We start from the raw sequence: 56735 nt of genomic DNA, 5'->3' as shown, positions 1-56735 counted from the left end.
GCCGAGAACGAGGCGGGGCTGTCGTCGACCCTGTTCTATCTGTTCGCGTACGGGTTCAGCACGGTCGGCGCGTTCGCGGTGGTGAGCCTGGTGCGCAACACGGCCGACGGTGACGAGGACACCGCGATGGCCCGGTGGGCCGGACTGGGCAGGCGGTATCCCCTTGTCGGCCTGGTGTTTTCGTTGTTCCTGCTGGCGTTCGCCGGAATCCCGTTGACCAGCGGCTTCGTCAGCAAGTTCGCGGTCTTCAAGGCGGCCGGTGAGGGTGGTGCGATTCCGCTGGTGATCGTCGGCGTCATCGCAAGCGCGGTCGCCGCGTACTTCTATGTGCGGGTCATCGTGCTGATGTTCTTCACCGATCCGCCCGACGACGCGCCGACGGTCGTGGCACCGAGCTGGCTCAGCACGGCGGTCGTCACGGTGACCGCGGCGGTCACTTTCGCGCTGGGCGCGCTGCCGCAACCACTGCTGGACCTGGCCAACAACGCCGACCAGTTCCTGCGTTAGTCGAACAGGCCGACCTGACGGTAGGCCGCTTCGAGGTAGCGCCGCATCTGCCGCGGGCTGGGCGGATCGGGTTGCAGCACACGGTAGGTGACGGCGCCGGCGAGCATGTCGACGAGCACCTCCAGATCGGCGTCGCCGGCCACCGATCCATCGGCCTGCGCGCGTTCCAGCATCGCGATCACCAGCGCACGGCGGGGCTTGATGTAGTGATCCCAGTACGTCTTCATCAGAAGGGGGTGCGTTACCGCGGATCCGTAGATCTGCGCGACGAGTGCGCGGACCGTCGGGTCGGCAGCCGTCGCGGCGGCGGCCTCGAGATTGCGCCGGACCAGAGTCTGCGGCGTGACCGCCGAGATCTCCTCGCGCGTCGGCCATCTCATCTCACTGCCGACGTGAGCTTCGATCGCGTCGGCGACCAACTGCTCCTTGGTCGACCACCGCCGGTAGATGGTGGGCTTACCGACGCCGGCCTTCTTCGCCACCTGCTCGATGCTCAGTCCCGCGATGCCGGATTCGATGAACAGCTGCAGGGCAGCGGTCAGGATCGCACGGTGCACGGACGGGTCGCGCGGACGCCCCCGTGCCGGGGCGGTCACCGGACCGTGCCGGTCATCAGTGCCCGATGCAGCCACCGGTCGAGATGCTCGGGATCGGTACCCCGCCATGCCAGATGACCGTCGGGGCGCACCAGGCGGGCATCGGCACCCTCAAGGTGGCCCACCCGTGTGACGCCGTCGCCGAGGTGCCTGATCGCCACCTTCAGCAGCGTGTCGTCACCGCCCGACAGCGCCCACCCGCCGCGCAATTCGGCACCGGCGATGCCCGCGACGCGATCACCGGGCCGGGGCCGCCGGAGCGGCGAAGAACGTTCGGCCAGCGGGCCTTTGCGGTAGCTCACCCACAGTTGGGACGCCTGGTAGGTCACCCGGCGCTGCACCCATGGGCGGTTGACCAGGGGCACGATGAGCCGATCCCGGACGAATCGGCCCACCGGTCCCTTGGCGATGTTGACCTTGGTCACTGCGCTGGTGTTGCGCAGCACTTCGGTCGCCAGCGGACGGCGCTCACTCTCGTAGGTCTCCAACAGCGCGGCGTGTGCGCGCCCGTTGACGACGAGCGCGAGTTTCCAGGCGAGGTTCTCGGCGTCGCCGAGACCCGTCAGCATGCCCTGGCCACCGAACGGTGCGTGGGTGTGGGCGGCGTCGCCGGCCAGCATCACCCGGCCCCGGCGATAGGTGTCGGCCAGTCGGCGGTGCACCTGGAACATCGACAGCCACACGGCCTCGTCGACCTGCACGTGCCGACCGGTGCGCTGGGGAAGAATGCGCTGCAAACGCGCGAGTATCTGGTCTTCGGAGGGCTTTTCGGCGGCACCCTGCGGGTCGTAGGCGATGACCCGCCACAGTCCGCCGGGCATCGGCATCACGCCGATCAATCCGTCCGGATGGATCCAGCCGGTGGTGCCGCTGCGGTCGAGGTCCCAGTCGAGGCGGACGTCGGCGAGCAGGAACCGCTCGCTCAGCTTGACCCCGGGGAATCCGATGCCTGCTGCGCGGCGGACCGTGCTCCCGGCGCCGTCACAGCCGATCAGCCACCCCGCCCGTACCTCCTCGCCGTCGGCGACCGCCGCGACGACGCCCGCGGCGTCCTGGTCGAGATCGACGGCCGGGGTGCCCCACTCGATCGTCCCGCCGAGTTCGGCCAGCCGATCACGAAGGGCCGCTTCGACGTTCGCTTGCGAGACGACCATCGGCGGGGCGGCTGTCCGCATTCCCGGATCGCCGAACTCGATGCGCATCACCGGCCTGTCGCCCAGATAGTTGGTGATGTTCATGGCGCGCACCGAGCGTGCGGGCAGGTCCCCGAGCGCACCCAGCCGCTCCAGCACCTCCGATCCCCTCGCGTGCAGGAAGTTGGCGCGCGAGGTGACGGCCGGTCCGCGGGCCTTGTCGACCACGCGGACGCGCACACCTTGGGCGAGAAGGCCGCATGCGGTCGCGAGGCCGGTCGGGCCGGCGCCCACGATCAGGACATCGGGGTCTCCCATGGAATGCCTCCCCAATACGATACGGAACCGTAACGGAATATACGCGCCGCCGGCCGCGGCCGCTAGATTCGGGGCATGACCGCCTCTGCGCTCGTCCTCGTCGCCGACCACGGCCCGGTCCGGGTCCTGACGCTCAACCGGCCGGAGGCCAGAAACGCGTTGAGCCGCGACCTGATCCGTGCGACCTATTCGGCGCTGACCGAAGCCGACGCCGAAGAAGCCGTCCGCGCCGTGGTGTTGACCGGGGCCGATCCGGCGTTCTGCGCCGGGGTGGACCTGAAGGAGGCACAGCGCGACGGGCTGGGCTATTTCGAGGAGTTCCGCTCGCAGAGTTGCATCGCGGCGGTCGCGACGATGCGGACGCCGACCGTCGGGGCGATCAACGGTGCGACGTTCACCGGAGGGCTGGAGATGGCGCTGGGCTGCGACTTCCTGGTGGCCTCCGAGCGGGCGGTGTTCGCCGATACCCACGCCCGGGTCGGCATCCTGCCGGGCGGCGGGATGACGGCACGGCTGCCCCAGCTGGTCGGGCTGGCGATGGCGCGCCGGCTGTCGATGACCGGTGAGGTGGTCGACGCCGCGCGGGCCGAACGCATCGGCCTGGTGACCGAGGTGGTGGCCCATGAGCGGCTGTTGGATCGCGCGATCGAGTTGGCCGATCAGATCGCCGAGGTGCCGGGCCCGGTCATGCGGGGGCTGAAGGAGATCTACGCGGCCGGCGCGGCCGCAGTGATCGACCCCGGCTTGGCCGCCGAGGAGAAGATCGCGTACGCCCAGCATCGGGACTTCGACGGGCTCGGAGATCAGTTCCGCGCGGTCTCGGAGCGGAACAAACGTCAGATCGAGCCGCGGGAATAGCCCGGCGAGCGACCGCAAAATGCACACCTGACGCGGCGTGTCGGCGTACAGACACGGTCGCTCGCGGTGATGGAGAAGGGGCTATCCCACCACGCCGTGCACGACGATGGCGGCGGTCTGGTCGACCCAGTCGTCGGCGAGCGGCCGGCCCGGCTGCAACAGCATCCGCAGCAGCGTGGCCCCGCCGATGACCTCGACGAGCCGGTCCGGGTCGACGCCGGAGCGCACCTCGCCGCGGGCCACCGCGTCGGCCAACCGGGTGCGCACCGCGGCGAACACGTCGGCGAACCGGTTCATGACGCGCGCGTTGAGGTCGGTGTCAGCGGTCATGTCGGCGAGTAGACCCGGCAGGGCCGCGCGCACCACCGGGCTGGTGAACACGTCTCGGGTGGCCTCGAGCATCGCGCGGATGTCGGCGGCGATGTCGCCCGGCGGGGTCTCGATGGCGGTCGGCGCCGCCGGGAACGCGGCCTCGTGCACCAGTTCGGCCTTGCTCGACCACCGGCGGTACAACGCGGTCTTGGTGGTGCCCGCCCGCTCGGCGACGGCGGCCATCGTCAGATTCGAATAGCCGATTTCCACAAGCAGATCCGCGGTGGCCCGCAGTATGGCAGCGTCAATACGCGGATCCCGGGGCCGCCCGGGCTGTGTGAGTGGCATGTGCTCCTCTCGTCCGCGGGCTCTTGTCATCCGATGACTGGTCTGCTTTCATAACGCTACCCACCGTATCGTAATTCTCGGTCGAAGGAAGAAGTTGTGGCTACTGAACCGGCTGTCGAAGACGTCAGCCGCCTCGAACATTCGAGTCGCGATCTGTCCACTCTGCCCGATGTGATGTCGCGGTGGCTGTCGACGGTGCTGCCCGGCGGGACCTCCCCGGAGATCACCGTCGAGAGCGGTGTCGACGCCAACGGCATGTCCTCGGAGACGATCATCCTGACGGGCCGCTGGACCGCCGACGGCCGGGCGCACGAGGAGAAATGGGTCGCTCGGGTGGCCCCGGCGCCCCAGGACGTCCCGGTGTTCGACGCGTACCGGATGGACCACCAGTTCGACGTCATCCGCCTCGTCGGGGAACTGACCGACGTCCCCGTGCCGTCGGTGCGATGGCTGGAGAACACCGGCAAGGTGCTCGGCACGCCGTTCTTCCTGATGGATTACGTCGAGGGTCGGGTGCCGCCCGATGTCATGCCGTACACGTTCGGCGGCAACTGGTTCGCCGACTCCCCCACCGAGAAGCGACGGGAACTGCAGGACAGCACCGTCGGGGTGCTGGCCAAGCTGCACTCGATACCCGAACCGCAGACGACGTTCGGTTTCCTCGACGACGGATCCGACGCCAATGCGTTACGGCGCAACCTGAACTGGCTGCAGAACTGGTACCGGTTCGCCGTGCCCGACATCGGGCGCTCGCCGCTGGTCGAGCGGTCGCTGGACTGGCTGGAGAAGAACTGGCCCGCCGACGTCGCCGCCGGAGACCCGGTGCTGGTGTGGGGCGACTCCCGCGTCGGCAACGTGCTCTACGAGGGCTATCAGCCCAGAGCCGTGCTGGACTGGGAGATGGCCACGCTCGGACCGCGCGAGATGGATGCGGCGTGGATGATCTTCGCCCACAACGTCTTCCAGGAACTCGCCGGCCTGGCGGGCCTGCCCGGGCTGCCCGACTTCATGACCGAGACCGACGTGAAGGCCACCTACGCGGCGCTCACCGGCGTGGATCTCGGCGACCTGCACTGGTTCTACGTCTACTCCGGCGTCATCTGGGCGTGCGTCTTCATGCGGACCAGCGCGCGACGGGTGCGCTTCGGCGAGATCGAGAAGCCCGCCGACGTGGAGTCGCTGTTCTATCACGCGGCCCTGTTGAGACGGCTCATCAGCGATGAGCGCTCGCGCGAAGAGCCGACCAAAGGAGACGACGCCTGATGCTCGGACCCACCGACGAATTCCCCATCCACCAGATCCCCCAGCCGATCGCCTGGCCCGGGTCCTCGGATCGCAACTTCTACGACCGCTCGTACTTCAACGCCCACGACCGCACCGGCGACATCTTCCTGATCACCGGCCTCGGGTACTACCCCAACCTCGGCGTGAAGGACGCGTTCGTCCTGGTCCGCCGCGGTGACACCCAGACCGCGGTGCACCTGTCCGACGGCATCGACCACGATCGGCTCAACCAGCACGTGCTGGGCTACCGCGTCGAGGTGACCGAACCGCTGCGCAGGCTGCGCATCGTGATGGAGGAGACCGAGGGTATCGCCGTCGACCTCACCTGGAACGGGCTGTACGACGCGGTGCAGGAGCAGCGCCACCTCCTGCGCACCGGCACGCGAATCACCTTGGACGCCCAGCGATTCGCTCAGGTGGGTTCCTGGAGCGGGACCGTCGTGATCGACGGCGAGCAGATTACCGTCGACCCGTCGGTGTGGATCGGCAGCCGCGACCGCTCGTGGGGCATCCGCCCGATCGGTGAACCCGAACCCGCGGGCAGGCCCGCGCATCCGCCGTTCGAAGGCATGTGGTGGCTGTACGTGCCGATGGCCTTCGACGAGTTCGGCCTCGTGCTGATCATCCAGGAGGAGCCCGACGGGTTCCGTAGCCTCAACGACTGCACGCGGGTGTGGCGCGACGGTCGCGTCGAACAACTCGGCTGGCCGCGGGTGAAGATCCACTACACGTCGGGAACCCGAATCCCCCACGGCGCCACGATCGAAGCCACGACGCCCGACGGGTCACCGGTGGTGTTCGAGGTCGAGTCGAAGCTGGCCGTACCGATCCACATCGGCGGCGGCTACGGCGGCGACTCGGACTGGCTGCACGGCATGTGGAAGGGCGACAAGTTCACCGAGCGCCTCACCTACGACTTGTCCGACCCAGCGGTCAACGGGCGCAGCATGTTCGGCGTCATCGACCACGTCGGCCGCGCGGTGTGCACCGAGGCCGGCAAGTCCGCCGAGGGCTGGGGCCTGTTCGAGCACGGGGCGCTCGGCCGCCACGACCCGTCGGGCTTCAAGGACTGGCTGACCGTCGCGGACTAGCGGGGCGGTCGGTCGTCCCCCGACGGGCTGCGGCATATTGGCGAATCCCGATTCGAGTCGGCGGTCAGAGGCGCACACTGTCCACATCGACTCACCGGGAGCCGAGTGCACCCAGGGGGCGACACTCAGATGATCAGCAACGATTTCCAACCATCTGCCCAGCGGCTTGCGCGTGCTGCCGTGCTCGCGGCGACCGTCGTACTCTTCGGTGCGGTGTGTCCGGCGACCGCGACGGCGGAGCCGGTGTGGGACGTCGAGGAATACGACTACTGCATGAAGCAGACGACCGTTGGCGTACCCACCACGGATCCCGTCGGACAATTCGAGGAAGCGGACCGCTACTGCTGCGATCGGTCCGGCGGGGTTCACAACGGGGTGACCTGCGTCGCTCAACCGGCCAAGAGCGAGCAGGCGGTACTGCCGCCGCCGCGAGCCGGCCTGCCGACTGTGCAGGTGCGGCCGCCGAACCTGGCACCGCCGAGAGCGCCGGTAATAGTCATGCCAACGGTGACAATGCTTCCGCCATCGGCCGGTTGACCGTCGCGGACTAGTGATTTGTGAGTGAAAACAGCCACTGAGCGCTCGTTTTCACGCACAAATCGCAGGAAACGGGGCCCGGCCGAACACCATCGCTTCGTCCACCGACTCGAACCGGTGACCCAGCGCGTCACGTAAGAAGTTGTGGCTCAACATCCACGGTCGTCGAGTGCCCGACTTCGGCAACATGTGCAGCCCTCGCTTCACATAACCGGACTCCAAGTTGAACGCAGGCTGCTCCGACATGGGAAGCTCCCCGAGATGCGGATACCCATGCGTGTAAGCGTGCGACCGCATATACGCGAGGAGCCTGGCGAAGGACTGCGCCGTCATGTCAGCGCCCAAGGTCCACGAGGCGTTGGTGTAACCCACACACCATGCAGCGTTCGGCACGTCCTCAAGCATGTGCCGTCGATACAGAAACCGTTCGTGGGGGTCGACCTTCTCACCCGCGACGCTGAGCGTCACGCCACCCAGTGACTGCAGCTGCAGGCCGGTCGCGGTAACGATCACGTCCGCGTCGATTCGATTGCCCGACTCCAGCGCGATGCCGTCCGTGTCGATGTGGTCGATGTGATCGGTGACCATGTCGAGTCGCCCGTCGGCAATCTCCTTGTACAAGTCGGCGTGCACGACGAAACACAGCCGCTGATCCCACGGGTTGTACGGCGGCTTGAAGTGCTTGTCGATGGGATATCCGGGCGGGAGATTACTCTCGGCGATACGCCGCAGCACACGCTTGCTCAGCTCCGGCGCACGGCGCGCGATCGCCCAGAGCAGCGCGCCGACCAAGGCATTTCGCCACCGCACCAGCCAGTGGGCGAGCTTCAACGGCAGCACTTTGCGGAGGACCACCGCGGTCGGCTCGATCTTAGTCGCGGAAATCATGTACGACGGGGTGCGCTGCAGCATGGTCACGTGCGCCGCCCTGTCGGTCAGTGACGGGATCAAGCTCACCGCTGTGGCACCGCTGCCGATGACGACCACCCGTTTCCCCGTGTAGTCCAGAGAGTCCGGCCAGTGCTGCGGATGCACCACTTGGCCCGCGAAGTCCTCCATCCCCGGAAACTGCGGTTGGTAAGGCTCGTCATAGTTGTAGTAACCGGTGCCGAAGAACAACCACCGACACCGGTAGTCCTTTGCCACGCCGTCCTGTTCGCACTGCACCGTCCAGGTATCGGTGTCCCAATCCCAATCTGCGGAGCGGACATGCGTGTTGAACCGGATGTGCCGGTCGATGCCGTGCTTGCGGGCCGTCTCGTCGATGTAGTGCCAGATGTGTTCGCCGTCAGCGATCATCTCCGGACGGGTCCAGGGTTCCCAGGGGAAACACAACGTGTAAATGTCGCTGTCGGACCGGATTCCCGGATACCTGAAGAGGTCCCATGTTCCGCCGACGCGCTCACGGCGCTCCAGGATGGTGTAGCTGAGGTCGGGGTTGCGTTCGCGGATGCGATGGGCCGCACCGATGCCGGAGATCCCGGCGCCGACGATGAGCACGTCGCTGTATTCGGTCATCGGAAGCCTCAAGCGCTCATCGCAGCGGCGACCGGAGCCCGGCCGAACACCATCGACTCCTCGATGCGGTCGAAGCGGTGGTCGATCGCGTCGAGTACGTAGTTGTGCCGCACGTTCCACGGCCGGTGCGTACCCGACTTCGGCAGCGCGTGCAGGGAGCGCTGCACGTAGCCGGCGTTGATGTTCCACGCGGGCTTCTCCGGCATCGGCTTGTCGCCAAGGTGCGGGTAGGCGTGCGTGTAGCCGTGAGAGTCCATGTAGGCCACCAGCTTTGCGAACGCCCGGGCGGTCAGATCGGCGCGCAACGTCCATGACGCGTTGATGTAGCCGACGCACCAGGCCATGTTCGGGATGTCCTCGAGCATGTGCTCCTTGTAGACGAACCGGTCCTGCGGCTTGACCTCCTCGCCGTCGATGCTCAGCACGACGCCGCCGAGGGCCTGCAACTGAATGCCGGTCGCGGTGATGATCACGTCGGCGTCGATCCGCTGGCCCGAGCGCAACACTATGCCGGTCGCATCGATGTGGTCGATGTGGTCGGTCACCAGGTCCAGGCGGCCGGCAGTGATCGCCTCGTAGAAGTCGTCGTCGAGCATCGCGCACAGTCGTTGATCCCAGGGGTCGTAGCGCGGCTTGAAATGGACGTCGACGGGATAACCCTCGGGCAGGTTGCGTTTCGCGTGGCTGCGGATGTAGCGCTTGCTGAGTCCTGGCGCCACACGCGCGAACCCGTAGACGAAGACCGTGAAGATGACGTTGTAGACCCGGGCCGCCCAGTAACCCGCCCGTCCCGGCAGGATCTTGCGCAGCGCCTGCACGATGGGGTTCACCCGTGGTGTCGACAGCATGTAGGTGGGCGAGCGCTGCAGCATCGTCACGTGCCCGGCCTTCTCCGTCAGCGAGGGGATCATGCTGACCGCGGTTGCGCCGCTGCCGATCACCACCACCTTCTTGCCGGCGTAGTCGAGCGACTCCGGCCAGTGCTGCGGGTGCACCACCTCGCCATGGAAATCGTGCAGGCCGGGGAAATCGGGCCGGTAGGGCTCGTCGTAGTTGTAGTAGCCGGTACCGAAGAACAGGAACCGGCCGCGATAGGTCTTGGCGGCGCCGTCCTGTTCGGTGTGCACCGTCCAGGTGTCGGTGCTCGAATCCCAGTCCGCGGACAGCACGTGGGTGTCGAACCTGATGTGCTCGTCGATGCCGTGCCTGTGCGCGGTCTGCGTCAGGTATTCGCGGATGTCCGGGCCGTCGGCGACGTTCTCCGGCCGGGTCCACGGCTCCCACGGAAAGCTGAGCGTGAAGATGTCGCTGTCGGAGCGGATCCCCGGATACTGGTGCAGGTCCCAGGTGCCGCCGATGCGTGACCGGCGCTCGAGCACCGTGTAGGTCAGGTTCGGGTTCTTCTCCTGCAACCGGTAGGCCGCGCCGATACCGGAAATCCCCGCGCCGAGGATCAGTACATCGCAGTTTTCGACCTCGCCGTTCACACGCTCTTCGCGCAAGCGCTCATCGGCCACACCCAGCCTCCTTTGGTTCGGCTGGGTACCACGATATGGGTCAGGAGGCCAACGCGTCGACGATCTCGGCCAGAGAGTCGACCGCGATCGGACCCGGCTGGTAGAGGCAGATCCGGTCGGACACCCCGGCGACGCGGTCGCGGATGTGGGCGGCCACGTCGGCCGGGCTGCCGCAGGCCGCGATGGTGTGCAGCATGTCGTCGTCGATCAGCGTGGCCATCTCCTGCCAGCGGCCCTGCTTGGACATCGCGTTGAGCTCCGGCTGCAGGTCGCCCCAGCCGTGCACGTCGAGCACCGGCCGGTACGCCGGCGTCGACCCGTAGAACGCCAACAGCCGCCGCGCCGCGGTGTGGGCGTCGGCGTCCTCCCCCACCGACACGATGATCTCCGGCACGACGGCCAGGTCGTCGAGAGTGCGCCCGGCCGCCGCCAGCCCCTCCCGCACGGCGGGCATCGTCGCCTCGTGCAGGAACCGCTTGGAGCCGAACGGCATCACCAGCAGGCCGTCGGCCACCTCGGCGGTCGCCCGGGTGAGCCGCGGGCCCAGCGCACCGAGATAGATCGGCGGCGGACCGTACGGGTTGGGGCCGGGGTTGAAGGTCGGTGTCATCAACGTGTGGCGGTAGTACTCGCCCCGGAAGTCCAGCCGGTCGCCGTCGTTCCATGCCGCGAATACCGCGCGCAGCGCCCCGACCATCTCCTTCATCCGCGCGACCGGATGGTCGAAGTCGACGCCGTAACGCTTCTCGATCTGGGCGCGCACCTGGGTGCCGAGGCCGAGGATGAACCGGCCTTCGGCCAGCAGCTGCAGATCGTTGGCCTGATGCGCGAGTTGAACGGGGTTGCGCGGAAAGGCGATCGCCACGTTGCTCATCAGGTCGAGACCGCCGACCGTGGCGGCCAGGGTGAGCGGTATGAACACGTCGTGCGGTCCCTCGAAGGTGAACACGCCGCTGGCGCCGGCGTCGCGCAGAAGCCGCGCGCGCTCGATCGCATCCGTCGGACCGAACAACGCTGTCATGACCTTCACGGCGTGAGAGCCTATCGGCGTGAGCTTTCCAGCCAGTACCGACGTGGCCGTGGTGGGCGCGGGATTCGCCGGGCTCGCGGCGGCGCGCGAGCTGGTGCGGCTCGGGCACGACGTGGTGGTCCTCGAGGGCCGCGACCGCGTCGGCGGGCGGTCGTCGACGGCCCTGATCGCGGGCATCCCGGTCGACCTCGGGGGCACGTTCGTCGGGCCCACGCAGGACGCCGTCGTCAACCTGGCGCGCGAGCTGGGCTGCGACACGGTGCGCACGCACAGCCGCGGCAAGAACCTGATCCGCTGGCGCGGCAAGGTGCGCTCGTACCGCAGCACCATCCCGCGGCTGTCGATCATCGAGCTGCTCGACGTGTCGCGTATCCAGTGGCGGTTCGAGCGGGTGTGCCGCAAGGTGCCGGTGGACAGGCCGTGGGACGCCTCGGTCGCCGACTCGCTGGACTCGCAATCGCTCGACGACTGGTTGCGCTCGGTGCACGCCAGCGCCGGAACCCGCGACCTGATGGCGATCATGGCGCGGGTGACCTGGGGTTGTGAGCCCGACGCGGTGTCGATGCTGCACGCGGTGCGCTACGTGAAGGCCGCCGGCGGGCTGGACCACATGCTCGACGTCGAGGGCGGCGCGCAGCAGGACCGCTTTCCCGGCGGCACCCAGCAGATCGCCGAGCGGATGGCCGAGCAACTCGGCCCGCGCGTCGTGCTGGGTGCGGTGGTGCGCCGCATCGAACGCCACCACGACGGCGGCATCAGCGTGACCTCCGACGCCGGAACGGTCACGGCGAAGGCCGTCGTCGTCGCGATCCCGCCGGAGCACCGGGCGGCCATCGCTTTCCTGCCCGACCTTCCGCCGGAGTACGGCAAACTCGCCCAGCACTGGCCGCAGGGCAATCTGAGCAAGGCCTACGCCGCCTACGAGACACCGTTCTGGCGCGCGAAAGGCCTGTCCGGAGAAGCGCTTTCCGACGAAGGCCCGGTGTTCATCACCTTCGACGTCAGCCCGGGCGACGGCGGTCCGGGCGTCCTGCTCGGCTTCACCGATGCGCGGTCGTTCGATCCGTTGCCCCCCGCCCAACGTCGCGAACAGGCGCTGTCCGGATTCGCCACGCTGTTCGGGGAGGCGGCGCTGTCGCCGATCGACTACCTCGACCATTGTTGGGGAGCAGAGCCGTTCGCACCGGGTGGCCCGACCGCCGCCGTGCCGCCGGGATCGTGGACGTCATACGGGCCGTGGCTGCGCAAACCCGTCGACGGCATCTTCTGGGCCGGAACCGAGACCGCCGACACGTGGACGGGCTTCCTCGACGGCGCGGTGCGATCCGGCCGGCGCGCGGCCGACGAGGTGCACCGCGCGCTGACGGGCCAGACGGACGACGATCAAGCGGCGAGGCACGAGCCGCGATGAGGAGTCCGGCAATCGGTGCTAGACGGACGACGATCAAGCGGCGAGGCACGAGCCGCGATGAGGAGTCCGGCAATCGGTGCTAGACGGACGACGATCAAGCGGCGAGGCACGAGCCGCGATGAGGAGTCCGGCAATCGGACTTAGGAACTGGCGCGACGCTCGACCGTCGCCGACTCGATCAGCAGTCGCAACTGCTCGTTGACCTCGTGCGGGCGTTCCAGGATCGCGCAGTGCCCGCCGGCCAGCTCGACGAAACCCGCGAGGTTCGGCGCGGCCTCGGCGATCCGCCGCGCGGAGGTGATCGGCAGCAACCGGTCCTGGTGGCTGCCGATGACCAGTGTCGGCACGGTCAGATTCTGCATGCCGATGTGTACGGAGCCCATGGAATCGACCAGCGTCCTGGCCCAGCCACCACGGCCGTTGGGATGCGTGGCGGCGAACAGCTCGTGGACGAAGGCGGTGATCGCCGGGTCGGCATCGCGGCCGACCGCCAGCATCGACACGATGAACCGGCTCGGCGCCTCGGCGAGCAGCAACGGAACCGCCGCGACGGTCTTGAGCAGCGGGCCCGCCGTGCGCACCCGCAACCCGGCCAGCCGTTCGGGAACGGACAGGAACTGCACGTGCCGCAGCAGATCGCCGGTGGTGGTGTTGATCAGTGCGACCGCGTCGGCCCGCTCGGTGACCCGGTTCGCGTGGCGCTCGGCCCACGAGGTGATCGCGATCCCGCCCATCGAATGGCCGGCGATGACCGCCCGTTCGCCGGGGCTCAGCGTGGCTTCCAGGACGGCGTCGAGGTCGGCCGCGAGGTGGTCCAGGCTGTAACCGTGGCGGCCCCGCGGAACCGCGCTGCGGCCGTGGCCGCGGTGGTCGAAGGCGATGACACGGTAGTCCTGCGACAGATCGCTGATCTGGTGCGCCCATACCCGCAGCGCGCAGGTGATGCCGTGGGCCAGCACGATCGGGTAGCCGTCGTCGGGCCCGAAGACCTCGGCATGCAGGCGGGTGCCGTCCGTCGAGCGGACGGTGACCTCGCGGCCGGGCGGCAGCTCACCGGCGGGGGCGAAGACGTGGGCGTGCGATGCGCCCCGGGGGCCACGACTCATGTGCGCTCCGTTCGACCTCGGCAACGTTGCCGGGATATTGACCATATCGTCCGGTGGGCAGGAGGAGTTTCACCACCACGCCCGCTTTCGCGGTGAGCTAGCCCCTTCCACGCCTCCTTATTCCGTGTTAATCTCACTAACATGAAAGCGGCGACCAGGCCGTATCGCATGACGACGAGAGCCGCCGCCGCAGCCGAGACCGCCGAAAAAATCCTGGCTACGACCAAGCAACTGTTCACCGAGAAAACCATCGCCGAGATCGCCCTCGCCGACATTGCCGAGCGCTCCGGTGTGACGGTCCAAACCGTCTTGCGCCGCTTCGGTGACAAGGACACGCTGTTCGCGGAGGCAATCTCGCGGCTCGGTGACGAGATCGTCGCTCAGCGCGGCCGCGCGACACCGAACGACCTCGACGACTCGCTGGCCAACCTGGTTGAGCATTATGAAGCGCACGGCCGGTTGGTGTTGAAGATGCTTGGCGAGGAGTCGTCCACGCCTGCGATCCGACCGGTGCTCGTGGCGGGTCGTGATTTTCACCAGCGGTGGTGCGAGAGGGTTTTCGCTGCGACCCTGGATTCCCTTGAATTGCCGGACAGGAATCGTCGGCGCGCCCAGCTGATCGCTATCTGCGACGTGTGGACCTGGCAAGTCCTACGCATCCGGCAGGGGCTGTCGCGCCAACAAACCGAGGTCGCACTGCGCGAGTTGCTCGAACCCCACTGTTCGAAAGGATGACGAGGATGGCAACGATATTGGCCTACACGTCCCCGGCGCTCGGCCATCTGTTCCCGATCAGCGCTCTCTTGTCGGAGTTGTCGCGCCGCGGCCATCGAATCCACCTGCGGACGCTGTCCGCAGGCGTCGTGGCCGGGCAGGAGCTCGGCTTCACCACCGATGCCATCGATCCGAGGATCGAAGCGATCGTCCACGATGATTGGCGAGCACCCAATGTCCGTGCCACACTGAAGAGGACGATCGACGTGTTCTGCCAGCGCGCGGTCGTTGAGGTTCGCGATTATGCCGATGCCGTTGCCCGTGTCCGCCCGGACGCGTCGATCGTCGATGTCAATTGCTGGGGTGCGCTCTCCGTGTCGGATGCCGGGGACATTCCGTGGACGTGTTTCGCTCCATACACCCCGCTGCTGAAATCGCCTGGGGTTCCGCCCTTCGGCCCAGGCTTGAAACCACTGCCCGGCGTTCTGGGACGGGTGCGAGACGCCGCGGTGCGACCGTTGGTGATGGGCGTGCTCGAGAAGGCGATGTTGCCGCCGCTCAACAAGATTCGCGCCGAGGTTGGAGCGCCGCGGGTTGCATCGGCGGACCAGTTTGTTCGGCGGGCACCGCTCATGCTCGTGGCCAGCGGTAAGCCGTTCGAGTATCCACAAACGGAATGGGGCGAGGCCGTGCAGATGATTGGACCATGCACGTTCGAACCTCCGACCGACACGACGCCGCAATGGCTGGCCGAGATTGATCGGCCCATCGTGCTGGTCAGCACGTCGTCAGAGAAGCAGGCCGATGAGCAGCTTGTGGCGACCGCGATGACGGCGCTGGCCAACGAGCCGGTGCATCTGGTGGCCACCCTTCCGGCGGGGCTGCCCGCCGGCCTCAACCCGGCGTCCAATGCGACGCTGCGCGAATTCGTGCCGCACGGCATTGTGCTGGACCGCTCGGTGTGCGCGGTGACGCATGGCGGGATGGGAGTCACGCAGAAGGCATTGAGCCGTGGCGTGCCGGTGTGCGTGGTGCCGTTCGGACGCGACCAGTTCGAGACCGCGCGGCGGGTCGAAGTCGCGCACTGTGGGACCCGCCTGCCGGCGAAGAAGCTAAGCCCGGCCAGCCTACGAGCGAAGGTCCGTGAAGCGATGGCGATGACCGATGGCGCGAAACGGGTCGCAGCCGGTTTCCTCGCAACAGGTGGGGTGGCCCGCGGCGCCGACCTCATCGAGCAACGTGTCCTGGGCCGAATCGGACGAGGTCTTACTGCCTGAGGGAGTGCAGCTTTTCGCCGTGACGCTGCCGGCCACGCGGCGCGAGGTCGGCGTCCGGCCCGTCGAGCAGCACCGCGGCGCGGATTGCGGGCATTCGAGGATGTTAAATAGGCGCCATGCGCGCGATTCAGATAGCCAGCCTCGACGGACCTCAGGCCGCGAAGCTCGTGGAGCTCGACGAACCGGACGGTTCCGGTGCGGTGGTCGTCGACGTGCACGCCGCGGGAGTGGCGTTCCCCGATGTGCTGCAGTCGCGCGGGCTCTACCAGTACAAGCCGGAGATGCCCTACACGCCCGGCGGTGAGGTGGCGGGCGTGGTGCGCAGCGCACCCGAGGGTGCGCACGTATCGGCGGGCGACCGCGTCGCGGCGCTGACGATGCTGTGTGGGGCGATGGCGGAAGTCGTTGCGCTGCCGGCGGATCGGGTGTTCAAGCTGCCCGACAACGTGTCGTTCGAGGCCGGCGCCGGTCTGCTGTTCAACGACCTGACGATGCACCACGCGCTTCGGACGCGGGGGCGGCTGGCCGAGGGCGAGACCGTGCTGGTGCACGGTGCGGCGGGCGGTATCGGCACGTCGACGCTGCGGTTGGCGCCGGCGTGGGGCGCGTCGCGGGTGATCGCGGTGGTGAGCACTTCTGAGAAGGCGTCGGTCGCGGAGGCGGCGGGGGCGACCGATGTGGTGCTGGCGGACGGTTTCAAGGACGCCGTGAAGGGGTTGACCGACGGGCGCGGCGTGGACATCGTCGTCGACCCGGTCGGTGGCGACCGGTTCACCGACTCGCTACGGTCGCTGGCGCCCGGTGGGCGGCTGCTGGTCATCGGCTTCACCGGCGGTGAGATCCCGACGGTCAAGGTGAACCGGTTGCTGCTGAACAACGTCGACGTCGTCGGTGTCGGGTGGGGCGCGTGGACGCTGACGCACCCGGGCTACCTGGCCCAGCAGTGGGCCGAACTGGAGCAGCTACTGGCGTCGGGCAAGGTGTCGGCGCCGGAGCCGCAGGTCTTCCCGTTCGAGCGGGCCGCGGACGCGATCGCGGCGCTGGAGGACCGGTCGGCGAAGGGCAAGGTCGTCGTCGCGGTGCGGTGAGCGGTGGCCCTCAGAGGTAGGGGTCGGCCCAGGCGCTGATGATGCGGGCGGCCCGGGCCGCCTGGTTCTTCTCGGTGAGCAGATGGTCGGCGCCTTCGAGCGAGACGAAGCTGCGCGGGTGCCGGGCGGCGCGGAAGATCTCGCTGGCGTTGTCGATGCCGACGGTGTTGTCGGTCGGCGAGTGCATGACCAGCAGCGCGCGTTTGAGCGAGCCGATGCGATCGTGGAGGTCGGCGTTGCGGACGTCTTCGATGAAGTGCCGCTTGAGGGTGAGCGCCTTGCCGCCGATGAGCAACTGCGCCTCGCCCTCGGCCTCGATGCGTTCACACAGGGCGTCGTAGATGCGCTCGACGTGGGCCGGCTCGTAGGGCGCGCCGATACTGGCCACAGCGGCGACGCTCGGACAGTCGTGCGCGGCGGCGATGACCGCCGAGCCGCCGAACGAGTGGCCCACCAGCAGGTGCACCTCGCGGCCTTGCGAGTTCATGAACTCCACCGCGCGCACGGTGTCGGCGACCTTGTTGGAGAAGGAGCCGTCGCCCCAGTCGCCTTCGGAATCGCCGAGGCCGAGGTTGTCGAACCGCAACATGCCGATGCCTTCATCGGCGAGTTGCTTGCAGATCCGGCTCGCGGCCGGGCTGTCCTTGCCGAGGGTGAACCCGTGCGCGAACACGCCCCAGCCGCGGACGTCGACCTCCGGAAGGTCGACGATGCCCGCCAGAGCGGGTCCGGTGGTGCTCGGAAAGGTCACGCGCTCGCCCACGCGCGTCATACTGTCACCATGTGTCGGCGATCACTTCTGTGGGTACGCCGTCGGGCATGGCCAATCGAATCGTCATCGCGGCTGCCCTGCTGGCGGCGCCGATCGCCGCCCTGAGCGGCTGCAGCTCGTCGGATCAGGCGGGCGAGGAAACCACGACCACCGAGGCGGCACCCGCCGGGACGGAACGGCTGACCGCTCAACTCAAGACCGCCGACGGCACCCCGGTCGCCGACGCGACCCTGGACTTCGCCAACGGCTTCGCCAGAGTGACGGTCGAAACGATCGAGAGCGGCGTCCTCAGTCCAGGCTTCCACGGCATGCACATCCACGCGGTCGGCAAGTGCGAGGCCAACTCGGTGGCGCCCACGGGAGGAGAGCCCGGCGACTTCCTGTCCGCGGGCGCTCACTTCCAGGCGCCCGGCAAGACCGGTCATCCGGCCAGCGGCGACCTCACCTCGCTCGAGGTCCGCTCCGACGGGTCGGCCGAACTGGTCACCACCACCGACGCGTTCACCGCCCAGGATCTGCTGGCGGGCGAGGGCACCGCGCTGATGATCCATCAGGACGAGGACAACTTCGGACACATACCCGACCGCTACAGCCAGCCCGACGGAACGAAGGGGCCGGATCAGGACACGCTCGCCACGGGTGATGCGGGCGGGCGGGTGGCCTGCGGGGTCATCGAATCGGTGTCGGCGACGACGACGTCGCCCACCACCACGACGACGACCACCACCACCACGATGCCGGCCACGATCACCGAGACGACCGTGATCAGCCCGACGGTGGTGCCGCCGCCGGTCACGGAGACGACGAGCGCCACCACGGCGGAAACGACGACCACGACCGCGCCGACGACGACAACGACGACTCCGGTCGAGAGCCCACCGCCTCCGGGTGGCTGACGGAAGCGCGCCGGGCCCTGCGCGGGCTCAATCTTCGCGCGACAGGGCTGCCCGCGGGCACTCGGCGATGGCCTGCCCTACGCGCGTCTCCTGCTCGGCGGGCACGGGGTCGGCGGTGACGACGGCGTAGTCATCGTCGTCGAGCTGGAAAACCTCCGGTGCGATTCTCACGCAGACGGCATTGCCTTCACAGCGATCACGATCCACTACGACACGCATGACTTCTCCCTTCCTCCGCTCTCGTCGTTCGGGGCGCTAGGCATCCCGAATCACCACGCAGCACCGCCCAGGCCGGGGGCGTAGTTCTGCGCGGACGCCGGGGCGGGCGCCGCCGTCGATGACGCCCTCGACCAATTCGAGATTCAATCCGCACACCACATCGAGATGATCCTTCGCCACCGAGCGAAAAGGACAGTTCTGCAACGAGATACAGCCGTCACCGTCCGCGAGGGGAAGATACCCACAGTCACGAAGGGCCGCCATGACGTCGCCGCCGGCGTCTCGGGCAGCGCTGCGGCCGGCGCCGCGAGCGGCTTGATTGAGCGCTGCCCGGATCGACCCGCCGCGATCCTGCTCGATCGCTGAGACGAGCAACCTCGCCAGTAACAGGTAGTCGCGGGGCGGCACGCTGACCACTACTTCCGCGAGGGTGCGGGTGTACAGCTTGGCCGGGCGTCCTGCACCGGGCCCTGCGCGCCCCGCCGGTCGCTGATAGCTGACGGCGAGCAAGTCGGCGTCGGCCAACTTGTCGAGGTGATAGGCCGCCAAGGTACGCCCGATTCCGACGGCGGTCGCGGCGTCCTCCCGCGAAACCGGCGTATCGCGCGCAGCGACGTACTCGTACAACCGCCGGCGCACCGGGTCGTCCAGTGCGCTCAGCGCGGACAACGCCGACGGGTCGGCAAAGTGCGACGCGGCCACCCGTCAACTCTAACACCAAAAACTCTTGACAAAACCTCGGCCGCGGCGTCTTCTAAAAGAACAAGATATTGTCTATAGAAGGAGGACGCAGTGGCTACCTCAGATGTTCAACCGACCAGGACTCCGTCGGTGACAGGTGCGCTGCAGCGGGCTCGCACCGAGCCCGCCTATGGAGCGTTCCTGCTGTTGAGGATCGGATTCTCGGTGCTGCCGATCGTGTTCGGCCTCGACAAATTCACCGACGTGCTGACCAGGTGGGACACCTACCTCGCACCGTGGATCGTTGACCTCAGCCCGCTCAGCGCGCAGCACACGATGCTGGTGGTGGGGGTGATCGAGATCGTCGCCGGACTCACGGTGGCCATCAAGCCCCGATACGGGGCCTACCTCGTGGCCGCCTGGCTCGCGGCGATCATCGTCAACCTGGTGAGCTACCCCGGCTTCTACGACGTCGCCCTGCGTGACTTCGGCTTGCTGCTGGGCGCCTTGACCCTCGCCCGCCTGGCGACCGTCTACGACCCGGCCCGGGGCAGCCGCGCAACCCGGTGATCGATTGCCTCGCAGCACATCCGGCGCGCCGGCCGGCGACCGGATGCGCCGGAGGTTCACGACTCCGCTCGCAGGCGGTACGAAAACGGCCCCCGGAGACGTCTCCGGGGGCCGTTTTCACTTTGTAGCGGGGACAGGATTCGAACCTGCGACCTCTGGGTTATGAGCCCAGCGAGCTACCGAGCTGCTCCACCCCGCGTCGGGTGAACGCAACGTTACCGAAAGCGCTCGCGCAGTTCCAAATCGCGCGGTCACCGATGAGCGTGACTCCGCTCACGGCTGAATTCGGACGAATTGGCCGATGCGGAAAACGCCGGCCGGATCATGACGGTCGGCCAGGGACGCCAACCGCTGCAAGACCTCGGCGTCGTAGACGCGTGCCGCCCGGCCCGGATCCTCCGACGGGGCGAAGTTCGGCAGCTGCCCGCCCGTCGACGACCGCTGCACGGACGCGCCAGAAGTAGGGTCAGCTGGCCGACTGGTACTTGTTCATCGCGTCGTCGAGACGCTGCAGCGCCTCGCCGTAGTCACCGAAGTCACCGCTCTGCTGAGCGTCCCGCAGCGCGTCGAGCGCGGTGTTGACCTCCTGCAGCGCAGCGGCTTTGGCACCCGACAGCTGCACGGGGCCACCCGGCGGCACCGCCGCCGGCGTCGGCACCTCCGGGGCCCGGCCCTCCTGGTTGCCCGGCGGCTGCGCCGCAGGCGCCTGCCCGTCGGCGGGTGGCTGCGCAGCGGGTTGCTGACCGCCGGGGCCGGCAATGGGCGCCGGCCCGGTGGCCGTCGCGTCGGCACCGGGCCCGAACAGTTCGGTGAGCGCATCGCGCACCGTCGGACCGTAGCCGACCTTGTCGTTGTACATCATCGCCACGCGGATCAGACGGGGGTACGACGACGCCGCGTCGCTGCTCCCCGGCGAGGCGTACACCGGTGCGACGTAGAGCAATCCGCCCTGCCCCACGGGCAGCGTGAGCAGGTTGCCCCACCGGATGCGGTTCTGGTTGTCCCGGCCGATGACGCCGAGGTCCTGGCTGACCGTGGTGTCGGTACTGATCGCGTTGAACGCCAGCTTCGGGCCGTTGACCTGGCCCGGAATCGTCAACACCGTGAGCTTGCCGTAGGTGTCGGGATCCGAGCTCGCGCTGATGTAGGCGGCCAGGAAGTCGCGGCGGAACCGGTTCATCGCACTGGTCAGCTGGAACGACGGCGAACTGTCGTTGCGGGCAAGGTCTTTGGCGACGATGTAGTACGGCGGCTGGTAGCTGCTGGCGGTCGGGTTCGGGTCCAGCGGCACGTCCCAGAAGTCAGACGTCGAGAAGAACGTCACCGGGTCGTCGACGTGGTACTTGGCCAGCAGCGCGCGCTGCACCTTGAACAGGTCCTCCGGGTAGCGCAGGTGCTGTTGCAGTTCGGGGGTGATCTCGCTCTTCGGCTTCACGGTGTCCGGGAACACCTTCATCCACGCCTGCAGCACCGGGTCCTGCTCGTCCTGGGCGTACAGGGTCACGGTGCCGTCGTAGGCGTCGACCGTCGCCTTGACCGAGTTGCGGATGTAGGACACCTGCTTGTCGGGCTGCAACCGGTTGATCGCCACTTCGTTGGAGTCCGCGGTGGCGCTCGACAGCGTCGTCAGCTCCGAGTACGGATAGTTGTCCAGCGTGGTGTAGCCGTCGACGATCCACACCATCCGCTTGTTCACGATCGCCGGGTAGACGCTGGTGTCGGTGGTCAGCCACGGCGCCGCCGCCTCCACGCGTTTCGAGGGGTCACGGTTGAACAGGATCTTGCTGTTCTCGCCGATCACATTGGAGAACAAGAAGTTTCGCTCCGCGAACTTGGCCGCGAACAACGACCTCGCCAGCCAGTTGCCGACCGGCACACCGCCGCGTCCGGTGTAGGTGTAGTTGCGGGTCTCGGTGTTGGTCTCGTAGTCGTACTCACGCGGGGCGCCGTTCTCGCCGACGATCGCGTAGTCCGCCGGGGTGTCGGCGATGACCGGACCGAAGTAGACGCGCGGCTGGTCCAGCGGCGCGGGTCCCGGTGAGACGACGTTGCCGTTGGCCCCGACGACGCTGGCCAGGAACTCCGGGTAGCCACCGTTCTGGTTCGGGTCGTTGGCCACGCCACGCACGGTGTTGGCCGGCGAGGCGATGAACCCGTTGCCGTGGGTGTAGACGGTGTGCCGGTTGATCCAGTCGCGCTGGTTGTCGATCAACCGGTCCGGGTTGAGCTCGCGTGCGGCCACCACGAAGTCGCGCAGGTTGCCGTCGCGGCCCTGGTAGCGGTCCATGTTGAGGTGGTCGGGGAAGTAGTAGAAGTTCTTGCCCTGCTGGAACTGGGTGAACGCCGGGCTGACGATGGTCGGGTCGAGCAGCCGGATGTTGGACGTGGTCGCCCGGTCGGCCGCCACCTGTTGGGCGGTGGCCGGGGCGTCGCCCGGGTAACTGCGGTAGGACACCACCTCGTCGGTCAGCCCGTAGGCCTGCCTGGTGGCGGCGATACTGCGGCTGATGTATTCGCTTTCCTTCTGCGCCGCATTGGGTTTGACGCTGAACTGTTCGACAACCAGCGGCCAGCCCGCGCCGACCACCAGCGACGACAGCAGCAGCAGCACCACGCCGATGGCCGGAATGCGCAGATCCCTGAGCACGATGGCCGAGAACACCGCGGCCGCGCAGATCACCGCGATGGCCAGCAGGATCAGCTTGGCGGGCAGCACCGCGTTGATGTCGGTGTAGCCGGCCCCGGTGAACGGCTTGCCGCCGCGGGTGTGGCTCAGCAGTTCGTAGCGGTCCAACCAGTAGGCGGCGGCCTTCAGCAGCATCAGGACGCCGACCAGCGAGATCAACTGGATGCGCGCCGAGCGGCTCAGCGCGCCGGTACGGCCGGACAGCCGGATGCCACCGAACACGTAGTGCCCCACCAGGTTTGCCAGGAACGCCAGGAACACCGCGACGAACAGGTAGTTCAACACCATGCGGTAGAACGGCAGGTCGAAGGCGTAGAAGCCGAGGTCCTTGCCGAACTGGGGGTCGGTGATCCCGAAGCTGTTGCCGTGCAGGAAGAGCTGCACCGTTTCCCACTGGCCGACGGCGAACAGCCCGACGAACAGGCCGATGAGGGCGGGCACGCCGAAGCCGATCAGGCGCAGCCGGGTCATCACCGCGGTGCGGTAGCGCGCGACCGGGTCGTTGGGGCCGTTGGTCGGCACGAACACCGGCCGGGTGCGGTAGGCCAGCGCCAGCCCGGCGAACAGGATGGCCCCGATCAGCAGCGCGACCACGAAGAACAGGATGACCTGGGTGAGCAGCACGGTGGTGAACACCGAGCGGTAGCCCAGTTCGCCGAACCACAACCAGTCGACGTAGGTGTCGATCAGCCGCGGCCCGATCAGCAAGAGCAGGACCGCGAGGACCCCCACCCCGATGAGAATCCGGCTACGTCGTGTCAGCTTCGGCATTCGTGCCGCGGGCCGCATACCCACTCGTCGACTCCAGTCTTATTCCCACACGTCGTGACTCGACGTGCCCCAACTCTACGCAACCGCAGGTCGCCGTCGGCCGCCCGATGACTCAGCAATGGGGGCGTTCGCCACCAGCGGAAAGCGTCTTCAGCGCATCCACCGCGGTGGCCAGCGTGTCCACCTTCACCAGTTCCAGGCCGTCCTGCGGTGCGGTCTTGGCTTCCTCGCAGTTGTCGGCCGGCACCAGGAACATACTCGCCCCTGCCTCCCGCGCGGACAGCATCTTGTGGGTGATGCCGCCGATCGAGCCGACCTCGCCGTCGCCGGTGATGGTTCCGCTGCCCGCGACGAACTTGCCGTCGTTGAGATCGCCGGTGGTGAGCTTGTCGACGACGGCGAGGGAGAAGATCAGGCCGGCCGACGGGCCGCCGATGTTGGCGAGGTTGAAGTCCACCGAGAACGGCGCCCACGGCGCGTCGAGCACTCCGATCCCGAGATAGCCCTGATCGCGTTCGGGATGCTTGCCCAACGTGATGGTCGCGACGCCGGGCGGGCCGTCCTTGCGGCGGTAGTCGAGCACCACGGTGTCACCGGGCTTGGTGTCCTTCAGCAGCGCCTGGAACTCGTCGAGCGTGGCCACGGGCTTCCCGTTGACGCCGTCGATGGCGTCGCCCGCCTGCAGCTTGTCCACCGAGGGCCCGTCATCGTTGACGTTCTCCACCGTCACCGCCATCGGGTATTTCAAGTACAGCAGCGCGGCGTACTCGGCGCTGCGTTCGGACTGGCGGAAGTCGGTGGTGTTGGCCTCGTCGACCTGCTCGCGCGTCTTGTCCGGCGGGTACACCAGATCGCGCGGCACCAGCTGCTCGCGGCCCGACAGCCACAGCGTCAACGCCTGACCCAGCGTGATGTCGCTGCGTTGCGACACCGTGGTCATGTTGAGGTGTCCCGAGGTCGGATAGACGTCGGCGCCCTCGATGTCGACGACCTGCTTACCGTCGACCTCGCCAAGCGTGTTGAACGTCGGCCCCGGTCCCAGCGACACATAGGGCACCGTCACCACCGACACCAGCACCCCGAACACCAGGATGGGGACGAGCGCGACGAGCAACGTGAGTATCCGCCTGTTCACGCCGCCCAATGTAAAGGTTGGGGCGCACGTGACCCCCGCCACGATCGTCGTTCGGCGAGATCTGCACAAGGGCTGTCAGACGCGCCGATCAACGACCATGGCGCAGAAATCGGCGCGCCAGGGCACACGATCGGCGACGGGTTCGCTGTCGGCGTGACCTGCCCAGCCGCATCATCGAGCGCAGGTGAGTACGGTTGAGCACATGGCTGACCTGCCTTTCGGCTTCTCCTCCGGGGACGACCCTGAGCGCGACAAGCCCAAGAAGGACCCCGATTCGGGTGCCGGCGCGGATCCCTTCGGATTGGGGCCCGGCGGCTCCGAGTTCGACATGTCGCAGCTCGGGCAGATCTTCAGCCGTCTCGGCGAGATGTTCAGCGGTGCGGGCAACGTGATGGCAGGCGGCACCCAGTCCGGGCCGGTGAACTACGACCTGGCCCGGCAGCTGGCGTCGAGCCAGATCGGGTTCGTCGCACCGGTGCCCGAGAGCACTAGCGCCGCGATCGCCGACGCGGTGCACCTCGCCGAGACCTGGCTCGACGGCGTGACCCCACTGCCCGCGGGCACCAGCAGGGCGGTCGCGTGGACACCCACCGACTGGATCGACAACACGCTCGACACCTGGAAGCGGCTGTGTGATCCGGTGGCCGAACAGATTTCGGCGGTGTGGGCCTCCGCGCTGCCCGAGGAGGCCCGCAGCATGGCCGGGCCGCTGCTGTCGATGATGACCCAGATGGGCGGCATGGCCTTCGGCTCGCAGCTCGGCCAGGCGCTGGGCAAGCTCTCGCGAGAGGTGTTGACCTCCACCGACGTCGGGCTTCCGCTGGGCCCCAAGGGGGTCGCGGCGCTGATGCCGGAGGCCGTCGAGGCCCTGTCCGAGGGGCTCGAGCAGCCGCGCAGCGAGATTCTCACCTTCCTCGCCGCGCGGGAGGCGGCCCACCACCGCCTGTTCAGTCACGTGCCGTGGCTGGCCAGCCAGTTGCTCAACACCGTCGAGGCGTTCGCCCGCGGCATGAAGATCGACATGAGCGGCATCGAGGAGCTGGCCCAAGGCTTCAACCCGGCGGCGCTGGCCGACCCGGCGCAGATGGAGCAACTGCTCAACCAGGGCATCTTCGAACCCAAGGCGACGCCGGAGCAGACGGCTGCGCTGGAGCGGCTGGAGACGCTGCTGGCGCTGATCGAGGGCTGGGTGCAGACCGTCGTCACCGCTGCGCTCGGCGACCGCATCCCGGGCACGTCGGCGCTCTCCGAGACGATGCGCCGGCGGCGCGCCACCGGCGGACCCGCCGAGCAGACCTTCGGCACCCTCGTCGGCCTCGAACTGCGGCCCCGCAAGATGCGCGAGGCCGCGGTGCTCTGGGAGCGGCTGACCGAGGCGGTCGGGGCGGACGCCCGCGACGGCGTGTGGCAGCACCCGGATCTGCTGCCCGGCGCCGAGGACCTCGACGAGCATGCCGGGTTCATCGACCGGATGATCGGCGGTGACACCAGCGGCATCGACAGCGCCATCGCCGACGCCCTGGATCAGGGGCGTGAGCCCGACGACAAGGACGACGGCTCCGCGCTCTGAGCCTGTGGATAACCGGTCGGGGTGAGCCCGCGGCCGTGGCACGCTCGAGCGATGACGCGATACGCGATGAGCGCGGCGACGCCGGTCCTGCTGCGCCCCGACGGCTCGGTTCAGGTGGGCTGGGATCCGCGGCGCGCCGTCGTGATCCGCCCGCCGACCGGCCTGGCGGCCGCAGAGCTGGCCTCGCTGCTGCGCCATCTGCAATCCGGTGCCACGATGGCCGACCTTCACGCCGACGTGCCCGACGTCGACGGGGCCATCGTCGAGACGTTGGTGGCGTCGCTGTTGGCGGCCGGGCTCGTGACGAGTCATCCGCGGCCGGGCGCCAGGACGGCGGCCGTCCGTGTTCACGGCCGCGGGCCGCTGTCGGACCTGCTGGCCGGGGCGTTGCGCTGTTCGGGCACCCGCGTCACGCAGAGCAGCCGCACTCACAGCGGCGTCCCACCGGAGCCGACGGACCTGGTGGTGCTGGCCGACTACCTGGTGGCCGATCCGCGGGTGGTCCGCGATCTGCACGCCGGCGCGGTGGCGCACCTCGCGGTGCGGGTGCGCGACGGCATCGGCCTGGTCGGGCCGTTGGTGATCCCCGGCGTGACGAGCTGCCTGGAGTGCGCCGACCTGCACCGCAGTGACCGCGACGCCGCGTGGCCTGCGGTCGCCGCGCAGTTGCGCCACACCGTCGGCAACGCCGATCGGGCCACGATGCTGGCGACGGCGGCGCTGGCGCTCAGCCAGATCGACCGTGTGGTGCGAGCGGTGCGCGGCGGCGACGACCCGGACCGGGCTGCCGAACCACCGCCGACCCTAGACACCACGCTGGAGTTCGACGTCAACGTGGGATCGGTGGTCGCGCGGCGATGGTCACGGCATCCGCGCTGCCCGTGTTGACATCGGGCGTTGGCAAGTCGTTGCGGAGTGTTCAGCCTCGTCGTGGATGATGGTCTGGTGAGTGAGATCAAGCGGGGCCGGGCCGCGCGCAACGCCAAGCTGGCGAGTCTGCCCGTCGGCATGGCCGGCCGGGCCGCGCTGGGCTTCGGCAAACGGTTGACCGGCAAGTCGAAAGACGAGGTCAACGCCGAGCTGATGGACAAGGCCGCCCAGCAGTTGTTCACCGTGCTCGGCGACCTCAAGGGCGGCGCGATGAAGGTCGGCCAGGCGCTCTCGGTCATGGAGGCCGCGATCCCCGAGCAGTACGGCAAGCCCTATCGCGAGGCGCTGACCAAGCTGCAGCGTGAGGCGCCGCCCCTGCCCGCCGCGCGGGTGCACCGGGTGCTCGACCAGCAACTCGGCACCAAGTGGCGGGAACGGTTCTCCTCGTTCGAGGACACGCCCGTCGCGTCGGCCAGCATCGGCCAGGTGCACAAGGCGGTGTGGGCCGACGGCCGCGAGGTGGCCGTCAAGATCCAGTACCCCGGCGCCGACGAGGCGTTGCGCGCCGACCTCAAGACGATGCAGCGCATGGTCGGTGTCCTCAAGCAGCTTTCCCCCGGCGCGGACGTGGACAGCGTGGTTGACGAGCTGATCGAACGCACCGAGATGGAGCTCGACTACCGACTCGAGGCCGACAACCAACGCGCCTTCGCCAAGGCCTACGAGGGCCACCCGCACTTCACCGTGCCGCACATCGTGGCCAGCGCGCCGAAGGTCGTGATCCAGGAGTGGATCGAGGGCGTGCCGATGTCGGTGATCATCCGCGAAGGCACCCAGCAACAGCGAGACCTGATGGCCACCAGGCTGTTCGAGCTGACCTACGACGCGCCGCGCCGGCTGGAGATGATGCACGGCGACGCGCATCCGGGCAACTTCATGCTGCTGCCCGACGGCAAGATGGGCGTCATCGACTTCGGCGCCGTCGCCCCGCTATCCGGCGGCATCCCGATCGAGATCGGGCTGGCGACGCGGTATGCGCTGCACGACGACTACGACAACCTGCTCACCGCGATGCAGAAGATCGGCTTCGTCCAGAAGGGCGAGCAGGTCTCCAAGCGCGAAATGGACGACATCATGCGGCAATACGTCGAGCCGCTCGAGGTCGAGACCTTCCACTACACCCGTAAGTGGCTGCAGAAGCTGACCGCGTCGAACATGAGGCCGGACCGTGCGGCGGGCCAGATCAAGGCCGCACGGCAGATGGACCTGCCCGCCAAGTTGGCGATCCCGCTGCGGGTCATCGCATCGTGCGTCGCTATCGCCTGCCAGCTCGACGCCCACGTGCCGGCGAAAAAGCTTGCCGTCGAACTGGTTCCGGGGTTCGCCGACGAGGCGGCCTAGGTTTAGGCCGGCAGTCGCTGCGCCGAGAGTCGGAATAATGACGGATCAGCCGCGAATTCCGTCATTGTGCCGACGCTCGGCGGAAAACCCGGCAGCGCTATGCGGCTGCCGGGCTTCCCACGGTGCTCTTGCGCGGCCGGCCTCTCGGCCGCTTGCGGGCGATGACGACACCCCGCTCGAGGATCTCGCCACCCCAGACGCCCCATGGCTCCTGGCGTTCCAGCGCAGCGGCCAGGCACTCGCGACGGATAGGGCAATCCGCGCACAACGCCTTGGCCCGCTCGAGCTCGACGGGGTCCTCGGCGAACCACAGATCCGGATCGGCTCTGTGACACGGCACCGCCAACGTCGTCTTCTCTCGGCATGTCCCGGCTGACATGTCCAGTCCTTTCGCTTCCTTGTCGTATCTGTTGACTTCTGCGGGACCCGGGAATAATCGTCGAGGCTTCGAATGACGAAGGCCACGGATCCGTTTGACTGCGGGTCCGTGGCCTCTTGCGGCGAGATCTGGGCTTACCTAGGTGGTGCCCCGATCGACGGACGGTGCAGTCGCGGCGGTGCGGCGCTTGCGCTGCGGGATGACAGCGGCGGCACCCGCGGCGGCGTGTGCGGGATGCGCGGCGGCGGCGACACGGAGGGTCCACGACATGCCGGCAACACCTACGCCGGTGAACGCGTAATTGCTCGCCATGATGTCGGCACCCTCCTCTCGCACGCTCGAACCCATCGGGTGTGTGATCTTGAGGCTAAGGGTAACAGCTTTGAGGCACAACCAAATTTCTGACCTGCGGTTTTGGCACGATTTTTACGACGGTTGACGGCCTTTGACCATCGCCAGGACGTCGGGGCCGTACTGCTCGAGCTTGCGCGCCCCGATGCCGGGGATCGCGACCAGCGCGGCGTCGTCGCAGGGCAGCGTCTCGGCGATCGCGATCAACGTGTTGTCGGTGAACACCACATAGGCGGGCACGCTCATCTCCTTGGAAGTGCGCAGCCGCCAGTCCTTGAGCTCGGTGAGCAGTTCCTCGTCGATGTCTGACGGGCAACTCTCACAGCGGCGCAACATGATTGCCGGCGGTGTGGTCAGCGCTCCGTTACAGACCCGGCAGCGCGGCGTCGCGCCGCGTGGGCGGCGGGGCTTCGCCGGCGAGGGCGAATCGGCCGACGACTGCGGCGCGATGCCGTTGAGGAATCGTGACGGCTTGCGGCTCTGCCGCCCACCCGGTGTCCGCGACAGTGCCCAGCTCAGCGTCAAATGCACGCGCGCCCTTGTGATTCCGACGTAGAGCAACCGACGTTCCTCCTCGACCGCCTCGCTGTCGGGCCCGTGCGCGAGCGCGTGGGAGATCGGCAGCGTGCCGTCAGCGAGGCCGACCAGGAACACCGCATCCCACTCCAGCCCCTTGGCCGCGTGCAAAGACGCGAGCGTGACACCCTGCACCACGGGCGGATGCCGGGCGTCAGCGCGCTGGCGCAGTTCGGCGAGCAGGGCCCGCAGGTCCAGCGACGGGCGCAGCGCGACCTCCTCGTCGACGAGTTCGGCCAGCGCGGTCAGCGCCTCCCACCGTTCGCGCGCCTTGGTGCCCGCGGGCGCTTCGGCGGTGAGCCCGAGCGGTTCCAGCACCGCGCGCACGGCCTCGGGCAGTTTGTCGGAATCGCGTGCTGCGTCCTTCTCGGAGGCGCGCTGCAGCGCGACCAGCGACTGGCGGATCTCCTGTCGGCTGAAGAACCCCTCACCGCCGCGGACCTGGAACGGGATCCCGGCCTCGGTGAGTGCCTCCTCGTAGACCTCCGACTGGGCGTTGATGCGGTACAGCACCGCGATCTCCGCCGGTTCGGTCCCGGATTCGACGAGTCGCTTGATGCTCTTGGCCACCGCGGCGGCCTCGGCGACCTCGTCGGTGTGCTCGGCGAACGACGGCGCCGGGCCGGGGTCACGCTGGCCGACGAGATGCAGCCTGCTGCCGGCCATCCGGCCTCGCGCGGCGGCGATGACGCGATTGGCCAGCGACACCACCTGCGGGGTCGACCGGTAGTCGCGTTCCAGGCGGACCACCGCGGCATCGGGGAACCGCCGGGAGAAGTCGAGCAGGTAGCGCGGGGTGGCGCCGGTGAAGGAGTAGATGGTCTGGTTGGCGTCGCCGACGACGGTCAGGTCATCGCGGTCGCCGAGCCAGGCGTCGAGCACCCGCTGCTGCAGCGGAGTCACATCCTGGTACTCGTCGACGACGAAGCAGCGGTAGCGGTCGCGGAACTCCTGCGCGACAGCGGCGTCGTTCTCGATCGCCGCGGCGGTGTGCAACAGCAGGTCGTCGAAATCCAGCAGCGTGGTCCCGTCGCGCCCGGCCTTCAGCGACTCGTAGCCGGCGTAGACCGCCGCGACCTTCGCGGCGTCGAACGGGACGTCGCGCCCGGCCTGGCCGACCGCCGCGGGATAGGTCTCCGGGCTGATCAACGACGACTTGGCCCACTCGATCTCGCCCGCGAGATCGCGTACGTCGTCGGTGCTGGTGGACATGCCCACCCGGTTGGCGGCCTGGGCGACCACCGAGAACTTCGTGTCGAGCAGCTGCCATGACGTGCTGCCGACGACCCTCGGCCAGAAGTAAGAAAGCTGGCGGCGCGCCGCGGCGTGGAATGTCATCGCCTGCACCGACGACGTGCCCACCTCCCCGAAAGCAGCGTCCAGCGCGCGCAGCCGCCCGCGCATCTCCCCCGCTGCACGCGAGGTGAACGTCACCGCGAGGACCTGCCCGGGCGCGACATGCCCGGCCGCGACGAGGTGGGCGATGCGCCGGGTGATGGTGCGCGTCTTGCCGGTGCCCGCACCCGCCAGCACACACACCGGGCCACGGGCGGCCAGGACGGCCTCACGCTGTTCGTCGTCGAGGTCCTCGATTCGGTTCGAGCCGGTGCGCGATCCCACCTCTACCGACATGCGGTCCATCTTGGCAGGGCGGGGTGACAAATGGCCGGTAGGCCGCCGGGCATGTTCGGCCGATCGGTTACGTTGATGGCCTTATGAGCGCAGCGCAGACTCCCGTGACGATGTACACCACGACGTGGTGCGGTTACTGCTTCCGCTTGAAGAAGGTGATGCAGATAGAGGGCATCGCGTTCACCGAGGTCGACATCGAGAGGGATCCCGCGGCCGCCGAGTTCGTCGCCTCGGTCAACGGCGGCAACCAGACGGTGCCGACGCTGAAGTTCGCCGACGGGTCGACGTTGACCAACCCGAGTGGCGCCGAGGTCAAGGCGAAACTCGCCGGTTAGTCCAGCGCCGCCCAGGACTCGATGATCTCCCGGGCGATCGAGATCGACCCCGGTAACAGCAGTCGCGACGGTGAGTCGCTGCTCCAGTCCCCGTGGTCGAGCGCGTCGCGGATCTCGGCGCGCGTGAACCAGGCGGCCTCGGCGATCTCGCCGTCGTTGAACGAGAACTCCTGCTCGGGATCGCCGACCGCGTGGAAGCCGACCATCAGCGACCGGGGGAACGGCCACGGCTGGCTGCCCAGGTAGCGCACGTCGGTCACCGTCAGCCCGATCTCCTCGGCGATCTCGCGTACGACGCACGACTCGAAGGACTCCCCGGCCTCGACGAAGCCAGCCAGGATCGAGAACAGCCGCTCGGGCCACACCGTCTGACGGGCCAGCACCGCGCGGTCGTGCCCGTCGTGCACCAGGCAGATCACGGCGGGGTCGATCCGCGGGAACTCCTCGTGGCCGTTGACGGGGTTGATCCGCGACCAGCCACCCTTGATGGACTTGGTCGGTGAGCCGTCGAGTGCACTGAAGCGCGCTCTGTCGTGCCAGTTGAGCAGCGCGGTCGCCGTCGCGACCAATTGCGCGCTGACGTCGTCGAAAACCTGACCCGCGCGCCGCAGGTCGAGCACCTCGGTTTCGGTGTGCGGATCCTCGGGTCCCTCCAGCGCGGAGCGGATGCCCCACACGTGCCTGCCGTCGGGGAGCCTGCCCAGGAACACCGCGTGCTCCGGCGGTTTGTCGCCGAGGGTGGCGGCATTGCCGAGGACCACCTGGCCGCCGGAGATCAGCACCTGGTTGCGGCGGTCGACGCGCAGCACCAGCGCGTCCGGCCAGCCGGCCAGCGCCGCGTCGACGTCAGTGCGCAGCGTGTCGGCCCGGTCCGCGCCGACGCGGGACAGCAGCGGGACGTTGCGGAGTTCGAACCCGATGGCCCTCATCGCTCGGCGTCCGCGCTGCGGATGTAGAGCAGCCGGTCGCCGGACTCCAGGGAATCGACTTGAGCGTCGTCGACGCGCAGCAGTTGGCCGCTGCGCACCACCCCCAACACGATGTCGGACAGATGCCTCGGTGACCCGCCCGTCTCTTTCGGGGTGACCTCACGTTCGGCGATCGCGAAGCCGGCATCCGGGGTCAGCAGGTCCTCCATCATCTCGACGACGCTGGGCGTCTGCACGGCGATGCCCAGCAGCCTGCCCGCCGTCTCGGAGGTCACCACCGTCGAGTCCGCCCCCGACTGCTGCAGCAGATGCTGGTTCTCGGCTTCCCGGACGGCGGCGATGATTTTGGCCTTCGGGGCGAGTTCGCGGGCGGTCAGCGTCACCAGGACGGCGGTGTCGTCGCGGTTGGCCGCGACGATGATCGCCTTCGCGTGCTGGGCACTGGCCAGCCGCAGGACCTCCGAATCCGTCGCGCTGCCGCGAACGGTCACCAGGCCTGCGCTCTTGGCCCGTTCCAGGGCGGCCGGGTTCTCGTCCACCACGACGATGTCGGCCGGCGCGATCTCGTCGCCGACCATGGCGGCCACCGCGGTCCGGCCCTTGGTGCCGTAACCGATTACCACGGTGTGGTTGCGCACTTTGTTCCTCCACTGCTGAATCTTGAACGCCTGCCGCGACTCGGTGGTCAGGGTCTCGACCGTCGTACCGATGAGGACGATCAGAAACGCGACCCGGAGCGGGGTGATCACGACGATATTGACGAAGCGAGCGCCATCGGTGATCGGGGCGATGTCGCCATAGCCGGTCGTCGACAGCGACACGGTCGCGTAATAGAAGCAGTCCAGCAGGGACAGACCGTTTTCCTGGGTGTCCGAATAGCCGTCGCGATCGATGTAGACGATCAACACCACGGCGCACAGCACCGCGAGGGCGATGACGATGCGCTTGGTGATCCGGAGCCAGGGGCTGGGCACGTCTTGGGGGATCGTCACCCGGTCCACGATCGAGTGAACGGGCTGTTCGGCGAGCGGCTGGTTGATTCGGCCCAGCCGACGCCGAAGGCTTCCCCTAGCCACGAGGGTCCGTCACCGCATGGGACTGCCGCACCAGCACAATGTAATCATGACCTTCCCCTCAGCCCCACTGCAGCGCATCACCGGCATGACGCCGGCCGCCCGGATGGCCGCCATGCTGTTCGGCATCGGGACCCTGCACTTTTTGGCCCCGAAGCCCTTCGACGGCATCATTCCCGCCGAACTGCCCGGCAGCCCGCGGTTCTACACCTACGCGTCCGGAGTGGCCGAGCTCGGCGTCGCGGCCGCGCTCGCCGCACCGCGGACACGCAAGACGGGGGCGGCCGCGGCCGTCGCGCTGTTCCTGGCGGTGTGGCCGGGCAACATCAACATGGCGCGGCTGTGGTTCAGAGACCCTGCCAAGCCGTGGGCACTGCGGGCGGTCGCGATCGCCCGGCTCCCGCTGCAGATCCCGATGATTACCAGCGCGCTGAAGATCTATCGCGAGTCTTAGGCCACCTCCAGCAGCTCGGCGAGTTGGTCGGTGTCGGGCAGCGTATCCGGGGAGACCGTCGTCGCGGTGCGCACGTAATGGAACGCCGCGCGCACCTTCTCGACGGGAAGGTCGTGCAACGCCGCCCACGCCAGCCGGTACACCGCGAGCTGAACGGCGGCGTGCCGCCTGGCTTCCGGCGTGGCCGGCGGGGCGCCGGTCTTCCAGTCGACCACGGTGGCGCCGCCGTCGTCGTCGGCGAACACCGCGTCGATGCGTCCCCGCACCACCCGTCCGGCGATGACCATGTCGAAGGGCACCTCGACGTCGATCGGGGTGCGTGCGGCCCACGCCGACACCGCGAACGCCGCCTGCAGGTCGGCGAGTTCGTCGGCCACGACGTCGTGGTCGACCGCACCGGGTAGGTCGTCGAGGTCGAACAGCCGCTCGGCGTGGTAGAAACGCTGCACCCAGTCGTGAAAGGCGGTGCCCAGCAGGGCGTGTGGATCCGGCCGCGTCGGCACCCGCCTGCGCAGCCGCTGGGCGACCGCGTCGGGGTCCCGCCCGAGTTCGACCAGCGTGCTGACCGACACCTGCACGGGCAGCGGCGGTACGGGGCTGTCGGTGCCCCGTTCGCGCTCCGCCAGCAGCGCGTCCACGTCCGCGGCCCAGTCCTCGGCGGAGTCGACGGGCATGTCGGCTACGGCATCGGACATCGCCGCGCTCACCAGGCCGGCACCCCGTTCGACGTCGGCTCGGCGGGTGCCTGCCGGATCGACGGGCCAGACCGCTTCGACGACGTTGTCGCGCAACGGGTTCGGCTCGCCGTCCGGTGGTGCGGGCGCCCAGTGTTCGATGACACCGCACGGGTCGCCGGCCTCGGCCGACCGCTCGATGATGTCCTTGAGCTCGCACAGGAAGCTCGACGGGCCGCGGGGCTTGCTCTCGGACACACCCCAGTGGTGACCCGAGAGCAGCAGCGTGTCCTCGGCCCGGGTGAGCGCGACGTAGAGCAGCCGGCGTTCCTCGTCGATGCGACGCTGCTCGAGACGCTGCTTGTGCTCGTGGATGCCGTCCGACAACCGCTTGCGGTCGTTGACGTCGGAAGTGTCCAGCACCGGAACGCCGTGCTCGGACAACGTGGCCCGGTCGCCGCGCAACAGCGGCGGCAGGTCGCCCGCGTCGGTGAGCCAGGTGCGCGCCGATCCGGTGGACGGGAACACCCGCCCGCTCAGGTGCGGTACGGCGACCACCTGCCACTCGAGGCCCTTCGCCGCGTGGATGGTCAGGATCTGGACGCGGTCGCTCGCGACGGACGTCTCGGCGGGGGCCAGACCGTTCTCGACCTGTTCGGCGGCTTCGAGATAAGCCAGTAAGCCGGTGACGTCGGCGCCGGGGCGGGCGGCGAAATCGGCGACGACATCGGCGAACGCGTCGAGGTGCTCGGTGCCCGACCACCCGGCCGCCACGGCGCGGCTCGCGCGCACCTCGGTGTCGATGCCGAGCACCCGGCGCACCTCGGCGACCAGGTCGGGCAGCGGGTGCGACAGGTGGGCGCGCAGCGCGGTCAGTTCCCGGGCCAAGGCCACGATGCGGTGGTATCCCGTGGGCGAATAGGTCGCTGGCGCACCGGGATCGGTGATGGCTTCCGCCAGACAGGAGGCGTCGGCGTCGGGTGCCGCCTGCGCGACGATCTGGTCGGTCACGCCGACGTCCCCGGTCGAACTGCTGTCGTCGAGTTCGACCGCACGCCGCCACAGCGCCGCGATGTCGCGCCCGCCCAACCGCCACCGCGGACCCGTCAACACGCGCATGGCAGCGCTGCCTGCGGTGGGGTCGGCGATCAACCGCAGCATCGCCACCACGTCGGCGACCTCGGGCACACCGAGCAGTCCGGCCAGGCCCACCACCTCGACGGGCACCCCGCGCGCGGTCAGCGCGTCCGCCATCGGTGCGGCGTCGGCGTTGCGCCGCACCAGGACCGCGGCGGTCGGCACCGGAGCATCGTCCCCGCGCGTGGAGCGGTAGATGTCGGCGATCTGGTCGGCCACCCAATCACGTTCGGCGACGACGTCATTCATCAGCGCACACCGGATGGTTCCCGGCTCGGCGTCCGGCCGGGGCCGCAGCGAGCGCACGGCGACCGAACGCCGCCGCGCCTCCTGTGACACCGCGTTGGCCAGATGCAACGCCCGCGGCGGGTTGCGCCAACTTGTCCGCAGTTCCAGCGCCGGCGCCGGGCTTCCGTCGGGACGCGGGAAGTCCGAGGTGAACCGGGGCAGGTTGGTCGCCGAGGCGCCGCGCCAACCGTAGATCGACTGAATCGGATCGCCCACCGCGGTCAACGCCAGATCGTCGTCGACCCCGCCGCCGAACAACGACGACAGCGCGACGCGTTGCGCGTGACCGGTGTCCTGGTACTCGTCGAGCAGCACCACCCGGTACCGGTGGCGCAGTTGCTCGCCGACGTGCGGGAAGTTCTCGGCCAGTCGCGCGGCCGAGGCCATCTGCATGCCGAAATCCATCACCTTCTCCGCACGCATCCGCTGATGCAGGGCGTCGATGAGCGGGACGAGTTCGGTGCGCTCGGTCTGCGTGGCGAGCATCCGCAGCAGCCACTGGCTGGGGCCACGGTCGCGCTGGTACGGCCCGGCGGGCAGGGTGTGCACGAGACGTTCGAGTTCGACGTGCGTGTCGCGCAACTGGTCGGTGTCGACGAGGTGCTCGGCGAGCTGCCCCGCCAGCCGCAGCACCATCGAGGTGACGGCCGCAGGCGTCTTGTCGGTCTCCAGTGCGGGATGCTCGCACACCACGCGAAATGCCAACTGCCACAGTTCCGTTTCGCTCAGCAGGCGCGTATCGGGCTCCACCGGGAGCAATAGGCCGTACTCCCGCAGCAGGGTGCCGGCGAAGGCGTGATAGGTGCCGACGGTCGGCGGTTCGTCGGCCGTGCCCGCCGCATCCGGAACCAGCCCGGTGCCCGCCAACCGGGCGAGTCGGGTGCGGACGCGCCGCAGCAGTTGGCCGGCGGCCTTGCGCGTGAACGTCAGCCCGAGCACCTCGCCCGACCGCGCGTAACCGTTGGCGACCAACCAGACCACCCGCGCGGCCATGGTTTCCGTCTTGCCCGCGCCCGCGCCCGCGATGACCACCAGCGGCCCGGGGGGCGCGGCGATCACGGCGGCCTGTTCGTCGGTCGGCGCGAACAGGCCGAGTGCGGCGGCCAGTTCCGACGGGCTGTAGCGCGGCGTCATGAGCGGCCTCCCCGGGCGGCCTGGGCGGGGCACATCGCCCGAACGGGGCAGTGACTGCAGCCGTCGTTGATCCGCGCGACGAAGTCGGGCCCCTGGGTGGCGGCCGCCGCCCGCTCTACGGAATCACGCCACTCGGCGCGCCCGTCGGCGGTCAGCGGCTCCTGCTCGCGTTCGGCCACGCCGGACGTGCCGGTCTTGCCGAGATAGACCAGACGGCCGCCGCCGGGCGAATCACCTTGCGCCAGCAGCCCTTCGGCGACCGCGAGCTGGTACATCGCGAGCTGGGCGTGGCGCTGCGCGTCGTCCTTGGTGACCGGGCTCTTGCCGGTCTTCACGTCGACCACGACCAGCCGCCCTTCGGTGTCGCGCTCGAGCCGGTCGATGCGACCCCGCACCCGGACCTGCGGCTGACCCTCCTGGCCGCCGATGACGCCGTCGACGGCGACTTCCGTACCGACCTCGGTGAGCTCCCGGCGGGTCTGTGCGCGCCACTGCGCGAACGCCGCGAGCATCGCGCGGTGGCGGCCGAGCTCGTTGTCGGCGTACCAGCGCGAGTCGAAGGGCAGTTTCCCCCAGACCTTCTCGAGGCCGCCGGCCATCTGGCTCTCGGCGCTGTCTGCGTCGGCGACGAGCGCATGCACCAGAGACCCGACCGCGGACCGCACGTCCCGTCCGTCGGTGCCGCCATGGCGTTCCAGCAGCCAGCGCAGCGGGCAGTCGCTGAGCATCTGCAGCGTCGACGGCGACAGGGTCACGATGTGCTCGTCACCGTTCCACAACGGTTCGTCACTGGACACCGGCGTCATCGCGTACCACTGACCGGGATCGGCGCCCGCCACCCCCGCCGCCGCGAGCCGCGCCAATTGGGTTGCCGCGCAGAACCGCTGCGCGTCGTCGACGGCGCCGTCGGCGGCGCACACCACCGCCCGCAGCCGGCCCACCAGCGCGGCGGGCGTCAGCACCCGCGGTGCGACCACCGGGGGGGCGAGATCGAGGTCGGTGCCACCGGCGACAGCGGTCAGTTCACCGCAGAACGCCGACGGCAGCATGGACTCGTCGCCGGCGTCGCTGTCGACGGCCGTGACCAGCAGCCGGCTCCGCGCGCGTCCCATCGCCGCGATGAGCAGGCGGCGTTCCTCGGCCAGCAGCGGCGCCCTGGTCGACACCCCGCGCTCGCCCTCGGCGGTGACGCCGTCGAGCACGTCGACGAGCTGCTGGGTGGCCAGCACACCTCCGCGCGGAACCGTGTTGGGCCACAGCCCCTCCTGCACACCGGCGATGACGACGAACTCCCATTCTCGCCCCAGCGCCGCGTGTGCGCTGAGCACCGCCACGGCGTCGGAGTCGGCGCGTTCCTCGAGGGCAGGCGAGCCCAGGGCCGCGACGTGGTCGATGAGGCCACGCAGCGACGCACCCGCGGTGCGGTTCACGTACTGCTCGGCGACGTCGAACAGCGCGGTGACGGCGTCGAGGGCGCGGTCGGCCTGTGCGCCCGCCGGGCCGCCACGTTCGCTGGCCGCCAGCCAGCGCCGCTGCAAACCGGACCGGTGCCAGGCCTGCCACAGCGTGTAGCGCGGGTCGGCCCCGCCGTCGGCGCTGCGGCGGGCCGCATCCAGCACCGCCCGCACCCGGCCGAGGGGACGGTCGAGGTGCTCGGGCAGGCCGTCGACACCGCGGTGCAGCGCATCGATCAGCAGCTGGTCGAAATCACGCGGCGGGTGGGCGGAATCGGCGCGCCGCAGCGCCCTTCGCAACTGGCGCAGCGACACCGGATCGACCCGCCCGATCGGCCCGGTCACCAAGGACCGCGCCGTGTCGGCATCCAGAGCCTGCGCTGTCGCCGCCAGCACCCCCAGCAGCGCCTGCACCGCAGCCTGTTCGGCCAGCGGCGTCGTCGGCGCCGACGTGTCCACGGGCACACCCGCCGCCGACAACGTGCGTGCGAGCGCGGCCCCGACCCGAGGGACCGAGCGCACGATGACGGCCATCTGCGACCACGGCACCCCGTCGACCAGATGCGCGCGGCGCAACGCGTCGGCGATCAGCGCCGACTCGGCATGCGGTGAGGCGGCGATGCGCACGGCCACCGACCCGGCCTTCCCCGCCGCGCCGGCCAGAACGCGACCGTCGTCGGAACCCGGCAGCCGGCGGGCGATCTCGGTGATGGCTTCGGCGACCGCAGGTGCGCAGCGGTGGGACTGGGCCAGCGTGATCGTCGGACCCTCTCCGCGCAGCAGTGCGGGGTCGGCGCCGCGGTAGCCGAACACCGCCTGGTTGGGATCGCCTGCGAGCACGGCCAGTTCCGCGCCCTCGGACAGTACGCGAACCAGCAGCGCGGCCTGCGGATCGAGGTGCTGAGCGTCATCGACCAGCAGCAGCCCGATCCGGCTGCGCTCGTCGGCGAGCAGGTCGGCATCGGTGGCGAGGGCTTCCAGCGCCGCCCCGACCAGCTCGGCCGCGCCCAGCGCGGGAATGGTGGCCTGCGGGGCGGCCATCCCGACGGCCGACCGCAGCAGCATGATCTGCTCGTAGGCCTGCGCGAACCGGCCGGCGGCCAGCCATTCGGGCCGACCCGCCCGCCGTCCGATGCCTTGCAGCGCAACGGGATCGACCCCGCGTTCGGTGCAGCGGGCGAGCAGGTCGCGCAGTTCGGTCGCGAACCCGACGGTGCTCAGCGCCGGACACAGGTGCGCAGGCCACCCGACGGCCGATTTCGCGCCGTCCTCGAGGTCGCCGGCAAGCAGTTCGCGGATGATGCCGTCCTGTTCCGCGCCGGTGATCAGCCGCGGCGGCGGGTCACCGTTGCGCTGCGCCGCCAGCCGCAGCACGGCGAACGCATAGGAGTGCACGGTGCGCACCAGCGGTTCCCGCACCACCGGACGGCCGCCCGCCTGCAACAGCGTCGACGTGATCGCCGCGCGCGCCTGTGCACCGAGGCGGGCCGAACCCGTCAGCAGCAGAACCGATTCCGGATCCATCCCGGCGGCGATGTGGGCGACGGCGGCCCGTACCAGCAGCGTGCTCTTGCCGCTGCCCGCCCCTCCGATCACGCGGAAGACGCCGCGCGTGCCGGGCTCGGTGAGCGCGGTCGGGGTCAGATCGGTGTGCGGTGCGGACATGAACGCATGACACCACGGGGGTCCGACAAGCGACCGTCGGCCGCGGCTGGCACCATCGCAGTCGTGAGCGGACCTCTGCAGGTGTACCGGTACGGCCCGGCCGGTCCGGCGCAGATCCTGGCCATCCACGGGCTGACCGGACACGGGCAGCGGTGGCAGACGCTGGCGACGCGGCACCTGGCCGAGTTCTCGATCGCCGCACCGGACCTCATCGGGCACGGCCGGTCGTCGCGGGCCGCGCCGTGGACGCTGGAGGCCAATGTGGCCGCGCTGGCCGCACTGGTCGACCCGGGCCGTCCCGTGGTCGTGGTGGGTCATTCGTTAGGCGGCGCGGTTGCGCTGAGCCTGGCCGCCGCCCGGCCCGAACTCGTGTCCAGCCTGGTGCTGCTCGACCCGGCGGTCGGCCTGGACGGTGCGTGGATGCGCGACATCGCCGACGACATGTACGCCTCGCCCGACTACACCGACCGCGCCGAGGCGCGCGCGGAGAAGGCCAACGGGTCGTGGGGTGAGGTGGAGCCGGCCGAACTGGACCGCGAACTCGACGAGCACCTGATCGACCTGCCCAACGGCCGGGTCGGGTGGCGGATCAGCATCCCGGCCATGCTGTCGTATTGGAGCGAGCTGGCCAGGCCGATTGCCCTGCCGGACAACGGGATTCCGACGACATTGGTCCGAGCCGCCCGCACCGAGCCGCCGTACGCGACCGACGGCCTGATCGCGTCACTGGCCGATCGGGTGGGCGACGGCTTCACGCTGTTGGAGTGGGAGTGCGACCACATGGTCGCCCAGGCGTTGCCCGAGGACACGGCCGCCTTGATCCGCGCACAACTGGACTAGCGATGGCGCCGATCAGCGACGACCAGGTCGAGGCGGTGCGTGCCCTGGTGGCGGCCATCCCGCCCGGCAGGGTGTGCACCTACGGCGACATCGCCGACGCGGCGGGGCTGTCCAGTCCGCGCATCGTGGCCTGGATCATGCGCACGGATTCGGCGGACCTGCCGTGGCACCGGGTCATCAGGGCGTCCGGCCGGCCGGCGCCGCACCTGACGACGCGCCAGCTGGAACTGCTGCGCGCCGAAGGGGTGCTCGCGCGCGACGGCCGCATTCGGCTGCGCGAGGTGCGCCACGAATTCTAGGCGCCTACAGCGCCAGCCGGACCAGCGCCGCGGTGCGGGCCAGCCCCGGGAACGCCGCCGCCGTCGACCTCGGATGCAGCGCATGCACGGCGATACGGAACATCAACGCGCGCAACAACATCTGCGGCCATTCCGGAAGCGGACTCCAGCGTTCGACCAGCCCGTCGTCGGCCTCACCCCAGGACAGCGCGTCGACCACCACGACCCCGGCCGCCCACGACGCGGGCCGCCAGTACGGGATGATGTCGGTGATGCCGGGCGCCGCTGTGCCGGCGAAAAGCACTGTGCCGTAGAGGTCTCCGTGCACGAGCTGGCTGGGGCTCTTGGTCGGTCTGCGCAGGCCGGCCAGCTGGTTGAGCAGTTCGACCGAGCGCTGCCCGTCCGCCGAACCGGGCGCCACGCGGGCACCCGGCGGCAGCGAATGCAGCGGGCGCTCCTCCCATGCCGCGCGGTCGGCGGCGATGAACACGTCGACGTCGGCCCACGGCGCGACGGGCGGCTGGGTGAGGAACCGTGGACGTTCGAGTTTGGCCGTCGCCTCGTGCAAACGCACCGCGGCGGAAACCACCTCGTCGTGGCGTGGCTCGGGCGTGCCCGCCACGAAGGTGTCCGCACGCCAGCCCGCCACGACATAGCGACCGTCGGTGGAGCGCACCGGCCGAGCCAGTCGCACCCCGTCGACGAAGAGCGTCTCGCGCACCTTGGCCGACCAGGCGGCACGGGCATGGTCGGCGACCATCGACAGCACGACTTCGCCGCAGCGCCAGCCGCCTTCCCAGCCCGACCCCGACGGCGCCGGCTGCACACCGGTCAGCCCGAAGGCCGCCAGCACATGATCCGGTGGCCGCTCGACAGTCACCACCTCAGCCTAAGCCGAGGACCGGCAAACCAGCCGTTAGTACATCACCATGTCGGGTTCGAGTTGCTTGCCCCACGCGACGATTCCGCCCTGCACGTGCATCGCGTCGGAGAAGCCGGCCTTCTTCGCGATAGCCAGCACCTCGGCCGAGCGGATCCCGGTCTTGCAGTAGAACACCGGCGTGCGGTCGATCTGCAGCCGCGACAGCGCCTCGCCGGACTCGAACGCACCCTTGGGGATCAGCTGCGCCCCCTCGATGCGGTTGATGTCCCACTCAACGGGTTCACGGACGTCGATCAGCGCCAGCGGCTTACCGGAATCGAGCAGTTCCTTGAGCTCGCGCGGCGTGATCGTCGCGTCGGCGACGGCATCGGCGGCGGCATCGGAGACGACGCCGCAGAACTCCTCGTAGTCGATCAACTCGGTGATCTTCGGCGTCGACGGGTCCTTGCGGATCTTGATGGTCCGGTACGTCATGTCGAGCGCGTCGTACACCATCAGCCGGCCTAGCAGCGGCTCGCCGATGCCGGTGATCAGCTTGATGGCCTCGGTGCCCATCACCGACGCGATCGACGCGCACAGGATGCCGAGCACGCCGCCCTCCGCGCACGACGGCACCATTCCCGGCGGCGGCGGCTCGGGGTAGAGGTCGCGGTAGTTCAGGCCCAGACCGTTCGGCGCGTCCTCCCAGAACACCGAGACCTGGCCTTCGAAGCGGTAGATCGAGCCCCACACGTAGGGCTTGCCCGCCAGCACCGCGGCGTCGTTGACCAGGTAGCGGGTAGCGAAGTTGTCTGTGCCGTCGAGGATCAGGTCGTACTGGCCGAACAGCTCGACGGCGTTGTTGGGTTCCAGACGGAACTCGTGCAGGCGCACGTCGACCAGCGGGTTGACCTCGAGGATGGAGTCGCGAGCGCTCTCGGCCTTCGACCGCCCGATGTCGGACTGGCCGTGGATGATCTGGCGCTGCAGGTTCGACTCGTCGACGACGTCGAACTCGACGATGCCGATGGTGCCGACCCCGGCGGCGGCGAGGTACAGCAGCGTCGGTGAGCCCAGCCCGCCGGCGCCGATAACGAGCACGCGCGCGTTCTTCAGCCGCTTCTGCCCGTCCAGGCCGAGGTCCGGGATGATGAGGTGGCGGCTGTAGCGCGCGACTTCCTCACGTGTCAGTTCGCCCGCCGGTTCTACCAGCGGCGGCAACGGTGTCGACACCGTATTTCCTCGATTCACCTTGGTTCCAAGTCTCCTGACCATCACATCAGGTACCGCATTCAACAGCAACGAGACCCCAGCCCTTCCCGCACGCTCGGAGCGCGGCGAACGTCAGGCGATCGGGTACGGCCAGGGGTTGGGTTTGCAGGTCTTGCTGTCCGGCTTGACCGACTGCGGGTCGAACTTCGCCGCGTCGTTGTTGGTCGTCGAGAAGGTCTGCTGCATCATTACCGGCGCCAACTGGTCCTGGGCGCCGCAGGGTTCGTGACGCTGGTAGCCGATCGCGTGGCCCACCTCGTGATTGACCAGGTACTGCCGGTACGAGCCGACGTCGCCCTGGAACGGCACCGCGCCGCGGACCCAGCGGGCCTCGTTGATGAACACCCGCGGCTGTCCGTCGACGTAGGCGGGGTTGTAGCAGCTGGCCTCGAGCTGGATGTCGTAGCCGCAGCCCTCGCGCACGGTCATCGGTGTGCTCAACGACACCCGGAAGTCCGGCGGCGCCCCGGACGCCGCGTCGAGGCGGGTGAACCCGAACTGCGGGTTGTGGGTCCAGCTCTTGGGGTTGGCCAGCGTCTCGGTGACCATCCGGGCGAACCCGTCGTCACCGCCGAACGTCGTGGTGTCGATCCCGTCCTCGACCTCGACGGTGTAGGTGAACACCTTCGCGGTGCCCTCCCCCACCTGCGGCGTGGTGCCCGGCACGATATGCCACGTCTTGGCGCCCGCCTCGGTGAACGGGCCGCCCTCGGGCAGGATCCCGGTGGGCAGGTTCGCGTCGAACTGGGTCAGGCCCTTGGGCGGTGCGCCGATGATCGCGGTGCTGGCCACACCGATGGTCGGGGGGCCCTGCACCGGCCCCTCGGCCCCGATCACCGGCGCGGGCGCGCTGGCGCCGGTGATCGTCTGGTACACCACCACCGCGGTCACCGCGATCAGGATCGGCAGCGCGTACGCGCGCCAGCCGTAGGTCGAGATGAAGCGGCCAAGCCACGTCTGCTTGCGGACCCGGCGGTGCTCGTCGCGGTTGGACCGGACGCGGCCGGAGCCCTCGGCGAGCGGGTCGCGCTGGGCGCGCAGAGGCTCGCGCCACTCGTTGCGCTTGGCGGGCACGCCCCCGTGGAGTCCCGAGCCCCCGCGACGCCCCGAGTCGTACGTCACCGAAACAGGATGACACAGGCCGACGTCCCCGAGCTCCCGGCGCGCCACTTGCGGCCAGTGCACTGCCTCACGTGCAGGCAGCGCCGACGGTAGTAGTGTCGTTGCGAAACCAGGCCAGATGACGCCAGACGAAGGAAGTGATGAGCGATCTCGCCAACACCGCCGCGAGGAGAGGCGCGCAGCCGGGCACCGGCGAAGTGGTGAACCGCCGGGGCAACAGGCTGCCGCGTGACGAGCGCCGCGGCCAGCTACTCGCCGCGGCCAGCGAGGTTTTCGTCGATCGCGGTTACCACGCCGCGGGTATGGATGAGATCGCCGATCGCGCCGGGGTGAGCAAACCGGTTCTCTACCAACACTTCTCGTCGAAGCTTGAGCTGTATCTCGCGGTGCTGGCCAGGCATGTCGAGAACCTCGTCTCCGGTGTCCGCCAGGCGCTGCGGACCACCACCGACAACCGTCAGCGACTGCGTGCGGCTGTCCAGGCGTTCTTCGACTTCATCGAGCACGACAGCCAGGGCTACCGGCTGATCTTCGAGAACGACTACGTCACCGAACCGCAGGTCGCCGCGCAGGTGAAGGTCGCCACCGAGGCCTGCACGGACGCGGTGTTCGACCTGATCAGCCGCGATTCCGGACTGGAGGCCCACCGGGCCAGGATGATCGCCGTCGGCCTGGTCGCGATCAGCGTCGACTCGGCGCGCTACTGGCTTAACAACGAGCGGCCGATCTCCAAAGACGACGCGGTGGAAGGCACCGTGGCGTTCGCCTGGGGCGGCCTGTCACACGTGCCGCTCACCCGGTCTTAGCCGACTGGGCGCCGACCCCGAATCCCACGCGGCGCACGTCCGCCGCCCCGATCTCGACATAGGCGATCTTGGCGGTCTGCACCAGGAAACGCCGGCCCTTCTCGTCCGTCAGAGCCAGCACGCTCGAGTCCTTGGCCAACGCGTCGGTGATCAACTGCTCCACCTCGCTTGGTGTCTGCGCGCTGTTGAACACCAACTCGCGCGGGCTGTCCGCGACACCGATCTTGACCTCCACGCCTGGTCCCTTCCGTTCGTCTGCTTGCTCTGCTTCAAGAGGCTAGTGGACGCCGCGGCGGGCGCGCCTGCCGGTGAGTTCGCGGTCAGCGAAGGTCCGGGACGGATCGGCCGGAGCGCTGGATCGATCGTCGGTTACCAACGGCGACCGAACCGAGTCCGGACCGTGACCGACACACGACCGATCGAACCTCACCTGTCACTTCTGCCTCGATAGCATCAGGCGCGGCATTGGTTACTGCGCTCTCCACGACTTGGGAAAATCCTTATGAACAGGCCTTATACCGCCCATTCACCGTATTCGCTGACCCCCACCGAACGCATCCGCACCTACACCGAGGAAGCGCCGGCCGACGAGTACGACTACGACTACGACGGCCCGCAGGAACTCGACGAGTACGGCGATTTCGACCAGCAGGCCTACGACGAGGAGCGCCTCGACCGCCGCTGGATGTGGATCGCCGGGATCGCCGGCGTCATCCTGTTCATCGCGGTCGGGACGACGGGTGTGATCCTCGGCGGCGGCGACAGCGGATCGGTGTCGGCCACCGCGACGTCGGAGGCGTCCGCGACGTCGGCGGCGCCCCTCACGACATCTGCGCCCGCGGCGGCCACGCCCGCGCCCGCCGTCCCGGCGCTGCCGCCGGAAACCGTCACCACCGTCAGCCCGACGGCGGAAGCGACCGTCGAGCCGACCCCCACGCCGACTCAGGCCGCGGCTCCGCCGCCGCCCGCCCCCTCACCCCGCACGATCACCTACCGGGTGACCGGCAACCGGCAGCTGATCGACCTGGTGACCGTCATCTACACCGACCAGCGGGGTGCGCTGCAGACCGACGTCAACGTCGCGCTGCCGTGGGCCAAGACCGTCGTGCTCGACCCGGGCGTCGAGCTGAAGTCGGTGACCGCGACCAGCGTCGCCGGCCAGCTGAACTGCAGCATCACCGACGCCGCGGGCACGCTGATAACCGCGCAGAACAACAACTCGATGATCGCCACCTGCACGCAGTAGCGGTCAGGCAGCTCGATCAGGCTAGGCCGAGTTCCTCCATGCGCGAGGCATGGGTGCGCTGCAGGCGGTCGAAGAACTCGGTCATCTGCGTCAGGCCCTCACCACTGGCCATCACCAGGTCGACGAGTTCGTCGTGGTCGGCGAGCACGAACTGGGCCTGCGTGATCGCCTCCCCGAGCAGCCGACGCGACCACAGCGCGAGGCGGTGACGCTGCTTGTCGCTGGCGGTCACCGCGGCCTGCACCTCGGCGACGACGAACTGCGAGTGCCCCGTCTCGGCGAGCACTGCGCGGACCACGGCGGCGACCTCGTCGGGCAGCGCGTCGGCGATCTCCAGGTAGAAGTCGGCGGCCAGCGCGTCGCCGACGTAGGTCTTGACGAGGGCCTCCAGCCACGTGCTGGGCGTGGTGAGCCGGTGGTAGTTCTCCAGCGCCGAGGCGTACTTCGTCATCGTGGGCACCACGTCGACGCCGCGTCGTTCCAGGGCGTCGCGCAGCACCTCGTAATGGTTCATCTCGGCGGCCGCCATGGCGGCCATGTTGATGCGGCCGCGCAGGTTGGGCGCCATCCGCGCCTCGTCGGTGAGCCGGTAGAACGCGGCGACCTCGCCGTAGGCCAGCAGGGCGAAGAGTTCGATGACGCCGGGATGGTCGGCCGACACGCCGGACGTCACCGGATCGGTCTGCTCCGCAGCGGGCGGCCTCGAGTTCATGGGCCCAACTCTAAACGGCCCCCGGCGCGTCGACCGCTCGGCGAACCCGACCAGGTATCATGGCCAAAGGCAGCGACACCGAGACGGCGTCAAGCTACCTCCCAGCTGCCTAGGAAATGTGCGTGCACGCAGTCGGCCCGCCTACCTCAGTGCAGGGCTCAGGTCTTTACTGGCCATCGTTTCGTTCGAACTCGTGCGCGCGTGGACGCTATGAGGATCGACAATCGAAAGGCTATTCCTCCGCGTATGACGCATCTAAATCCCACCTTTGCCGAACTCGGAGTCCGCGACGAGATCGTGCGGGCGCTCGCCGAAGACGGCAAGGAACATCCGTTCGCCATCCAAGAACTCACCATGCCGCTGGCCCTGGCCGGCGACGACCTCATCGGCCAGGCCCGCACCGGCATGGGCAAGACCCTGGCCTTCGGTGTGCCGCTGTTGCAGCGCATCACCACCGACGCCGAACGCCCGCTGACCGGCATCCCGCGGGCCCTGATCGTCGTGCCGACCCGCGAGCTGTGCCTGCAGGTCTACGGTGATCTGGCCGCCGCGGCCAGGCACCTTCGGGTCGATGACCGCAAGCTCACGGTGACCTCCATCTACGGCGGGCGCCCGTACGAGGGACAGATCGAGGCACTGCAGAAGGGCGTCGACGTCGTCGTCGGGACCCCCGGCCGGCTGCTGGACCTGGCTCAGCAGGGCCACCTGCAACTCGGCGGGCTGTCCATGCTGGTGCTCGACGAGGCCGACGAGATGCTCGACCTGGGCTTCCTGCCCGACATCGAGCGCATCCTGCGCCAGATCCCCGATGAGCGGCAGGCGATGCTGTTCTCGGCGACGATGCCGGATCCGATCATCACGCTGGCCCGCACGTTCATGAACCAGCCCACCCACATCCGGGCCGAGGCCCCCCATTCGGCGGCCACCCACGACACCACCGAGCAGTTCGCCTACCGGGCCCACGCGCTGGACAAGGTCGAGATGGTCAGCCGCATCCTGCAGGCCGAGGGCCGCGGCGCCACGATGGTCTTCACCCGCACCAAGCGCACCGCCCAGAAGGTCTCCGACGAGCTCGCCGAGCGCGGGTTCAGGGTCGGCGCCGTGCACGGCGATCTCGGTCAGGGTGCCCGGGAGAAGGCGCTCAAGTCGTTCCGCACCGGTGACATCGACGTGCTGGTCGCCACCGACGTGGCCGCACGCGGCATCGACATCGACGACATCACCCACGTCATCAACTACCAGATCCCCGAGGACGAGCAGGCCTACGTGCACCGCATCGGTCGCACCGGGCGCGCAGGCAAGACCGGCATCGCGGTGACGCTGGTCGACTGGGACGAGTTGGCCAAGTGGGAGATGATCGACAAGGCGCTGGGCCTGGCCTGCCCCGACCCCGCGGAGACGTACTCCAGCTCACCGCACCTGTACGCGGAACTGAACATCCCGGACGACGCCACCGGCACCGTCGGCAAGCCCGCCCGGCCGGCGGCCAAGCGCGCCCCTGCGGAGAAGTCGGCCGAGCGGCCGGCCCGCACCCGCACGCGGCGCCGCACCCGCGCGGGCAAGCCGAGCACCGGCCACCCGGAGGACACGGCTGACGAGCAGACCGCCACCGCCGCGCCGGAGTCCGCCGACGGTGAGCAGCCTGCGCGGCGCAAGCGTCGCCGTCGCCCGCGCAAGACCGCCGCCAGCGCCGGCTGACAGGCGCCCGCCGCCCGATGGTCAGACCCGAACGCCGCACCCGTAACGACGTGGTCGCGGCCGTGGCGATCGCCGCGGTGGTGGCGGTGGCCGCCGCGCTGATCTGGTGGACCAGCGACGCGCGGGCGACGAACAGCAGGCGGGCGGCGGCGCCGGTTCCCAACCTCAGCACCGCCGGGTCGGTGCCCGGGTCGCTGCGGCAGCTGTGGACCGCGCCGAGTGCCAAGACGACGCTGCCGCTGGTCGTCGGAGGCGCGGTGGTGACCGGCGACGGCCGCGCGGTCGCCGGCCGCGACCCCGCGACCGGCGACACGCTGTGGAGCTATTCGCGTGACCTCGACCTGTGCGGGGTCAGCTGGGTCTACCAGTACGCGGTCGCGGTGTACCCCGACGCGCGCGGATGCGGTCAGGTCAGCACCATCGACGCCAAGACCGGTAAGCGCGGTTCGGCGCGCACGTCGTATGCCGACGCCGAGGTGGCGCTGTCCTCGGACGGCACCACGGTGCTGTCGGCCGGTGAGAACCGGCTGGAGCTCTGGCGCTCGGACATGGTCCGGATGCTCAGCTACGGCGCATTGGACGCGCCCCTCAAGCCCGGAACGCCGGTGACGCCGCTGTGCCGGCTGGTGTCGACGGCCGCGAGTTCGGAGGCGGTTTCGGTGCTGGAGGCCTGCCCGCGGGAGCGCGACCTGCGGCTGACGCTGCTGCGGCCCTCCGACGAGGAGGACACCCCGGAACTGAAGTACGTGCCGCAGCCCGGCGTGGCGGACGACTCCGGGGCGCGGGTGGTGGCCGTCGCCGACACCACCACCGCCGTCTACGTGCCGACCCCAAAGCCGGCCCTCAATGTCGTCGACGAGACCGGCGCGACGATCGCCAGCACCGCGCTGGCCAAGCCGCCCTCGCCGCAGGCGACCGTGTCGCGCGCGGGCGACCTGATCACCTGGTGGACCGGTGACAGCGTAATGGTGTTCTCCGCCAACGGTTTACGGTACAAGTACACGGTCACCCCGGCCGGTCGCAACGCCCCGCTCGGACCGGCGACGATCATGGCCGGTCGCCTGCTGGTGCCCGTCACCGACGGCTACGACGTGTTCGACCCGCAGACCGGGCGCGGCGAGAGTCACATCCCGCTGGGCCGGCTGCCGACCTCCGGGCCCGTGGTGCCCGCCGTCGCGGGGACGACGCTGCTCGAACAGCGCGGCGGCGACGTGGTCGCGCTGGGCTGAGCGCCGTGAGTGGCCGGTTGCGCGACCCCCTGCCGGCGAGAACCGAGCGACAAGTGGCCGCTCGGCGGTTAGATCTCCGGGGTGAACGTCGGCAGCGCCTTGCCGTTCTTCCAGTGCTTGAGCAGCGCGGTCGCCAACTCCCGGTAGGCCAGCGCGCCCTTGTTCTTGCGGCTGGACAGCACCGACGCGCCCGAGGCGCTCGCCTCGGCGAAGCGCACCGTGCGCGGGATCGGCGGTGCCAGCACCGGTAGGTCGTAGCGGTCGGCGACGTCGAGCAGCACGTCGCGGCTGTGCGTGGTGCGCGAGTCGTACAGCGTCGGCAGGGCGCCGAGCAGCTGCAGCTCGGCGTTGGTGATCTGCTGCACGTCGGTGATGGTGCGCAGGAACTGCCCGACGCCGCGGTGCGCCAGCGTCTCGCATTGCAGGGGCACGATCACGTCGTCGGCCGCGGTCAGCCCGTTGAGGGTGAGCACCCCGAGCGACGGCGGGCAGTCGACGATCACCACGTCGTACTCGGTGCCGATCTTGCCCAGCGCGCGCTTGAGCGCGTACTCGCGCCCGGCCCGCATCAGCAGCATCGCCTCGGCACCGGCCAGGTCGATGTTGGCCGGCAGCAGCGTCATCCCCTCGGGCGTGTCGAGCAGCGCGACGTCGGGTTCGACCTCGCCCAGCAGCACCTCGTGGATCGACACCGGCAGCTTGTCGGGGTCGTGCCCCAGCGAGAAGGTCAGCGACCCCTGCGGGTCGAGGTCCACCACCAGGACCCGCTTGCCCGTCTCCTGTATGGCCGCCCCCAGCGACGCCACCGTCGTCGTCTTGGCCACCCCACCCTTTTGATTGGCGACCACAAGTACCCGCGTCACGGTGTTCATGGTTGCACGGGCCGGAACGCGATGACGGGACGTGCGGCAGAATCAGTCATCGTGAGCCTCCTGCGGCACCGCCTGGTCCTGCTTCGTCACGGCGAGACGGAGTGGTCCAAGAGCGGTCGGCACACGAGCCACACCGACCTCGAGCTCACCGAAACCGGTGAGCAGCGGGCCAAGATGGCCGCCGAGGCGCTCGCCGAACTCGAGCTCGACAACCCGCTGGTGATGAGCAGCCCGCTGCGGCGCGCCCGGCACACGGCCGAACTGGCCGGGCTGACCCTCGACGAGGTGTCGCCGCTGCTGCAGGAGTGGGACTACGGCGCCTACGAGGGCCTGACCACGCCCGAGATCCGCCAGACGGTTCCGGACTGGCTGATCTGGACGCACGGTGCCCAGGGCGGGGAGAGCGTCGCGGCGGTCACCGAACGCGCCGACGGCGCCGTCGAGCTGGCGCTGCAGCACATGGCGTCGCGTGATGTCGTGTTCGTCGGCCACGCGCACTTCTCCCGCTCGGTGATCGCCCGCTGGGTCGAGTTGCCGGTGCGCAGCGGCATCCGCTTCGCGATGGCGCCCGCGTCGATCGCCGTACTCGGCTTCGAGCACGCCGTCCGCCAGATCATCGCCCAGGGCCTGACCGGCCACCAGGATCCGTGTAAGCCCCGGTGACCCGCGAACCGTCCTTCGTGCTGGCCGCCCGCGGCGCCGTCGTCGCCGACGGCGTGCACACCGCGTTCGCCAGCATCGCCGACGCGCGCGCGGCGCTCGCCTCGCACAGCGCGCCGATCGTGGTGGGCGCCTTGCCGTTCGACCTGTCCAGACCCGCCGCGCTGATCCGGCCGCAGACGGTGCAGTTCCTCGACGTCCTGCCGGAGTGGCCGCTGCGGATGCTGCCGTCGGTGCACATCGCCGAGACGCGACCCGAGCCCGACGAACACCGTGCGCGGATATCCGCCGCCCTGAAGACACTGCGCGACCCCGCGAGCGGACTGCACAAGGTGGTGCTGGCGCGGGCGTTGCGGCTGGCCGCCGACGGGCCATTGGACGCGCGCACCGTCCTGCACCGGCTGCTCGCCGCCGACCCGGGCACCAACGGCTATCTCGTCGACCTCGCCGCGGCCGGGGGCGGCTACTCGGGAACGGTGCTGTTGGGCGCGAGCCCGGAACTGTTGGTGGCCCGCCGCGGCGAGCAGGTGATGTGCTCGCCGTTCGCCGGCTCGGCGCCGCGGCTGCCCGACCCCGACGCCGACGAGGCGAGCGGCGCCGCGCTGGCCGCGTCGGCCAAGAACCGCCACGAGCACCAACTGGTCGTCGACGTGATCCGCGAGGTGCTGGCACCGCTGTGCGCCGAGCTCGACATCGCGCGCGAACCGCAGCTGCGCAAGACCGACGCCGTCTGGCATCTGTCCACCCCGATCACCGGACGGCTGCGCGAACGGTCAACGACCGCATTGGATCTCGCCCTGGCGCTGCATCCCACACCCGCGGTGGGCGGTGTCCCCACGACGCAGGCCACCGAGCTGATCGGCAGGCTCGAGGGCGATCGCGGCTTCTATGCCGGCGCCGTCGGCTGGTGTGATCAGCGCGGCGACGGCCGCTGGGTGGTGTCCATCCGATGCGCGCAGCTGTCGGCGGATCGCCGTACCGCGGAGGCGTATTCGGGCGGCGGCATCGTCGCCGAGTCGGATCCGGACGACGAAGTCGTCGAGACCACAACGAAATTCGCCACGATCCTCAACGCCCTCGGAGTCGAGCCGTGAGCGAGGTGATCCGCCGCGTGCGGCCCGGCGACGAGACCGAGTTGACCGCGATGATCCACGAACTCGCCGAGTTCGAACGCGCCGCCGACGAGTGCACGGTCACCGAGGAGCAGTTGCGCCGGGCGCTGTTCGCAGACCCGGCGACCGTGCAGGGCCATCTGGTCGAGGTCGACGGCCACGCCGCCGCCGGTGCGCTGTGGTTCCGCAACTTTTCCACGTGGGACGGCGTGGCGGGCATCTACCTCGAAGACCTCTTCGTGCGCCCGCAGTTCCGCAGACGAGGCCTGGGTCGCAAGCTCCTGTCCACCCTGGCGCGCGAATGCGTCGACAACGGCTACACCCGCCTGTCGTGGGCGGTGCTCGACTGGAATGTCAACGCGATCGGCCTTTACGACGCCGTCGGCGGTAGGCCCCAGACCGACTGGATCACCTACCGGGTGTCGGGCCCGGACTTGTCGCTACTGGCCGAAGGGTCCTGAGCGCCAACCCATTCCACCGCCGACCGACTGAACAGCATGGCCAGTGTGGCGATGGCGATCGCCGCGATGGGGATGCCGTACGCCCACTGGTGCGATCCGACGGCGACGTAATAGGACACCGGAAGCAGCAGGAGTTGGGCGAACACCGCGATACCGCGGCCCCAGCGCCGCCCCGTCCACAGCGCCCAGGCCGCGGCCAGCACGCCGCCCCCGATGATCACGAACCAGCCCGCGGTGCCGAACTTGTTGAGCCCGGGTTCGTCGGTCCCGCCGAGACCACTGATGACGTAGACCACGGCGGCGATCAGCCCGGCCGCACCCTCGAGCGCGACCAGGACAGCGGCTTGCCGCACGGTGGTCGGCGAGGGAACGGTCACGACCTCGAGCGTAGAGGTCGGGCCTGCCCCGTTAGATAGGGTCATCCTCTGTGCGCGCCGTGCTGATCGTGAACCCCAATGCGACGTCGACGACCCCGGCCGGCCGCGACCTGCTGGCCCATGCGCTGGAGAGCCGGGTCAAGCTGACCGTCGCACACACCGACCATCGCGGACACGCCATCGAGATCGCCCGCGACGCCACCCGCGAGGGCGTGGAGGTGGTGATCGTGCACGGCGGCGACGGCACGGTCAACGAAGTGGTCAACGGCATTCTCGAGGTCGGTGGTCCCGGCGGCGCGGCGCCCGCCGTCGGCGTGGTGCCGGGCGGTTCGGCCAACGTGTTCGCCCGCGCGCTCGGCATCAGCCCCGATCCCACCGAGGCCACCAACCAGCTTGTCGACCTGCTCTCGGAGCACCGCAGGAGCAAGGCCTGGCGGCGAATCGGGCTGATGGACTGCGGCGAACGGTGGGGGGTGTTCACCGCCGGGATGGGCGTGGACGGCGACGTGGTGGCCGCCGTCGAGGCCCAGCGCGCCAGGGGCCGCAAGGTGACCGCGTCCCGCTACATCCGCGTGGCCATCCGTGAGGTGCTGGCCAGCGCCCGCAAGGAGCCGTCGCTGACGCTGCACCTGCCCGACCGCGAACCCGTCGGCGGCGTCCACTTCGCGTTCGTGTCGAACGCCAGCCCCTGGACCTACGCCAACGCCAGGCCGGTGTGGACGAACCCGACGACGACGTTCGAGACGGGCCTGGGGGTCTTCGCCACCACCAGCATGAACGTCTGGGCCAACCTCGGCCTGGTGCGACGGATGCTGTCGAAGAAGCCGCGCCTCGAGGCCAAGCATCTGATCCGCGAGGACGACCTGCCGTGGCTGGAGGTGACGAGCGACACGCCGGTGGCGTGCCAGATCGACGGCGACTATGTGGGCAAGCGCGACTCGATGATGTTCACCGCGGTTCCGGACGCGTTGGGGGTGGTCGCACCGCCGGCGAAAAAGGGCTCTGACCTGTAATGAAAGGGGCCGGCCCCGCGGTTATGGGCGCAGCTGGATCGAGTGTAGTACACACGGGTGAGTGATCCGCTAACGCACCCAGCTAGTGAGATTGCGCACTTGTTAACTCGCGAGTATTGACATCTGTCCAGCCTGTGAAAGCATCGAAGCAACAGTGCAGAAACATTCAACGTGCACGCGTTAACAGCCGAAGAAAAGCTCGTGCGCTCTGCTGCGCACACGAGATATATCTGACGAGGAGTTTGATCTTATGGATTGGCGCCACAAGGCGGTCTGTCGCGACGAGGATCCGGAGCTGTTCTTCCCGGTGGGAAACAGCGGGCCGGCGCTTGCTCAGATCGCTGACGCGAAGCTCGTCTGCAACCGCTGCCCGGTCACCACGGAGTGCCTCACCTGGGCATTGGAGTCCGGACAGGATGCGGGCGTGTGGGGTGGCATGAGCGAGGACGAGCGTCGCGCGCTCAAGCGGCGCAATGCCAGGACCAAGGCCCGCACCGGGGTCTAGCCCGCCACCGCTCCCGAATCGTTTACGGCCCCGACGAAAGTCGGGGCCGTAACTTTCTGCAAATTCAAATTGGCCAATTAGCGACGGTAACGGTCATATTGCGCAATAGCGGGCCGGCTACTGCGCGGCTCGGCCGCCCTCGTCACTGCGCGGCTCGGCCGCCCTCGTCACTGCGCGGCTCGGCCGCCCTCGTCACTGCGCGGCTCGGCCGCCCTCGTCACTGCGCGGCTCGGCCGCCCTCGTCACTGCGCGGCTCGGCCGCGGCGGCCGATCGGCACCCGCAGCACCACGTCGGTGCCACCGGTGGGCACCTCGTGCATGCCCAGCGAGCCGTCGAGTTCCGCCGACACCAGTGTGCGGACGATCTGCAGGCCGAGGTGGTCGGACTTCTCCAGGCTGAAACCCTCGGGCAGGCCGCGTCCGTCGTCGTGCACGACGACGTCGAGCCAGCGCGCCGACCGCTCGGCGCGGATCGTCACGCAACCCTGTCGGGTGGACGCGTCGAAAGCGTGCTCGATCGCGTTCTGCACCAGTTCGGTGATCACCATGATCAGCGCGGTGGCCCGGTCGGCATCGAGCACGCCGAGGTCGCCGACCCGGTTGATGCGGATCGGACTGTCAACGGTCGCAACGTCATTCATGATGGGCAGAATCCGGTCGACCACTTCGTCGAGGTTGACCTCCTCGTCGACCGACATCGACAGCGCGTCGTGCACCAACGCGATCGACGACACCCGCCGCACCGACTCCATCAACGCCTCGCGCCCTTCGGCGTTGTTGGTGCGCCGGGCCTGCAGGCGCAGCAGCGCCGCCACGGTCTGCAGGTTGTTCTTCACCCGGTGGTGGATCTCGCGGATCGTCGCGTCCTTGGACAGCAGCGCGCGGTCGCGGCGCTTGACCTCGGTGACATCGCGGATCAGCATCGCGGCGCCGACCGCCTTTCCGTGCACCTCGAGGGGCAGCGTGCGCAGCAGTACCGCTGCGCCGCCCGCCTCGACCTCCATGCGCATGCTCGACCCGCCACCGAGCGAGTCACGCACGTGATTGGCCAGTTCCTGCGCCTCGAACGGATCGCCGATCAGCGGTCGCGTCACGCTGACGAGGTTGTGGCCCTCCAGTTCGGCGGCCAGGCCCATGCGGTGATAGGCCGAGATCGCGTTGGGACTGGCGAAGGTGACCACCCCGGCCCCGTCGAGGCGGATGAAGCCGTCGCCGACGCGCGGACTGGACCGCGACATCGCCAGGTCGCCGACATTGGGGAAGGTGCCTTCGGAGAGCATGTGCAGCAGATCGCCCGCGCAGTCGAGATAGGCGGCCTCCAGTGGGCTGACCTTCCGCGACGCCAGGGCGGTCTGATGCGTGAGCACCGCGAC

54 protein-coding genes, 1 tRNA gene and 1 pseudogene (2 of these 56 running past the window's edge) are annotated in these 56735 nt (G+C 69.2%); 27 read left to right on the top strand and 29 right to left on the bottom strand.

What is annotated here, in order from left to right; genetic code table 11:
* On the top strand, nt 1-507 hold the 3' portion of the coding sequence (nuoN, locus tag ABGB19_RS00545) for an NADH-quinone oxidoreductase subunit NuoN (RefSeq protein WP_347682909.1). It extends 1074 nt beyond the left edge of the window; the window shows 507 of its 1581 coding nt (coding positions 1075-1581); the start codon falls outside the window, past its left edge; its stop codon occupies nt 505-507.
* Here the strand turns inward: nuoN and ABGB19_RS00540 are convergent.
* Complete coding sequence (locus ABGB19_RS00540; protein ID WP_347684640.1) at nt 504-1103, bottom strand: TetR/AcrR family transcriptional regulator; 600 nt, start codon at nt 1101-1103, stop codon at nt 504-506. The two genes, nuoN and ABGB19_RS00540, sit on opposite strands and share 4 nt — an antisense overlap.
* Nucleotides 1100-2554 (bottom strand): FAD-dependent oxidoreductase, encoded by a 1455-nt coding sequence (locus ABGB19_RS00535; RefSeq protein WP_347682907.1) that lies wholly within the window; start codon nt 2552-2554, stop codon nt 1100-1102. The genes ABGB19_RS00540 and ABGB19_RS00535 overlap by 4 nt, the downstream gene beginning before the upstream one ends.
* A 75-nt stretch (nt 2555-2629) precedes the next feature.
* Here ABGB19_RS00535 and ABGB19_RS00530 point away from each other — a divergent pair, with 75 nt between their 5' ends.
* Complete coding sequence (locus ABGB19_RS00530; RefSeq protein ID WP_347682906.1) at nt 2630-3412, top strand: enoyl-CoA hydratase; 783 nt, start codon at nt 2630-2632, stop codon at nt 3410-3412.
* A gap of 81 nt (nt 3413-3493) precedes the next feature.
* Here ABGB19_RS00530 and ABGB19_RS00525 read toward each other — a convergent pair.
* A pseudogene (locus ABGB19_RS00525) lies at nt 3494-4124 on the bottom strand (TetR/AcrR family transcriptional regulator).
* A 44-nt stretch (nt 4125-4168) separates the two neighbouring features.
* Here ABGB19_RS00525 and ABGB19_RS00520 point away from each other — a divergent pair.
* The 3 genes from ABGB19_RS00520 to ABGB19_RS00510 all read left to right on the top strand — a co-directional run bounded on the left by ABGB19_RS00520 (nt 4169) and on the right by ABGB19_RS00510 (nt 6984).
* A complete protein-coding gene (locus ABGB19_RS00520) occupies nt 4169-5335 on the top strand; it encodes a phosphotransferase family protein (RefSeq protein ID WP_347682904.1) in 1167 nt (388 codons plus the stop codon).
* Nucleotides 5335-6447 (top strand): hypothetical protein, encoded by a 1113-nt coding sequence (locus ABGB19_RS00515; protein WP_347682902.1) that lies wholly within the window; start codon nt 5335-5337, stop codon nt 6445-6447. The genes ABGB19_RS00520 and ABGB19_RS00515 overlap by 1 nt, the downstream gene beginning before the upstream one ends.
* Before the next feature lie 129 nt (nt 6448-6576).
* Nucleotides 6577-6984: a hypothetical protein gene (locus tag ABGB19_RS00510; protein ID WP_347682900.1), complete on the top strand. Its 408-nt coding sequence runs from the start codon at nt 6577-6579 to the stop codon at nt 6982-6984.
* Between the two features lie 51 nt (nt 6985-7035).
* On the opposite strand, the gene ABGB19_RS00505 is transcribed toward ABGB19_RS00510, so the two are convergent.
* Genes ABGB19_RS00505 through ABGB19_RS00495 form a run of 3 tightly spaced genes read right to left on the bottom strand, consistent with a single transcriptional unit; the run spans nt 7036 to nt 11049 of the window.
* The gene (locus ABGB19_RS00505; RefSeq protein WP_347682898.1) at nt 7036-8502 is read right to left on the bottom strand and encodes an NAD(P)/FAD-dependent oxidoreductase; all 1467 of its coding nucleotides are present in this window, start codon (nt 8500-8502) and stop codon (nt 7036-7038) included.
* An 8-nt stretch (nt 8503-8510) separates the two neighbouring features.
* Complete coding sequence (locus ABGB19_RS00500; RefSeq protein ID WP_347682896.1) at nt 8511-10019, bottom strand: NAD(P)/FAD-dependent oxidoreductase; 1509 nt, start codon at nt 10017-10019, stop codon at nt 8511-8513.
* 40 nt (nt 10020-10059) lie between these two features.
* Nucleotides 10060-11049: a TIGR03617 family F420-dependent LLM class oxidoreductase gene (locus tag ABGB19_RS00495; RefSeq protein ID WP_347682894.1), complete on the bottom strand. Its 990-nt coding sequence runs from the start codon at nt 11047-11049 to the stop codon at nt 10060-10062.
* Between the two features lie 19 nt (nt 11050-11068).
* On the opposite strand from ABGB19_RS00495, the gene ABGB19_RS00490 reads away from it, so the two are divergent.
* The gene (locus ABGB19_RS00490) at nt 11069-12460 is read left to right on the top strand and encodes a flavin monoamine oxidase family protein (RefSeq protein WP_347682892.1); all 1392 of its coding nucleotides are present in this window, start codon (nt 11069-11071) and stop codon (nt 12458-12460) included.
* Nucleotides 12461-12600: 140 nt separating this feature from the next.
* On the opposite strand, the gene ABGB19_RS00485 is transcribed toward ABGB19_RS00490, so the two are convergent.
* A complete protein-coding gene (locus tag ABGB19_RS00485; protein WP_347682890.1) occupies nt 12601-13566 on the bottom strand; it encodes an alpha/beta hydrolase in 966 nt (321 codons plus the stop codon).
* Between the two features lie 141 nt (nt 13567-13707).
* On the opposite strand from ABGB19_RS00485, the gene ABGB19_RS00480 reads away from it, so the two are divergent.
* The 3 genes from ABGB19_RS00480 (at nt 13708) to ABGB19_RS00470 (ending at nt 16645) form a co-directional block, all read left to right on the top strand.
* Nucleotides 13708-14301, top strand: coding sequence for a TetR/AcrR family transcriptional regulator (locus ABGB19_RS00480; RefSeq protein WP_347682888.1), 594 nt, complete (start codon nt 13708-13710; stop codon nt 14299-14301).
* 5 nt (nt 14302-14306) lie between these two features.
* Nucleotides 14307-15557 carry a nucleotide disphospho-sugar-binding domain-containing protein gene (locus tag ABGB19_RS00475; protein ID WP_347682886.1) on the top strand — a complete coding sequence of 417 codons (1251 nt, stop codon included), beginning with the start codon at nt 14307-14309 and terminating at the stop codon, nt 15555-15557.
* 116 nt (nt 15558-15673) lie between these two features.
* Nucleotides 15674-16645: an NADPH:quinone oxidoreductase family protein gene (locus ABGB19_RS00470; RefSeq protein WP_347682884.1), complete on the top strand. Its 972-nt coding sequence runs from the start codon at nt 15674-15676 to the stop codon at nt 16643-16645.
* 10 nt (nt 16646-16655) lie between these two features.
* On the opposite strand, the gene ABGB19_RS00465 is transcribed toward ABGB19_RS00470, so the two are convergent.
* Entirely contained in the window at nt 16656-17408 is a 753-nt protein-coding gene (locus ABGB19_RS00465; protein WP_347684638.1) for an alpha/beta fold hydrolase, read from the bottom strand.
* A 56-nt stretch (nt 17409-17464) separates the two neighbouring features.
* On the opposite strand from ABGB19_RS00465, the gene ABGB19_RS00460 reads away from it, so the two are divergent.
* Complete coding sequence (locus ABGB19_RS00460; RefSeq protein WP_347682882.1) at nt 17465-18313, top strand: superoxide dismutase family protein; 849 nt, start codon at nt 17465-17467, stop codon at nt 18311-18313.
* A gap of 27 nt (nt 18314-18340) precedes the next feature.
* Here the strand turns inward: ABGB19_RS00460 and ABGB19_RS00455 are convergent, their stop codons facing one another.
* Together ABGB19_RS00455 and ABGB19_RS00450 are read right to left on the bottom strand one after the other, a co-directional pair.
* Nucleotides 18341-18532: a ferredoxin gene (locus ABGB19_RS00455; RefSeq protein WP_347682880.1), complete on the bottom strand. Its 192-nt coding sequence runs from the start codon at nt 18530-18532 to the stop codon at nt 18341-18343.
* 36 nt (nt 18533-18568) lie between these two features.
* Entirely contained in the window at nt 18569-19234 is a 666-nt protein-coding gene (locus ABGB19_RS00450) for a helix-turn-helix domain-containing protein (protein ID WP_347682878.1), read from the bottom strand.
* A 90-nt stretch (nt 19235-19324) separates the two neighbouring features.
* Between ABGB19_RS00450 and ABGB19_RS00445 the strand changes: the two genes are divergently transcribed.
* Nucleotides 19325-19783 (top strand): DoxX family protein, encoded by a 459-nt coding sequence (locus tag ABGB19_RS00445; protein WP_347682876.1) that lies wholly within the window; start codon nt 19325-19327, stop codon nt 19781-19783.
* A 125-nt stretch (nt 19784-19908) separates the two neighbouring features.
* On the opposite strand, the gene ABGB19_RS00440 is transcribed toward ABGB19_RS00445, so the two are convergent.
* The 4 genes from ABGB19_RS00440 to ABGB19_RS00425 all read right to left on the bottom strand — a co-directional run bounded on the left by ABGB19_RS00440 (nt 19909) and on the right by ABGB19_RS00425 (nt 24375).
* Nucleotides 19909-19982 (bottom strand) — tRNA-Met (locus tag ABGB19_RS00440).
* A 74-nt stretch (nt 19983-20056) separates the two neighbouring features.
* The gene (locus tag ABGB19_RS00435; RefSeq protein ID WP_347682874.1) at nt 20057-20230 is read right to left on the bottom strand and encodes a hypothetical protein; all 174 of its coding nucleotides are present in this window, start codon (nt 20228-20230) and stop codon (nt 20057-20059) included.
* Between the two features lie 19 nt (nt 20231-20249).
* The gene (locus tag ABGB19_RS00430) at nt 20250-23264 is read right to left on the bottom strand and encodes a UPF0182 family protein (protein ID WP_347682872.1); all 3015 of its coding nucleotides are present in this window, start codon (nt 23262-23264) and stop codon (nt 20250-20252) included.
* Between the two features lie 88 nt (nt 23265-23352).
* Nucleotides 23353-24375 (bottom strand): PDZ domain-containing protein, encoded by a 1023-nt coding sequence (locus ABGB19_RS00425; protein ID WP_347682870.1) that lies wholly within the window; start codon nt 24373-24375, stop codon nt 23353-23355.
* A gap of 184 nt (nt 24376-24559) precedes the next feature.
* On the opposite strand from ABGB19_RS00425, the gene ABGB19_RS00420 reads away from it, so the two are divergent.
* The 3 genes from ABGB19_RS00420 to ABGB19_RS00410 are packed head-to-tail and all read left to right on the top strand — an operon-like array spanning nt 24560 to nt 28216.
* Entirely contained in the window at nt 24560-25945 is a 1386-nt protein-coding gene (locus tag ABGB19_RS00420) for a zinc-dependent metalloprotease (protein WP_347682868.1), read from the top strand.
* Nucleotides 25946-25996: 51 nt separating this feature from the next.
* Nucleotides 25997-26833 (top strand): cyclodehydratase, encoded by an 837-nt coding sequence (locus ABGB19_RS00415; RefSeq protein WP_347682866.1) that lies wholly within the window; start codon nt 25997-25999, stop codon nt 26831-26833.
* Between the two features lie 42 nt (nt 26834-26875).
* Nucleotides 26876-28216 (top strand): AarF/UbiB family protein, encoded by a 1341-nt coding sequence (locus ABGB19_RS00410; RefSeq protein WP_347682864.1) that lies wholly within the window; start codon nt 26876-26878, stop codon nt 28214-28216.
* Between the two features lie 97 nt (nt 28217-28313).
* Here ABGB19_RS00410 and ABGB19_RS00405 read toward each other — a convergent pair whose 3' ends face one another.
* The 3 genes from ABGB19_RS00405 to ABGB19_RS00395 all read right to left on the bottom strand — a co-directional run bounded on the left by ABGB19_RS00405 (nt 28314) and on the right by ABGB19_RS00395 (nt 31154).
* Nucleotides 28314-28595 (bottom strand): WhiB family transcriptional regulator, encoded by a 282-nt coding sequence (locus ABGB19_RS00405; protein ID WP_347682862.1) that lies wholly within the window; start codon nt 28593-28595, stop codon nt 28314-28316.
* A gap of 138 nt (nt 28596-28733) precedes the next feature.
* Entirely contained in the window at nt 28734-28931 is a 198-nt protein-coding gene (locus ABGB19_RS00400; RefSeq protein WP_347682860.1) for a hypothetical protein, read from the bottom strand.
* Between the two features lie 90 nt (nt 28932-29021).
* Complete coding sequence (locus ABGB19_RS00395; protein ID WP_347682858.1) at nt 29022-31154, bottom strand: ATP-dependent DNA helicase UvrD2; 2133 nt, start codon at nt 31152-31154, stop codon at nt 29022-29024.
* Between the two features lie 83 nt (nt 31155-31237).
* On the opposite strand from ABGB19_RS00395, the gene ABGB19_RS00390 reads away from it, so the two are divergent.
* Nucleotides 31238-31489 (top strand): mycoredoxin, encoded by a 252-nt coding sequence (locus tag ABGB19_RS00390; protein ID WP_347682856.1) that lies wholly within the window; start codon nt 31238-31240, stop codon nt 31487-31489.
* Here ABGB19_RS00390 and nudC read toward each other — a convergent pair.
* Nucleotides 31486-32418: an NAD(+) diphosphatase gene (nudC, locus tag ABGB19_RS00385; RefSeq protein WP_347682854.1), complete on the bottom strand. Its 933-nt coding sequence runs from the start codon at nt 32416-32418 to the stop codon at nt 31486-31488. The two genes, ABGB19_RS00390 and nudC, sit on opposite strands and share 4 nt — an antisense overlap.
* Nucleotides 32415-33494, bottom strand: coding sequence for a potassium channel family protein (locus ABGB19_RS00380; protein WP_347682852.1), 1080 nt, complete (start codon nt 33492-33494; stop codon nt 32415-32417). The genes nudC and ABGB19_RS00380 overlap by 4 nt, the downstream gene beginning before the upstream one ends.
* A 46-nt stretch (nt 33495-33540) precedes the next feature.
* On the opposite strand from ABGB19_RS00380, the gene ABGB19_RS00375 reads away from it, so the two are divergent.
* Nucleotides 33541-33945, top strand: a complete 405-nt coding sequence (locus tag ABGB19_RS00375) for a hypothetical protein (RefSeq protein WP_347682850.1) — start codon at nt 33541-33543, stop codon at nt 33943-33945.
* Here ABGB19_RS00375 and ABGB19_RS00370 read toward each other — a convergent pair.
* Together ABGB19_RS00370 and ABGB19_RS00365 are read right to left on the bottom strand one after the other, a co-directional pair.
* On the bottom strand, nt 33942-37178 hold the full coding sequence (locus tag ABGB19_RS00370) for an ATP-dependent DNA helicase (protein ID WP_347682848.1): 3237 nt from the start codon (nt 37176-37178) through the stop codon (nt 33942-33944). The two genes, ABGB19_RS00375 and ABGB19_RS00370, sit on opposite strands and share 4 nt — an antisense overlap.
* Nucleotides 37175-40297, bottom strand: a complete 3123-nt coding sequence (locus ABGB19_RS00365) for an ATP-dependent DNA helicase (RefSeq protein WP_347682846.1) — start codon at nt 40295-40297, stop codon at nt 37175-37177. Before ABGB19_RS00365 ends, ABGB19_RS00370 begins: the two co-directional genes overlap by 4 nt.
* Before the next feature lie 6 nt (nt 40298-40303).
* Here ABGB19_RS00365 and ABGB19_RS00360 point away from each other — a divergent pair, with 6 nt between their 5' ends.
* Both ABGB19_RS00360 and ABGB19_RS00355 read left to right on the top strand, forming a co-directional pair.
* A complete protein-coding gene (locus tag ABGB19_RS00360) occupies nt 40304-41137 on the top strand; it encodes an alpha/beta fold hydrolase (protein WP_347682844.1) in 834 nt (277 codons plus the stop codon).
* Nucleotides 41138-41139: 2 nt separating this feature from the next.
* Entirely contained in the window at nt 41140-41436 is a 297-nt protein-coding gene (locus ABGB19_RS00355) for an MGMT family protein (protein ID WP_347682842.1), read from the top strand.
* Between the two features lie 4 nt (nt 41437-41440).
* Here the strand turns inward: ABGB19_RS00355 and ABGB19_RS00350 are convergent, their stop codons facing one another.
* The 3 genes from ABGB19_RS00350 to ABGB19_RS00340 all read right to left on the bottom strand — a co-directional run bounded on the left by ABGB19_RS00350 (nt 41441) and on the right by ABGB19_RS00340 (nt 44671).
* Nucleotides 41441-42295 carry a TIGR02569 family protein gene (locus ABGB19_RS00350; RefSeq protein WP_347682840.1) on the bottom strand — a complete coding sequence of 285 codons (855 nt, stop codon included), beginning with the start codon at nt 42293-42295 and terminating at the stop codon, nt 41441-41443.
* Between the two features lie 36 nt (nt 42296-42331).
* Entirely contained in the window at nt 42332-43510 is a 1179-nt protein-coding gene (gene moeZ, locus ABGB19_RS00345; RefSeq protein ID WP_347682838.1) for an adenylyltransferase/sulfurtransferase MoeZ, read from the bottom strand.
* A gap of 111 nt (nt 43511-43621) precedes the next feature.
* Nucleotides 43622-44671 carry a DUF3152 domain-containing protein gene (locus ABGB19_RS00340; RefSeq protein ID WP_347682836.1) on the bottom strand — a complete coding sequence of 350 codons (1050 nt, stop codon included), beginning with the start codon at nt 44669-44671 and terminating at the stop codon, nt 43622-43624.
* A gap of 140 nt (nt 44672-44811) precedes the next feature.
* Here ABGB19_RS00340 and ABGB19_RS00335 point away from each other — a divergent pair, with 140 nt between their 5' ends.
* On the top strand, nt 44812-45477 hold the full coding sequence (locus tag ABGB19_RS00335) for a TetR/AcrR family transcriptional regulator (protein WP_347682834.1): 666 nt from the start codon (nt 44812-44814) through the stop codon (nt 45475-45477).
* Here the strand turns inward: ABGB19_RS00335 and ABGB19_RS00330 are convergent.
* Entirely contained in the window at nt 45464-45712 is a 249-nt protein-coding gene (locus tag ABGB19_RS00330) for a DUF3107 domain-containing protein (protein WP_347682832.1), read from the bottom strand. The genes ABGB19_RS00335 and ABGB19_RS00330 overlap by 14 nt on opposite strands.
* 267 nt (nt 45713-45979) lie before the next feature.
* Between ABGB19_RS00330 and ABGB19_RS00325 the strand changes: the two genes are divergently transcribed.
* Complete coding sequence (locus ABGB19_RS00325) at nt 45980-46723, top strand: hypothetical protein (protein ID WP_347682830.1); 744 nt, start codon at nt 45980-45982, stop codon at nt 46721-46723.
* A gap of 16 nt (nt 46724-46739) precedes the next feature.
* Here ABGB19_RS00325 and ABGB19_RS00320 read toward each other — a convergent pair whose 3' ends face one another.
* The gene (locus ABGB19_RS00320; RefSeq protein ID WP_347682828.1) at nt 46740-47435 is read right to left on the bottom strand and encodes a ferritin-like fold-containing protein; all 696 of its coding nucleotides are present in this window, start codon (nt 47433-47435) and stop codon (nt 46740-46742) included.
* A 246-nt stretch (nt 47436-47681) separates the two neighbouring features.
* Between ABGB19_RS00320 and ABGB19_RS00315 the strand changes: the two genes are divergently transcribed.
* Both ABGB19_RS00315 and ABGB19_RS00310 read left to right on the top strand, forming a co-directional pair.
* Nucleotides 47682-49133 carry a DEAD/DEAH box helicase gene (locus tag ABGB19_RS00315; protein ID WP_347682826.1) on the top strand — a complete coding sequence of 484 codons (1452 nt, stop codon included), beginning with the start codon at nt 47682-47684 and terminating at the stop codon, nt 49131-49133.
* Between the two features lie 17 nt (nt 49134-49150).
* Nucleotides 49151-50362: a hypothetical protein gene (locus ABGB19_RS00310; RefSeq protein WP_347682824.1), complete on the top strand. Its 1212-nt coding sequence runs from the start codon at nt 49151-49153 to the stop codon at nt 50360-50362.
* 68 nt (nt 50363-50430) lie between these two features.
* Here ABGB19_RS00310 and ABGB19_RS00305 read toward each other — a convergent pair whose 3' ends face one another.
* Complete coding sequence (locus ABGB19_RS00305) at nt 50431-51234, bottom strand: ParA family protein (protein ID WP_347682822.1); 804 nt, start codon at nt 51232-51234, stop codon at nt 50431-50433.
* Nucleotides 51235-51285: 51 nt separating this feature from the next.
* Here ABGB19_RS00305 and ABGB19_RS00300 point away from each other — a divergent pair, with 51 nt between their 5' ends.
* Genes ABGB19_RS00300 through ABGB19_RS00290 form a run of 3 tightly spaced genes read left to right on the top strand, consistent with a single transcriptional unit; the run spans nt 51286 to nt 53467 of the window.
* On the top strand, nt 51286-51897 hold the full coding sequence (locus ABGB19_RS00300; protein WP_347682820.1) for an acid phosphatase: 612 nt from the start codon (nt 51286-51288) through the stop codon (nt 51895-51897).
* Nucleotides 51894-52988, top strand: a complete 1095-nt coding sequence (locus ABGB19_RS00295) for an isochorismate synthase (protein WP_347682818.1) — start codon at nt 51894-51896, stop codon at nt 52986-52988. The genes ABGB19_RS00300 and ABGB19_RS00295 overlap by 4 nt, the downstream gene beginning before the upstream one ends.
* A complete protein-coding gene (locus ABGB19_RS00290; RefSeq protein WP_347682816.1) occupies nt 52985-53467 on the top strand; it encodes a GNAT family N-acetyltransferase in 483 nt (160 codons plus the stop codon). Before ABGB19_RS00295 ends, ABGB19_RS00290 begins: the two co-directional genes overlap by 4 nt.
* Here ABGB19_RS00290 and ABGB19_RS00285 read toward each other — a convergent pair.
* Complete coding sequence (locus ABGB19_RS00285; protein WP_347682814.1) at nt 53419-53844, bottom strand: hypothetical protein; 426 nt, start codon at nt 53842-53844, stop codon at nt 53419-53421. The genes ABGB19_RS00290 and ABGB19_RS00285 overlap by 49 nt on opposite strands.
* A 50-nt stretch (nt 53845-53894) precedes the next feature.
* On the opposite strand from ABGB19_RS00285, the gene ABGB19_RS00280 reads away from it, so the two are divergent.
* Together ABGB19_RS00280 and whiB1 are read left to right on the top strand one after the other, a co-directional pair.
* Entirely contained in the window at nt 53895-54857 is a 963-nt protein-coding gene (locus tag ABGB19_RS00280; protein WP_347682812.1) for a diacylglycerol kinase family protein, read from the top strand.
* A 250-nt stretch (nt 54858-55107) separates the two neighbouring features.
* On the top strand, nt 55108-55362 hold the full coding sequence (gene whiB1 / locus ABGB19_RS00275; protein ID WP_059165613.1) for a transcriptional regulator WhiB1: 255 nt from the start codon (nt 55108-55110) through the stop codon (nt 55360-55362).
* 242 nt (nt 55363-55604) lie between these two features.
* Here whiB1 and ABGB19_RS00270 read toward each other — a convergent pair whose 3' ends face one another.
* On the bottom strand, nt 55605-56735 hold the 3' portion of the coding sequence (locus ABGB19_RS00270) for a histidine kinase N-terminal domain-containing protein (RefSeq protein WP_347682809.1). Its footprint extends 357 nt past the window's final position; 1131 of the gene's 1488 nt are visible here — the last part of the coding sequence; the start codon falls outside the window, past its right edge; its stop codon occupies nt 55605-55607.

This window comes from Mycobacterium sp. B14F4, from assembly GCF_039871645.1.
Taxonomy (GTDB): Bacteria; Actinomycetota; Actinomycetes; order Mycobacteriales; family Mycobacteriaceae; genus Mycobacterium.
This window is presented reverse-complemented; position numbering and strand designations above follow the sequence as displayed.

What these genes read in the sequence shown, in the direction of transcription:
- ABGB19_RS00535 (WP_347682907.1), bottom strand. Translation starts at nt 2,554, where the DNA reads ATGGGAGACCCCGATGTCCTGATCGTGGGCGCCGGCCCGACCGGCCTC.
- ABGB19_RS00530 (WP_347682906.1), top strand. Translation starts at nt 2,630, where the DNA reads ATGACCGCCTCTGCGCTCGTCCTCGTCGCCGACCACGGCCCGGTCCGG.
- ABGB19_RS00515 (WP_347682902.1), top strand. Translation starts at nt 5,335, where the DNA reads ATGCTCGGACCCACCGACGAATTCCCCATCCACCAGATCCCCCAGCCG.
- ABGB19_RS00510 (WP_347682900.1), top strand. Translation starts at nt 6,577, where the DNA reads ATGATCAGCAACGATTTCCAACCATCTGCCCAGCGGCTTGCGCGTGCT.
- ABGB19_RS00505 (WP_347682898.1), bottom strand. Translation starts at nt 8,502, where the DNA reads ATGACCGAATACAGCGACGTGCTCATCGTCGGCGCCGGGATCTCCGGC.
- ABGB19_RS00485 (WP_347682890.1), bottom strand. Translation starts at nt 13,566, where the DNA reads ATGAGTCGTGGCCCCCGGGGCGCATCGCACGCCCACGTCTTCGCCCCC.
- ABGB19_RS00480 (WP_347682888.1), top strand. Translation starts at nt 13,708, where the DNA reads ATGAAAGCGGCGACCAGGCCGTATCGCATGACGACGAGAGCCGCCGCC.
- ABGB19_RS00475 (WP_347682886.1), top strand. Translation starts at nt 14,307, where the DNA reads ATGGCAACGATATTGGCCTACACGTCCCCGGCGCTCGGCCATCTGTTC.
- ABGB19_RS00470 (WP_347682884.1), top strand. Translation starts at nt 15,674, where the DNA reads ATGCGCGCGATTCAGATAGCCAGCCTCGACGGACCTCAGGCCGCGAAG.
- ABGB19_RS00460 (WP_347682882.1), top strand. Translation starts at nt 17,465, where the DNA reads ATGGCCAATCGAATCGTCATCGCGGCTGCCCTGCTGGCGGCGCCGATC.
- ABGB19_RS00455 (WP_347682880.1), bottom strand. Translation starts at nt 18,532, where the DNA reads ATGCGTGTCGTAGTGGATCGTGATCGCTGTGAAGGCAATGCCGTCTGC.
- ABGB19_RS00415 (WP_347682866.1), top strand. Translation starts at nt 25,997, where the DNA reads ATGACGCGATACGCGATGAGCGCGGCGACGCCGGTCCTGCTGCGCCCC.
- ABGB19_RS00405 (WP_347682862.1), bottom strand. Translation starts at nt 28,595, where the DNA reads ATGTCAGCCGGGACATGCCGAGAGAAGACGACGTTGGCGGTGCCGTGT.
- ABGB19_RS00395 (WP_347682858.1), bottom strand. Translation starts at nt 31,154, where the DNA reads ATGTCGGTAGAGGTGGGATCGCGCACCGGCTCGAACCGAATCGAGGAC.
- ABGB19_RS00390 (WP_347682856.1), top strand. Translation starts at nt 31,238, where the DNA reads ATGAGCGCAGCGCAGACTCCCGTGACGATGTACACCACGACGTGGTGC.
- nudC (WP_347682854.1), bottom strand. Translation starts at nt 32,418, where the DNA reads ATGAGGGCCATCGGGTTCGAACTCCGCAACGTCCCGCTGCTGTCCCGC.
- ABGB19_RS00375 (WP_347682850.1), top strand. Translation starts at nt 33,541, where the DNA reads ATGACCTTCCCCTCAGCCCCACTGCAGCGCATCACCGGCATGACGCCG.
- ABGB19_RS00370 (WP_347682848.1), bottom strand. Translation starts at nt 37,178, where the DNA reads ATGACGCCGCGCTACAGCCCGTCGGAACTGGCCGCCGCACTCGGCCTG.
- ABGB19_RS00365 (WP_347682846.1), bottom strand. Translation starts at nt 40,297, where the DNA reads ATGTCCGCACCGCACACCGATCTGACCCCGACCGCGCTCACCGAGCCC.
- ABGB19_RS00360 (WP_347682844.1), top strand. Translation starts at nt 40,304, where the DNA reads ATGACACCACGGGGGTCCGACAAGCGACCGTCGGCCGCGGCTGGCACC.
- ABGB19_RS00355 (WP_347682842.1), top strand. Translation starts at nt 41,140, where the DNA reads ATGGCGCCGATCAGCGACGACCAGGTCGAGGCGGTGCGTGCCCTGGTG.
- ABGB19_RS00335 (WP_347682834.1), top strand. Translation starts at nt 44,812, where the DNA reads ATGAGCGATCTCGCCAACACCGCCGCGAGGAGAGGCGCGCAGCCGGGC.
- ABGB19_RS00325 (WP_347682830.1), top strand. Translation starts at nt 45,980, where the DNA reads ATGAACAGGCCTTATACCGCCCATTCACCGTATTCGCTGACCCCCACC.
- ABGB19_RS00320 (WP_347682828.1), bottom strand. Translation starts at nt 47,435, where the DNA reads ATGAACTCGAGGCCGCCCGCTGCGGAGCAGACCGATCCGGTGACGTCC.
- ABGB19_RS00315 (WP_347682826.1), top strand. Translation starts at nt 47,682, where the DNA reads ATGACGCATCTAAATCCCACCTTTGCCGAACTCGGAGTCCGCGACGAG.
- ABGB19_RS00310 (WP_347682824.1), top strand. Translation starts at nt 49,151, where the DNA reads ATGGTCAGACCCGAACGCCGCACCCGTAACGACGTGGTCGCGGCCGTG.
- ABGB19_RS00305 (WP_347682822.1), bottom strand. Translation starts at nt 51,234, where the DNA reads ATGAACACCGTGACGCGGGTACTTGTGGTCGCCAATCAAAAGGGTGGG.
- whiB1 (WP_059165613.1), top strand. Translation starts at nt 55,108, where the DNA reads ATGGATTGGCGCCACAAGGCGGTCTGTCGCGACGAGGATCCGGAGCTG.